This is a genomic window from Lachnoclostridium phocaeense, from assembly GCF_959599685.1.
In the GTDB taxonomy this organism is placed as follows: domain Bacteria; phylum Bacillota; class Clostridia; order Lachnospirales; family Lachnospiraceae; genus Claveliimonas; species Claveliimonas monacensis.
Genome location: NZ_CAUGIN010000009.1, coordinates 1 through 57,671 on the forward strand (window position 1 = coordinate 1; position 57,671 = coordinate 57,671).

The 57,671-nt window shown below is 50.0% G+C and carries 55 protein-coding genes and 1 pseudogene (1 of these 56 running past the window's edge); 53 read left to right on the forward strand and 3 right to left on the reverse strand.

All coding sequences use genetic code 11. From position 1 onward, the window contains the following. From Q5911_RS05655 to rfbC, 12 genes and pseudogenes are all read left to right on the forward strand, one after another. Positions 1-262: pseudogene (locus Q5911_RS05655) on the forward strand (phospho-sugar mutase); the annotation flags it as partial. A 121-nt stretch (positions 263-383) separates the two neighbouring features. Then, the gene (locus Q5911_RS05660) at positions 384-2,720 is read left to right on the forward strand and encodes a type I phosphomannose isomerase catalytic subunit (RefSeq protein ID WP_303181593.1); all 2,337 of its coding nucleotides are present in this window, start codon (positions 384-386) and stop codon (positions 2,718-2,720) included. A gap of 36 nt (positions 2,721-2,756) precedes the next feature. Beyond that, positions 2,757-3,533 (forward strand): ABC transporter permease, encoded by a 777-nt coding sequence (locus tag Q5911_RS05665; RefSeq protein WP_303181594.1) that lies wholly within the window; start codon positions 2,757-2,759, stop codon positions 3,531-3,533. A 9-nt stretch (positions 3,534-3,542) separates the two neighbouring features. Next, entirely contained in the window at positions 3,543-4,277 is a 735-nt protein-coding gene (locus Q5911_RS05670; RefSeq protein ID WP_303181596.1) for an ABC transporter ATP-binding protein, read from the forward strand. Positions 4,278-4,289: 12 nt separating this feature from the next. Continuing rightward, the gene (locus Q5911_RS05675; RefSeq protein WP_303181598.1) at positions 4,290-4,886 is read left to right on the forward strand and encodes a hypothetical protein; all 597 of its coding nucleotides are present in this window, start codon (positions 4,290-4,292) and stop codon (positions 4,884-4,886) included. A 21-nt stretch (positions 4,887-4,907) separates the two neighbouring features. Further along, positions 4,908-6,224, forward strand: a complete 1,317-nt coding sequence (locus Q5911_RS05680) for an O-antigen polymerase (RefSeq protein ID WP_303181600.1) — start codon at positions 4,908-4,910, stop codon at positions 6,222-6,224. Between the two features lie 54 nt (positions 6,225-6,278). After that, a complete protein-coding gene (locus Q5911_RS05685) occupies positions 6,279-6,824 on the forward strand; it encodes a GerMN domain-containing protein (protein WP_303181602.1) in 546 nt (181 codons plus the stop codon). A gap of 18 nt (positions 6,825-6,842) precedes the next feature. Beyond that, positions 6,843-8,024, forward strand: coding sequence for a MerR family transcriptional regulator (locus tag Q5911_RS05690; protein WP_303181604.1), 1,182 nt, complete (start codon positions 6,843-6,845; stop codon positions 8,022-8,024). Between the two features lie 141 nt (positions 8,025-8,165). Then, positions 8,166-9,062: a glucose-1-phosphate thymidylyltransferase RfbA gene (gene rfbA / locus Q5911_RS05695; RefSeq protein WP_076776986.1), complete on the forward strand. Its 897-nt coding sequence runs from the start codon at positions 8,166-8,168 to the stop codon at positions 9,060-9,062. 42 nt (positions 9,063-9,104) lie between these two features. Continuing rightward, positions 9,105-10,136 carry a dTDP-glucose 4,6-dehydratase gene (gene rfbB / locus Q5911_RS05700; RefSeq protein WP_191384170.1) on the forward strand — a complete coding sequence of 344 codons (1,032 nt, stop codon included), beginning with the start codon at positions 9,105-9,107 and terminating at the stop codon, positions 10,134-10,136. Further along, the gene (rfbD, locus tag Q5911_RS05705; RefSeq protein WP_303181606.1) at positions 10,136-11,077 is read left to right on the forward strand and encodes a dTDP-4-dehydrorhamnose reductase; all 942 of its coding nucleotides are present in this window, start codon (positions 10,136-10,138) and stop codon (positions 11,075-11,077) included. The genes rfbB and rfbD overlap by 1 nt, the downstream gene beginning before the upstream one ends. Positions 11,078-11,092: 15 nt before the next feature. Then, the gene (rfbC, locus tag Q5911_RS05710; RefSeq protein WP_303181607.1) at positions 11,093-11,701 is read left to right on the forward strand and encodes a dTDP-4-dehydrorhamnose 3,5-epimerase; all 609 of its coding nucleotides are present in this window, start codon (positions 11,093-11,095) and stop codon (positions 11,699-11,701) included. Positions 11,702-11,822: 121 nt separating this feature from the next. Here the strand turns inward: rfbC and Q5911_RS05715 are convergent, their stop codons facing one another. Next, positions 11,823-12,803 (reverse strand): glycosyltransferase family 2 protein, encoded by a 981-nt coding sequence (locus Q5911_RS05715; RefSeq protein WP_303181609.1) that lies wholly within the window; start codon positions 12,801-12,803, stop codon positions 11,823-11,825. A 250-nt stretch (positions 12,804-13,053) separates the two neighbouring features. Here Q5911_RS05715 and Q5911_RS05720 point away from each other — a divergent pair, with 250 nt between their 5' ends. From Q5911_RS05720 to Q5911_RS05875, 32 genes are all read left to right on the forward strand, one after another. Then, positions 13,054-14,457 carry an undecaprenyl-phosphate glucose phosphotransferase gene (locus Q5911_RS05720; RefSeq protein WP_076776996.1) on the forward strand — a complete coding sequence of 468 codons (1,404 nt, stop codon included), beginning with the start codon at positions 13,054-13,056 and terminating at the stop codon, positions 14,455-14,457. A gap of 25 nt (positions 14,458-14,482) precedes the next feature. Further along, positions 14,483-15,580 (forward strand): LCP family protein, encoded by a 1,098-nt coding sequence (locus Q5911_RS05725; protein ID WP_303181611.1) that lies wholly within the window; start codon positions 14,483-14,485, stop codon positions 15,578-15,580. A 50-nt stretch (positions 15,581-15,630) separates the two neighbouring features. Next, complete coding sequence (locus Q5911_RS05730) at positions 15,631-16,542, forward strand: glycosyltransferase (RefSeq protein WP_303181612.1); 912 nt, start codon at positions 15,631-15,633, stop codon at positions 16,540-16,542. Positions 16,543-16,624: 82 nt separating this feature from the next. After that, on the forward strand, positions 16,625-18,073 hold the full coding sequence (locus tag Q5911_RS05735; protein WP_303181614.1) for an LCP family protein: 1,449 nt from the start codon (positions 16,625-16,627) through the stop codon (positions 18,071-18,073). A 59-nt stretch (positions 18,074-18,132) separates the two neighbouring features. Then, complete coding sequence (locus tag Q5911_RS05740) at positions 18,133-19,722, forward strand: cohesin domain-containing protein (RefSeq protein WP_303181616.1); 1,590 nt, start codon at positions 18,133-18,135, stop codon at positions 19,720-19,722. Between the two features lie 128 nt (positions 19,723-19,850). Then, a complete protein-coding gene (gene glmS, locus Q5911_RS05745; protein ID WP_226394662.1) occupies positions 19,851-21,677 on the forward strand; it encodes a glutamine--fructose-6-phosphate transaminase (isomerizing) in 1,827 nt (608 codons plus the stop codon). Between the two features lie 41 nt (positions 21,678-21,718). Continuing rightward, a complete protein-coding gene (gene glf, locus Q5911_RS05750) occupies positions 21,719-22,828 on the forward strand; it encodes a UDP-galactopyranose mutase (RefSeq protein WP_303181619.1) in 1,110 nt (369 codons plus the stop codon). 89 nt (positions 22,829-22,917) lie between these two features. Then, positions 22,918-24,180, forward strand: a complete 1,263-nt coding sequence (locus Q5911_RS05755; protein WP_303181621.1) for a S1C family serine protease — start codon at positions 22,918-22,920, stop codon at positions 24,178-24,180. A gap of 152 nt (positions 24,181-24,332) precedes the next feature. Further along, the gene (gene glyA, locus Q5911_RS05760; RefSeq protein ID WP_303181623.1) at positions 24,333-25,568 is read left to right on the forward strand and encodes a serine hydroxymethyltransferase; all 1,236 of its coding nucleotides are present in this window, start codon (positions 24,333-24,335) and stop codon (positions 25,566-25,568) included. A gap of 72 nt (positions 25,569-25,640) precedes the next feature. Further along, positions 25,641-25,919: a metal-sensing transcriptional repressor gene (locus Q5911_RS05765; protein WP_076777016.1), complete on the forward strand. Its 279-nt coding sequence runs from the start codon at positions 25,641-25,643 to the stop codon at positions 25,917-25,919. Between the two features lie 141 nt (positions 25,920-26,060). Beyond that, entirely contained in the window at positions 26,061-26,375 is a 315-nt protein-coding gene (locus tag Q5911_RS05770) for a spore coat associated protein CotJA (RefSeq protein WP_330391047.1), read from the forward strand. Next, positions 26,375-26,647: a spore coat protein CotJB gene (locus Q5911_RS05775; RefSeq protein WP_076777018.1), complete on the forward strand. Its 273-nt coding sequence runs from the start codon at positions 26,375-26,377 to the stop codon at positions 26,645-26,647. The genes Q5911_RS05770 and Q5911_RS05775 overlap by 1 nt, the downstream gene beginning before the upstream one ends. Before the next feature lie 3 nt (positions 26,648-26,650). Next, complete coding sequence (locus tag Q5911_RS05780; RefSeq protein ID WP_076777020.1) at positions 26,651-27,253, forward strand: manganese catalase family protein; 603 nt, start codon at positions 26,651-26,653, stop codon at positions 27,251-27,253. A 138-nt stretch (positions 27,254-27,391) separates the two neighbouring features. Further along, on the forward strand, positions 27,392-28,627 hold the full coding sequence (locus Q5911_RS05785; RefSeq protein WP_303181627.1) for an FtsW/RodA/SpoVE family cell cycle protein: 1,236 nt from the start codon (positions 27,392-27,394) through the stop codon (positions 28,625-28,627). Between the two features lie 103 nt (positions 28,628-28,730). Continuing rightward, positions 28,731-29,570 carry a DegV family protein gene (locus Q5911_RS05790; RefSeq protein ID WP_076777023.1) on the forward strand — a complete coding sequence of 280 codons (840 nt, stop codon included), beginning with the start codon at positions 28,731-28,733 and terminating at the stop codon, positions 29,568-29,570. A 59-nt stretch (positions 29,571-29,629) separates the two neighbouring features. Further along, complete coding sequence (locus tag Q5911_RS05795; protein ID WP_076777025.1) at positions 29,630-29,872, forward strand: hypothetical protein; 243 nt, start codon at positions 29,630-29,632, stop codon at positions 29,870-29,872. Positions 29,873-30,091: 219 nt separating this feature from the next. Continuing rightward, positions 30,092-30,532, forward strand: a complete 441-nt coding sequence (mraZ, locus tag Q5911_RS05800; RefSeq protein WP_076777027.1) for a division/cell wall cluster transcriptional repressor MraZ — start codon at positions 30,092-30,094, stop codon at positions 30,530-30,532. Positions 30,533-30,543: 11 nt separating this feature from the next. Then, entirely contained in the window at positions 30,544-31,479 is a 936-nt protein-coding gene (rsmH, locus tag Q5911_RS05805) for a 16S rRNA (cytosine(1402)-N(4))-methyltransferase RsmH (protein WP_076777029.1), read from the forward strand. A 38-nt stretch (positions 31,480-31,517) separates the two neighbouring features. Beyond that, positions 31,518-32,075, forward strand: coding sequence for a hypothetical protein (locus tag Q5911_RS05810; RefSeq protein WP_226394668.1), 558 nt, complete (start codon positions 31,518-31,520; stop codon positions 32,073-32,075). 9 nt (positions 32,076-32,084) lie between these two features. Then, a complete protein-coding gene (locus Q5911_RS05815; RefSeq protein WP_303181633.1) occupies positions 32,085-33,944 on the forward strand; it encodes a peptidoglycan D,D-transpeptidase FtsI family protein in 1,860 nt (619 codons plus the stop codon). A gap of 74 nt (positions 33,945-34,018) precedes the next feature. Further along, complete coding sequence (locus Q5911_RS05820) at positions 34,019-35,743, forward strand: peptidoglycan D,D-transpeptidase FtsI family protein (RefSeq protein ID WP_226394670.1); 1,725 nt, start codon at positions 34,019-34,021, stop codon at positions 35,741-35,743. Between the two features lie 84 nt (positions 35,744-35,827). Then, positions 35,828-36,784, forward strand: a complete 957-nt coding sequence (mraY, locus tag Q5911_RS05825; protein WP_076777034.1) for a phospho-N-acetylmuramoyl-pentapeptide-transferase — start codon at positions 35,828-35,830, stop codon at positions 36,782-36,784. 24 nt (positions 36,785-36,808) lie between these two features. Continuing rightward, positions 36,809-38,167 (forward strand): UDP-N-acetylmuramoyl-L-alanine--D-glutamate ligase, encoded by a 1,359-nt coding sequence (gene murD / locus Q5911_RS05830; RefSeq protein ID WP_303181635.1) that lies wholly within the window; start codon positions 36,809-36,811, stop codon positions 38,165-38,167. A 14-nt stretch (positions 38,168-38,181) separates the two neighbouring features. Beyond that, positions 38,182-39,267, forward strand: a complete 1,086-nt coding sequence (locus Q5911_RS05835) for an FtsW/RodA/SpoVE family cell cycle protein (protein ID WP_076777038.1) — start codon at positions 38,182-38,184, stop codon at positions 39,265-39,267. Between the two features lie 53 nt (positions 39,268-39,320). Further along, positions 39,321-40,121, forward strand: coding sequence for a cell division protein FtsQ/DivIB (locus tag Q5911_RS05840; protein ID WP_303181638.1), 801 nt, complete (start codon positions 39,321-39,323; stop codon positions 40,119-40,121). 200 nt (positions 40,122-40,321) lie between these two features. Continuing rightward, entirely contained in the window at positions 40,322-41,551 is a 1,230-nt protein-coding gene (gene ftsZ, locus Q5911_RS05845; RefSeq protein ID WP_076777043.1) for a cell division protein FtsZ, read from the forward strand. A 229-nt stretch (positions 41,552-41,780) separates the two neighbouring features. Further along, positions 41,781-42,569: a sigma-E processing peptidase SpoIIGA gene (locus Q5911_RS05850; protein WP_226394674.1), complete on the forward strand. Its 789-nt coding sequence runs from the start codon at positions 41,781-41,783 to the stop codon at positions 42,567-42,569. Positions 42,570-42,592: 23 nt separating this feature from the next. Continuing rightward, positions 42,593-43,333, forward strand: a complete 741-nt coding sequence (sigE, locus tag Q5911_RS05855; protein WP_076777047.1) for an RNA polymerase sporulation sigma factor SigE — start codon at positions 42,593-42,595, stop codon at positions 43,331-43,333. A 50-nt stretch (positions 43,334-43,383) separates the two neighbouring features. Beyond that, positions 43,384-44,991: an MBL fold metallo-hydrolase RNA specificity domain-containing protein gene (locus tag Q5911_RS05860; RefSeq protein ID WP_076777049.1), complete on the forward strand. Its 1,608-nt coding sequence runs from the start codon at positions 43,384-43,386 to the stop codon at positions 44,989-44,991. Positions 44,992-45,167: 176 nt separating this feature from the next. Next, complete coding sequence (gene sigG / locus Q5911_RS05865) at positions 45,168-45,947, forward strand: RNA polymerase sporulation sigma factor SigG (protein WP_303181712.1); 780 nt, start codon at positions 45,168-45,170, stop codon at positions 45,945-45,947. A 111-nt stretch (positions 45,948-46,058) separates the two neighbouring features. Further along, positions 46,059-46,718 (forward strand): HAD family hydrolase, encoded by a 660-nt coding sequence (locus Q5911_RS05870; protein ID WP_303181645.1) that lies wholly within the window; start codon positions 46,059-46,061, stop codon positions 46,716-46,718. 27 nt (positions 46,719-46,745) lie between these two features. After that, positions 46,746-47,009, forward strand: a complete 264-nt coding sequence (locus tag Q5911_RS05875) for a glyoxalase (protein WP_076777053.1) — start codon at positions 46,746-46,748, stop codon at positions 47,007-47,009. Between the two features lie 45 nt (positions 47,010-47,054). Here the strand turns inward: Q5911_RS05875 and Q5911_RS05880 are convergent, their stop codons facing one another. Continuing rightward, on the reverse strand, positions 47,055-47,483 hold the full coding sequence (locus Q5911_RS05880; protein ID WP_076777056.1) for an FMN-binding protein: 429 nt from the start codon (positions 47,481-47,483) through the stop codon (positions 47,055-47,057). A gap of 143 nt (positions 47,484-47,626) precedes the next feature. Here Q5911_RS05880 and pth point away from each other — a divergent pair, with 143 nt between their 5' ends. The 4 genes from pth (at position 47,627) to Q5911_RS05900 (ending at position 54,050) form a co-directional block, all read left to right on the forward strand. Beyond that, entirely contained in the window at positions 47,627-48,211 is a 585-nt protein-coding gene (gene pth, locus Q5911_RS05885) for an aminoacyl-tRNA hydrolase (protein ID WP_226394679.1), read from the forward strand. Positions 48,212-48,215: 4 nt separating this feature from the next. Next, entirely contained in the window at positions 48,216-51,554 is a 3,339-nt protein-coding gene (gene mfd / locus Q5911_RS05890) for a transcription-repair coupling factor (protein ID WP_303181650.1), read from the forward strand. 53 nt (positions 51,555-51,607) lie between these two features. Beyond that, positions 51,608-52,669, forward strand: a complete 1,062-nt coding sequence (locus tag Q5911_RS05895; RefSeq protein ID WP_303181653.1) for a peptidyl-prolyl cis-trans isomerase — start codon at positions 51,608-51,610, stop codon at positions 52,667-52,669. Between the two features lie 151 nt (positions 52,670-52,820). Next, the gene (locus Q5911_RS05900; RefSeq protein WP_303181657.1) at positions 52,821-54,050 is read left to right on the forward strand and encodes an aspartate aminotransferase family protein; all 1,230 of its coding nucleotides are present in this window, start codon (positions 52,821-52,823) and stop codon (positions 54,048-54,050) included. An 84-nt stretch (positions 54,051-54,134) separates the two neighbouring features. Here the strand turns inward: Q5911_RS05900 and Q5911_RS05905 are convergent, their stop codons facing one another. After that, on the reverse strand, positions 54,135-54,578 hold the full coding sequence (locus Q5911_RS05905) for a GatB/YqeY domain-containing protein (protein WP_076777067.1): 444 nt from the start codon (positions 54,576-54,578) through the stop codon (positions 54,135-54,137). A 174-nt stretch (positions 54,579-54,752) separates the two neighbouring features. On the opposite strand from Q5911_RS05905, the gene Q5911_RS05910 reads away from it, so the two are divergent. The 5 genes from Q5911_RS05910 to Q5911_RS05930 form a co-directional block, all read left to right on the forward strand. Next, positions 54,753-55,595: a DUF5685 family protein gene (locus Q5911_RS05910; protein ID WP_303181662.1), complete on the forward strand. Its 843-nt coding sequence runs from the start codon at positions 54,753-54,755 to the stop codon at positions 55,593-55,595. Then, complete coding sequence (locus Q5911_RS05915) at positions 55,588-56,283, forward strand: DnaJ domain-containing protein (RefSeq protein ID WP_076777071.1); 696 nt, start codon at positions 55,588-55,590, stop codon at positions 56,281-56,283. Before Q5911_RS05910 ends, Q5911_RS05915 begins: the two co-directional genes overlap by 8 nt. Then, positions 56,274-56,819: a hypothetical protein gene (locus tag Q5911_RS05920; protein ID WP_303181666.1), complete on the forward strand. Its 546-nt coding sequence runs from the start codon at positions 56,274-56,276 to the stop codon at positions 56,817-56,819. Before Q5911_RS05915 ends, Q5911_RS05920 begins: the two co-directional genes overlap by 10 nt. Before the next feature lie 90 nt (positions 56,820-56,909). Continuing rightward, the gene (gene spoVT, locus Q5911_RS05925) at positions 56,910-57,458 is read left to right on the forward strand and encodes a stage V sporulation protein T (RefSeq protein WP_303181669.1); all 549 of its coding nucleotides are present in this window, start codon (positions 56,910-56,912) and stop codon (positions 57,456-57,458) included. 82 nt (positions 57,459-57,540) lie between these two features. Then, a protein-coding gene (locus tag Q5911_RS05930; protein ID WP_303181672.1) for a TIGR04086 family membrane protein crosses the window boundary here: on the forward strand, positions 57,541-57,671 show its 5' end (the start). The gene runs 244 nt beyond the window's last position; only the first 131 of its 375 coding nucleotides appear in the window; the start codon lies at positions 57,541-57,543; its stop codon lies off the right edge, out of view.

Below are 57,671 nucleotides of genomic sequence, written 5' to 3' on the forward strand. Positions count from 1 at the left end.
TCCTAAGAAAATTGGAAGTTATTCTGTAATAAAGACCCGGGACTATAAAGAAGGGAAAAAATATGATTTAGTGACTGGGGAAAAGTCAGATCTATTTCTTCCAATTTCAAATGTTTTATATTTTGAATTGTCTAATGGAGCTTGGTGCTGTGCAAGACCATCAGGAACAGAGCCTAAAATTAAATATTATATAGGAGTTGTGGAAAGCAGCAGCGAGGAAGCAGATGATAAAATCAAAGAAATTCAAGATGCGTTGCTATAGAATGAAAAGCAGTGGGGCGGTGTCAACCGCCCTTTTTGTTTGGGGTATAAGTTATTGATGACTTGATTTTTAGTGTTAGCTTGCGTATAATGGTACTGTTTAAAGATTGGAGTATTTAGATATGAAATGTATCATTTTAGCCGGAGGAAGCGGCAATAGATTATGGCCGTTATCGAGAAATAATTATCCTAAACAATTTATTAATATAAAGAATAACCATTCTCTTCTTCAGGAAACCGTAGTGCGAAATATGCCTTTTTGTGATGAATTTTTGATTGTCACCAATAAGAAGTATAATTTTATTGTTGAAAATCAAATGAGAGTCTTTCAAGGTTTAAAATATCGTTGTATTTATGAAGAAGAAGCACGAAAAACAGCCCCGGCTATTATATGTGCAGCAATGCTTTGCAATCCTTCAGAAATTCTTTTGGTAGTTACAGCGGATCATCTGATCTGGGGAGAGAAATATCGAGAAAGTTTGGTGAAAGCAAAGTCGTTGATAAAAAGCGGAGCTCTTGTGCTTTTTGGAATAAAAGCGCAGTCGGCACATACTGGCTATGGATATATAGGATATGATAGCGATAGCGTTACCGAATTTCATGAAAAGCCGGATGTTGAAGACGCTGAAAGGTATGCGAAGTCGGAGAGATATCTTTGGAATAGTGGGATTTATATGTTTTATGCCGGAGATTTTCTTAATGAGATAAGGAAATATGCTCCGAAGATGTATGATGCCTGCATGGATGTTATGCGCAGAGTTGTCAGGCGAGGACATGAAATTACTCTCCCACAGGAATGGATGAAAGAAATTCCTGCGGGAAATCTGGAACCCGTTCTGGTGGAAAAAAGTCAAAATTTTAAAGTTGTAAAGTCTGAGTTTGGCTGGGTGGATGTCAGTGAATTGGAGTCATTGGATGATTATGCGGCAGTAGAGGATCATGAAAATGTAATTAGAAATAATAGTAGCAATACTATGGTAATTAATCGCAGTGATGATAAACTTGTTGTCGTAAATGATCTGAATGATGCAGTTGTCGTGAACACGGAGGATGCTGTATATATTTCACATAAAGGTTCTGCATTCCAGATTAAGGGAATTGTAAAAGAGAATTATGAAAAATATGAGAAGTTCTTCGAGGATAATGTACTTAGATATAGGGCCTGGGGGACGTACGAAATCCTAAAGGATACGCCTCATTATAGAGTGAAAAAGGTAACGGTATATCCAGGAAAGGCATTATCGCTTCACAAACATTGCCATAGAAGTGAACACTGGTCTATTGTATCGGGGACTGCTACAATTGTGCTGGAAAATGAAGCAAATCAATACATGCGGGGGACAAGTGTGGATGTACCTGTTGGCACTTTGCACCAGGTTTTTAATGATGGAGAAGAACCATTAGTTATTATTGAGGTGGCTATTGGAGAAAAAGTAGAAGAAACAGACATGATTAGTTATCCGTCTTCAAATGGGGCAAGGCGAAAAGATGAAGAGATAGTGAAATTGTTCCCTGCATTTAAAGACTATTTATGGGGAGGAACGAAATTAAGAGATCAGTTTAAGAAAGACTGTGACTATGACATTATTGCAGAAAGCTGGGAATTATCAGCTCATCCGGATGGTGAGAGCGTGATCGTAAATGGTAATTTCAAGGGCCGTCTTTTCTCGGACTATCTGCGGTCAATAAGTGCAGATGCATTGGGATGGAAATGTAAATCTTTTGATGCGTTTCCAATATTAATAAAATTTATAGATGCAAAACAAAGATTATCTGTCCAGGTCCATCCAGATGATGATTATGCGATGACTCATGAACATGAGTATGGAAAAAATGAAATGTGGTATATAATGGACTGTGACGAAGGGGCTACTATTTTTTATGGTTTTAAAAGAGCTGTCACTCCGACTGAAGTCAGAATGCACATCAATAATAATACCTTGACAGAGTTGCTAAATGAAGTGCCTGTTCATAAAGGCGATGTCTTTTTTGTTGAAGCTGGGACGGTCCATGCAATTGGTGCTGGAGTAATGGTTTGTGAGATACAGCAAAGCTCTAATTCGACATATCGATTATATGACTATGGCAGAGTTGATAAATATGGCAACTTAAGGGAACTGCATATTGAAAAGGCACTGGATGTTCTGGATTTCAGTGAAATGGAGAATATGGAGGGGACATCCTCTCAGACAGAAATACACAATGGTTATTCGGTGCAGCTGCTTGGTAAATGTAAATATTTTGAATGTATAAAGTACGATGTCAATGATAGTGCAGAAATTCTTGTTGATGAGTCTTCGTTTGTCGCTATAACTGTTTTAGAGGGAATGGGGACTATTATAGGGAATACCCGAAAAGGTTGCATTACTTATCAAAAAGGAGATACCTTCTTTATACCAGCAGGAAGCGGAAAAGTGAAAGTTGATGGTCAATCGGTTTTTATTTTGACGCATGTGTAATCGGAAAAGCAATATATGATTTTTGGAGGAAAGAGTGTGTCAAAATATATACAAAATTTTAAAAAGTTTCAGCCATTGCTAGAAGAACTGGTAGCAAGAGATATAAAAATTAAATACAGGAAGTCTGTTTTAGGTGTGTTATGGACATTGTTAAATCCGCTGTTAATGATGATTGTATTAACAATAGTCTTTTCCAATCTTTTTAGGTTTGATATTGAGTACTATCCTATATATCTGTTGAGCGGCCAGCTGGTATTTAACTTTTATAATGAGTCTACGTCAAATGCTATGTCTGCAATATTGGGAAATGCTTCACTCATAAAAAAGATTTATGTACCGAAATATTTGTTTGTTTTGTCCAGAATATTGTCCAGTGTGGTTAATTTATCAGCATCATTCCTGGCACTTATTCTTTTGATGCTGGTTATGCGGATCCCGCTCTACTGGACTGTGGTATTATTTATATTCCCGCTGTTGCTGTTAATTGTATTTTGCCTCGGAGTAAGCCTTTTGCTGGCTGCACTGGTAGTAAAATTCAGGGATATTATGCATTTGTATTCCGTTTTTACAACTGCGTTGTTATATCTTACACCGGTGATTTACACAATAACATTTTTGCCGGAAAAAGTTAGAATGCTTGTTATGCTTAATCCTATTACAAATTATGTGATTATGTTTCGGGAAGTAATGATGTATGGTAATATCCCGGATATAGGATCGTTGATTTTGGGAATTGCAGAAGCGTTTGTTATGTTGGCGATAGGATTAAGGGTGTTCTATAAAATGCAGGATGAGTTTATATTGAATATTTAGGAGAAATATATGGGACAGGATACAATTATTAAAGTAGATCATGTATATATGAAATTTAATCTTGCATCTGAAAGAGTTGACAATTTTAAGGAATATGTAATTAAAACTTTAAAAAAGCAGATTTCTTATGATGAATTCTGGGCGCTGAAGGATGTATCTTTTGAGGTTAAAAAGGGAGAGTCTCTTGGCCTGATCGGATTAAACGGAAGCGGAAAAAGTACTATGCTGAAAACGATAGCGGGAGTTTTGAAACCGACCAAGGGAAGTGTGGCTATTAATGGAAACATAGCCCCTTTGATTGAGTTGGGGGCCGGATTTGATATGGATCTGACAGCGCGGGAAAATGTTTTCCTAAATGGAGCGTTGCTCGGATACTCACGCAGAGAGATGCAGGAGTATTATGATGATATAGTCTCTTTCTCGGAATTGCATGACTTTATGAATGTGCCAGTGAAAAATTTTTCGTCAGGAATGGTATCACGTTTGGCTTTCGCAATTGCTACTATAGGAGTTCCAGATATTCTTATTGTGGATGAAGTACTTTCAGTTGGTGACTTTCGTTTTCAAGAAAAATGTGAGAGGCGTATTAAGGCAATGTTGAATCAAGGCACTACGCTGCTCTTTGTGTCGCATTCTATTGAACAGGTCATGATGCTTTGCAACAAAGTAGTCTGGTTGGATCACGGTGTTGTGAAAAGATTTGGCGATGCAAAGGAAATTGGAGAGGAATACAGCAGGTCATAAAAGGAGAAAAGAATGAAAAGAGCTTTTAAATATGCAGTACTAGTTATAATATTTGTAGGATTTGCTTTTTTGTATTCCCATATTAACAAACTGCATGCGGTGTATAATGAAGATGTTGATAATAGTGCATATCTTAATACAGGTATATTAGTCGACAACAATGTTAGTCAGAAATTTGTTGTAAGTGAAAATCGCCTGGATGGTTTGCGTATTAAATGTGTTACAATAGGTGAGACAAATGAGAGTATGATTGAATATGCAATTACGGATGTTGAGACCGGAGAACTGCTTCGTGAGGGGACTGTGGACGGGGCTCTTGCAGAAAATAACAAATTTTTAAATCTTTCATTTGATACTATTGAAGGGTGTAAAGGCAGAGAGTACGAAGTGACATTACATGTTACAGGCAGAGAAGACGCTGGGCTTGGCTTTTATCTGGAAAACAGTGAGGAAGATGTAGCTTATACTGTAGATGGAGAAAGCAGAGATGGTACAGTGATTATTAGAACTGTAACTTGGAAATTCGACTTGGAAACTTTTTTTGTGGTAATTCTATTTGAGATATATTTTGTTCTTTTTATCAAGGTCATGTATAAGTTGTTTAAATAGTATGGGACGGTTGCTTGAATTATGAATTTAAAACAAGAAGTCACGGTTTGGAGTATTATATATATACTTTCGATCATACTTTATTATACTGTCACACCTTATATTTCGGGCATTATTTTAATTTCTCTTGCTGTTACAATCTATGTTTATAGATATAAATGTACTTTGAATTTTGTGGACATGCAGGGGATTTTTGGATTGGCCTGGATTGGAGGACAAGGGCTGGCATGCTTTCAATTGAGTAGATTACAACAGCAATGGTCTGTTATCACATGGCTGAGCTTTGGAATCGCATATGTGGGTTTTGTGCTGGCATTTAGAGTAAAAAATAGTCTTGGAAGAGAGAAAATACAAGTTTGCTGCAGACGCGGATATGAGCAATATAGTACTCCGTTACTGCATTGTATTTTTGCAGTAGTTGCTCTTTCTCTAATGGCGTTCTTTTTAGAGGCTTACATTGTTGGATATATCCCAATTTTCGTTGATTTTGCTCATGCCTACTCTTATTTTCACGTATCCGGCGTTCATTACTTTACGGTGAGTTGTGTGTTTATCCCGGTGCTCTCTGTATTGTACTGGTTTTCGGGAGTGAAAAAAAAGAAAGTTGTTTGTTTGGTCCTGGCAAATATTATTGCTGTCGGTATTCCGGTGTTGTGTGTTTCGCGATTTCAGCTTATTTTTGAAGTAGGGTTTGCTGTTATTGCATATTTTACATTATCTTCAAAGATAAAGTGGAGGACGGTAATAGGATTGGGGATATGCCTTGTTATTGGCTATGGGGTACTTTCTGTATTTAGAAATCACGATGCATCATATTTAAATGATATATTTGAAATGAAAAATAGTGAATTGCCAGTTGCTTTTAGCCAGCCATATATATATATTGTAAATAATTATGAGAATTATAACTGTTTAGTTGAAAATTTGTCAGGTCATACATGGGGGCTGAAAATGCTTTTTCCATTATTTGGATTGACAGGATTGAAATTTGTATTTCCAGAATTAGTTACTTTTCCAATATATATTACTAAGGACGAATTAAATACTTATACTATGTTTTACGATGCATATTACGATTTTGGAGTGGTAGGCGTTTTTGCCCTGGCAGTACTTATTGGATTTGCCTGTAGAAAAATATATTATAAAATATACGGGAGTGAGAATCCGATATGGTTACTCATCGGTGGACAACTGATTTTCTATCTGGGATTATCTTTTTTTACCACTTGGTTTAGTCTTACAACCACCTGGTTTTGGATTATCCTAACTATACTGATGTATCTTTATATGAGGTTTTATACTGATGGGTATTCTGTGCGTGGGATGCTAAAACATTAGAAATAATATTCTCTGGCTAGGGAAAATGAAAAATACTTTGACGGAGGAAGTCAGATGAAAAAAAAGAAGTTCTTGTTTACAATTCTGATTTTTGCGATGGGATGTGCTTTATATGGCTGTAGTGGCGGTACGGATAAGGAAGAGAATGAATCGCAAACGGAAGTGCAAACGCAGTCACAGAATGAGAGTGGAAATCAAGATGAGCAAATAGAGGAAAATGCAAAAAATCAAGTCAGTGTCTATTTTGGAAATGCAGATGCCACAGCGTTTGAAACGAAAGACATAGAAATAGAGTCTCTGGCTCCGCAAAGTGTCTTAGGAGCTCTTGTGTCACAGGGAACTTTGACGGCAGATGTAGATATGCTTTCGTTTTCAATTAAAACTGTAGATAATAAAGATAGTATAGAACTGAATTTGAATAAAGCTTTTGCTACGTATTTATCTAATATGGACACCTCGGCAGAGTATTATGCGGTTGGAGCAGTGTGTAATACATTTCTTGAAGCATATGATTGCGATCAAATAAAAATAACAGTTGAAGGCGATGATCTCTCGACGACCCATGCCGAGTATCCGGGCTATCTGGCCAGATTTGAGTAAGGCTTGGGGGAGCAGGACATGAAGAAACCAGGCTACTATTCATCCGGCGAGTTCGCTCGCATGGCCCAGGTGACCCTGCGGACGATCCGCTACTATGATAAGCAGAATATTTTAAAGCCCTCGTATGTGACGGATGCGGGGGCACGTTTTTATACAGATGAGGATTTTGCAAGGCTGCAGCAGATCCTCCTTTTGAAGTATCTGGGGTTCTCCCTGGATGATATCCGGGAGATGACCATTGCGGATACGGATTATCATTTTATGCTGAATTCTCTGGACATTCAGAAGAAACTGATACAGGACCGGATCGAGCAGATGCAGCTGGTGGAACAGGCCATTGAGGACACGACCACGGCTATCCGGGAGGAGCATGCTGTGGACTGGAGCAGGATGCTGGATCTGATCCATCTTACCGGGATGGAGAAGAGCTTTAAGAACCAGTATAAAAGCGCCACAAATATTGCTGCCAGGATCAATCTTCACAGTCTCTATGCACAGAACAGGCAGGGGTGGTTCCCCTGGATCTATGAAAACTTGTGTATGGAGGATGGGATGAAGATCCTGGAGCTGGGATGCGGGGATGGGACTCTCTGGACGGAAAATAAGGAGAAACTTCCGGATCATGTGGCGGTGACCCTCTCGGATATCTCGGAGGGGATGCTGCGGGATGCTAGGCGTGCCATCGGGACGGAAGATGGAAGATTTTCTTTCCGGAGTTTTGACTGTCATCGTATACCGTATGGGGAGGAGCAGTTTGACCTTGTGATCGCCAATCACGTGCTTTTCTACTGCCAGGATGTGCAGGCTGTGTGCCGGGAAGTAAAACGAGTGCTGAAACCTGGCGGGAGGTTTGTCTGCAGTACCTATGGGCGGGAACATATGAAGGAAGTCAGCCAGCTTGTGCAGGAGTTTGATGAGAAGATCGTTCTGTCTGCGGACAAACTGTATGAGAAATTCGGAAAAGAAAATGGGGAAGAACTGCTGGAGAAGAGTTTCGCCAAAGTGGAGTGGCAGCAGTACCAGGACTGTCTTGTTGTCACGGAACCGGAGCCTCTTATCTCTTATGTGCTTTCCTGTCACGGGAACCAGGGCCAGTATATAGGTGAAAAGTATAATGACTTCCGGGCATTTGTGAAGAAGAAGACTGCGGAAGGATTCCGGATCACGAAGGATGCAGGAGTTTTTATTTGTGCAAAATGACTAAAATATTACAAAATGTTAAAAACACTTGAAGGTGACCTAAGGTCACCTTTTATAATGCAATTAAACTAATAAGATACGGCTTATCAGAAATACTATTTACCAGGAATACCAGATACAGGGTACCAAGGAGGTTTTGAAATGAAAGGTATTATTTTAGCAGGAGGATCCGGCACACGCCTCTATCCTCTCACCATGGTTACATCCAAGCAGCTTCTGCCTATCTATGACAAGCCGATGATCTACTATCCCATGTCTGTTCTTATGAATGCGGGTATCCGGGATATTCTGATCATCTCCACACCCCAGGATACACCCAGATTTAAAGAGCTGCTGGGGGACGGGCACCAGTTTGGCGTGCAGCTTTCCTATGCGGTGCAGCCAAGTCCGGACGGACTGGCCCAGGCGTTTATCATCGGCGAGGAGTTCATCGGCGATGATACAGTAGCTATGGTGCTGGGAGACAATATTTTTGCGGGACACGGACTGAACAAGAGACTTCGGGCTGCCGTAAAAAATGCAGAGGAAGGCAAGGGAGCCACAGTGTTCGGCTACTATGTAGATGATCCGGAGCGTTTCGGTATCGTGGAGTTCAACAAGGAAGGGAAAGCGATCTCCATCGAGGAGAAGCCGGAGCATCCGAAGAGCAATTACTGTGTCACCGGATTATACTTCTATGACAATAAAGTGGTAGAGTACGCCAAGGGCTTAAAACCCGGCAAGCGGGGAGAGCTGGAGATCACAGATCTGAACCGCATTTATCTGGAGGACGGACAGCTCAACGTGGAGCTTCTGGGACAGGGCTTCACCTGGCTGGACACAGGAACCCATGAGAGCCTGGTGGATGCCACCAACTTTGTCAAGACCATGGAGACCCACCAGCACAGAAAGATTGCCTGCCTGGAGGAGATCGCCTACTTAAATGGCTGGATTTCCAGGGAGGACGTGATGGAAGTGTACGAAGTCCTGAAGAAGAACCAGTACGGCCAGTATCTGAAGGATGTCCTGGATGGCAAGTATCAGGAGAACCTGTACTAATTTAGAATAAAAAAGTAAGCAACATAAAGGAGAAAAAACACTATGAATATTATTGTAACCGGCGGAGCCGGATTTATCGGGAGCAATTTTGTATTTCACATGTTAAATAAGTATCCGGACTACCGGATCATCTGTCTGGACTGTCTGACATACGCAGGAAATCTGTCCACACTGGCGCCTGTCATGGACAACCCGAATTTCCGTTTTGTAAAGGCCAGCATCACAGATCGTGAGGCTGTGTACAAGCTGTTTGAGGAGGAGCACCCGGATATGGTGGTGAACTTTGCCGCTGAGAGCCATGTAGACCGTTCCATCGAGAACCCGGAAGTGTTCCTTGATACAAACATTAAAGGAACTGCAGTGCTTATGGATGCTTGCCGCAAATACGGTATCCAGAGATACCACCAGGTGTCTACAGACGAGGTGTACGGCGATCTGCCGCTGGACCGCCCGGATCTGTTCTTTACAGAGGAGACACCGATCCACACAAGCAGCCCCTACAGTTCTTCCAAGGCGGCAGCAGACCTTCTGGTGCTGGCTTATCACAGAACATACGGCCTGCCTGTGACTATCAGCCGCTGCTCCAACAACTATGGTCCTTATCATTTCCCGGAGAAGCTGATCCCGCTGATGATCGCCAACGCGCTGAACGACAAGCCTCTGCCGGTATACGGAAAAGGCGAGAATGTCCGGGACTGGCTCTACGTGGAAGACCACTGCAAGGCCATTGACCTTATCATCCACAAGGGACGTGTGGGCGAGGTTTACAATATCGGCGGCCACAACGAGATGAAGAATATTGATATCGTAAAGATCATCTGCAAGGAGCTTGGAAAGCCGGAGAGCCTTATCACCTACGTGGAGGACAGAAAAGGACATGACATGCGCTACGCCATCGATCCTACAAAGATCCACAATGAGCTTGGCTGGCTGCCGGAGACAAAATTTGCAGACGGCATCAAGAAAACCATCCAGTGGTATCTGGACAACAAGGAGTGGTGGGAGACCATCATTTCCGGAGAGTATCAGAACTATTATGAGAAAATGTACGGAAACCGGGAGGAGATCAAATAATGAAAATATTTGTGACTGGCGTGGCAGGACAGCTTGGGCATGATGTGATGAATGAGCTGGCTGGCCGCGGCTATGAAGGAGTTGGCTCTGACATTAAGGAAGAGTACAGCGGCATCAAGGACGGCACTCCGGTGGAGTCTATGCCTTATGTGCCCATGGATATCACAGACCAGGCGTCTGTGGAGAAGGTCCTCACGGAAGTGAAGCCGGATGTAGTCGTGCACTGTGCAGCCTGGACAGCGGTGGATCTGGCCGAGGATGAAGATAAAAAAGAAAAAGTGCACGCCATCAATGTGGACGGTACAAAATATATTGCACAGGTATGTAAAAAGCTGGACTGCAAGATGATCTACTTAAGTACGGACTATGTGTTTGACGGTCAGGGTGAGACTCCCTGGGATCCGGACTGCAAGGACTACAAACCGCTGAACGTGTACGGAGAGACAAAGCTGGCAGGAGAGCTGGCTGTGTCTGAGACACTGGAGAAGTACTTCATTGTCCGCATTGCCTGGGTGTTCGGTAAGAACGGAAAGAATTTCATCAAGACTATGCTGAACGTGGGTAAGACCCACGACACACTGACTGTGGTGGATGACCAGATCGGCACACCTACGTATACATTTGATCTGGCAAGACTTCTGGTGGACATGCTGGAGACAGAGAAATACGGTTACTATCACGCCACCAACGAGGGCGGCTACATCAGCTGGTACGATTTTACAAAAGAGATTTTCCGCCAGGCAGTGGAGATGGGACATACAGAGTACAGTGAGGACCGTCTGACCGTGAAGCCGGTGACCACGGCAGAGTACGGTGTGTCCAAGGCGGCAAGGCCTTTCAACAGCAGGCTGGATAAAAGCAAGCTTGCGGCCAATGGCTTTACACCCCTTCCCACATGGCAGGACGCGCTGGCAAGATATCTGAAAGAGATTGAATTCTAAGGAGGCTTTTGGAAAATGGGACAGATCAAAGTAGAGAAAAATGCAGGCGGCATTGAGGGACTCTGTGTCATCGAACCGGCTGTACACGGGGATGCCAGAGGATACTTCATGGAGACATATAGCCAGAGAGACATGGAGGAGAACGGCCTGGACATGGTATTTGTACAGGACAACCAGTCCTGCTCCACAAAGGGCGTTCTCAGGGGACTTCACTTCCAGAAAGAATTTCCCCAGGGCAAGCTGGTGAGAGTCATCAAAGGTTCTGTTTTTGATGTGGCAGTGGATCTTAGAAGCGGCAGCGAGACATATGGCAAATGGTTCGGCATCGAGCTGACAGAGGACAACAAGAAACAGTTCTACATTCCGGAAGGATTTGCCCACGGATTCCTGGTGCTCAGCGATATTGCCGAGTTCTGTTACAAATGTACAGACTTTTATCATCCGGGAGACGAGGGCGGACTTGCCTGGAACGATCCGGAAATCGGCATTACCTGGCCTCAGCTTGAAGGAGAATATAAGGGAAGCGCTTCTGCGGAAGGTTATCATCTGGCAGATGGAACAGCGCTGAACTTAAGTGAGAAAGACCAGAAGTGGGCCGTGCTGAAGGATACATTTCACTTCTAATTAGCCATAATGTGTGAAAAATTAAAGAAATGACAGAGCGATGTACACAATTGTACACCAGTAAAATGCATTGGGGACGTAATACTTTTTAAAAGGATTACGTCCCCATTTCAAAATTGTTTTATTTGTGTCCCAGTTTTCTGCTGAACCAGTCCTTTGCGTAGGCGAAGGTGTGGGCGATCAGCTCCAGCTCGATCTTAATGTAGTTTCCCAGATGGCGGAGCCGGAAGGGAACTTTTTTCTGTTTGGAGAGGGTCTGAAATCCTTCTTTCAGCCCTTCCCGGTAGTCTTTGCCAAATCCGATTTTCATAAAGAAGATAGATTTGACCAGCCAGCCCAGGGCCAGGGGGATGAAGTTGAGGATCAGCTGTGCCAGGGGCATGTTCTTGTAGTTCAGATACACGCTGTTCCTTGCGGATAATTTTACCTTGAAGGAGTTGTACTTGGAGCCGCTTGTGCCGCTGCCTACATGATAGACAAGGGCAGTAGGACAGTACATATTTTTGTATCCATAGATCTTTGCCCGGTATCCCACATCGATGTCCTCCAGGTAGGCGAAGTGGGACTCGTCAAAGTATCCGATCTTCTCGAAGGCGGAGCGGCGGTAGATGGCGGCTCCGGCGCAGGCTGTGAAGATCTCATCCGGCTGGGTGTAGTTGGACACGGGTCTTCCGGTGCCGCGGCAGACGCCCCAGCCCATGAGGGTGTAGAGGTCTCCGGCGCTGTCTATGAGTTCCGGGTGATACATCTGGATCATTTTGCTGCTGACGGAGAAGATCCGTTTTGATTTTCGGATGGCTTTCAACATCTCTTCCACATAGTGGGGATCCACAGTGGTATCGTTGTTCAGGAGGATGACGTAGGGAGTGCGGGAGGCCCGGATCCCTTCATTTACCGCCCGGCTGAAGCCATAATTCTTATCCAGCCCAATACAGTGGATATCCGGATAAGTTTCTTTCATATATTCTATACTCCCGTCGGAGGAGGCGTTGTCCACCACAATGATCTCAAAATCTTTGCAGGTCTGCCTGTCCAATGATTCCAGACAGGGCTTCATGAAATGTTTCCCATTATAATTCGGAATAACGATGGTAACTTGCATGATTTGTTTCCTCTGTTCTTTGTCTCTGATTTTTCAGATGATTCATGTTAAATACTTATTGATTATACCAGAGACGGCGCTGAATTGCCATATGATCTTCATGAATATTTCAAAAGTGTTAAATAAATGTTAAGAAAAAATGTGTGGGGAAGTCTTGTTCATTCACTATATTTAGTGTATGATAGAACAGGATTTGATAGCAGTATGTCAAATAATGATAATGTTTATATAAAATTGAGGAAATTATAAAATGATAAAAGACAACCAAAGGTTCTGGAATGGACTGCACGTAGTCCTGGATGCATGTGTCATCGGTATATCTTATGTGCTTGCCTGGTATATCCGGTTTAAGTTTGGCGTGTTCCCGCCTTCGCCGTGGTATTTGTCGCTGCAGGAATATACACGGGTTCTCATCTTTGTGATCCCGGGATATCTGATCCTGTACTATATTTTCCAGCTCTATACCCCTAAGAGAGTGCAGGGGCGCAGGCTGGAGATATGGCACATCACGCAGGCCAACGCTATTGGCCTTATGGGGCTGATCCTTGTCCTCTATCTTGTAAAAGAGCAGAATTTCTCCCGAAGCATGCTCTTTGTATTTTTCTGTGTCAATGTCTTTGCAGAGGCGCTTATGCGCAATCTGATCCGAATTCTGCTGCGCAGTATCCGCAAAAAAGGGCTGAATCAGAAACAGATCCTTCTGATCGGTTACAGCCAGGCTGCGGAGGCGTACATTGACAGGGTGGTGGCGAACCCTTCCTGGGGGTACACGGTGCGGGGCATTCTTGCGGACAATGTGCCAAGGGGAACAGAGTACAAGGGGATCAAGGTGCTGGGACGGATCGACAATCTGTCCATCATTCTGCCAGAGAACCGGCTGGATGAGATCGCCATCACACTGGGCCTTGCAGAATACCATAAGCTGGCAAAGATCGTCAGCATGTGCGAAAAATCAGGCGTCCATACCAAATTCATTCCGGATTACAACAATATCATCCCTACCAAGCCATATACGGAAGATCTACTGGGACTTCCTGTGATCAATATACGCCATGTGCCCCTGAATAACCGGCTGAACGCCTTTATGAAGAGGTGTGTGGATCTTTTTGGCGCAGTGGTGGCGCTGATCCTGTTTTCACCGGTCATGGCTGTGGTGGCTGTGATCATCAAAGTTACGTCTCCCGGACCTCTGATCTTCAAGCAGGAGCGGATCGGCATGCGGAACAAGCCTTTCTATATGTATAAGTTCCGTTCTATGGTGGTGCAGGACGCATCTGCTGAGAAGAAGGCCTGGACGACCCAGAACGATCCCAGAGTGACGCCCATTGGAAAGTTTATAAGAAAGACCAGCATCGATGAGCTGCCTCAGCTTGTCAATGTGCTGAAGGGAGATATGAGCCTGGTGGGACCGCGCCCTGAACGCCCGCAGTTTGTTGAGCAGTTTAAGGAGGAAATCCCCAGATACATGGTGAAGCACCAGGTGCGCCCGGGGCTGACCGGCTGGGCACAGGTGAATGGATACAGGGGAGACACCTCGATCCGGAAGCGGATCGAGCATGATCTGTACTATATTGAGAACTGGACTCTTGGTTTTGACTTCAAGATCATTATCATGACGTTCTTTAAGGGATTTGTGAATAAGAACGCTTACTAGTTAACGGAAGATGACAGGAGATAGAATGAGCAAGAAGAAGAGATTGCAGAAAAAGCTGACCCGCGAGGAGCGGCGCCAGCTTCGTAAGAAAAAGAGAAGAAAACGGATTATCGTGCTTGTGATCGAGCTGATCATCCTGGCAGTTCTGGGAGTTGTGGCCTACGGCGTATTCAAGCTGGACAAACTGGATTTCAATATTCTGGACCAGAACAAGCTGGATGTTTATAAAGATACAGGGCCGTACACGAACATTGCCCTGTTTGGGCTTGACTCCAGGGAGGGAGAGCTGGAGGGCGGCGTCCAGAGTGATACCATTATGATCGCCAGCATCAACAACGAGACCAGCGATGTGAAACTCGTGTCCGTTTACCGGGATACGCTGCTTCAGCAGGCGGACGGTACATACGAGAAGGCGAATTCTGCCTATGCAAAAGGAGGACCGGAGGAGGCTATTAGCCTTTTGAATCGTAACTTTGACTTGGACATTCAAAATTACGCAAGTGTGAATTTTAACGCGCTAATTGACGTGATTGATGCGCTTGGAGGAATAGAAATTGATATTCAGGAGGAAGAATTAGAGTATATCAATGGCTACATAACTGAAATAGTAAACGTAACAGGTAAGGAGTCTCTTGGGGTATATGAGGCAGGGACACAGACTTTAAATGGCGTGCAGGCCACAGCGTATGCAAGAATAAGATATACGGCGGGAAATGATTTTAAACGTACAGAGCGACAGAGAACAGTGTTGTTAAAGGTGATAGAAAAGGCGAAACAAGCGAGTTTTTCGACATTGAATAAGATTGTTGATGATGTTTTTCCGCAGGTTTCTACAAGTTTTTCTTCAATCGAACTGTTGGGTTTTGCATCGAACGCTATGAATTATAATATAGTAGACACATCAGGTTTTCCGTTTGAAGTTACTACTTCCGAAAATGTGCAAAATCATAGTGGATCATATGTTGTACCTATTGACTTCTCGGAAAATGTTGTACAATTGCACGCGTACCTTTTTGGAGAGGAAGAGTATATAACATCGGATACGGTACAAAAAATAGATGATGATATTGTATATTTAACAGGAATAGATAGTGGAACTGAGGCTATACAATCAGACTATTAGTTGCCGAAAGAAGTAATTATAGCCCAGAAAGGGAAGGATAAAGGTAAATTTTGAAAAAGATAGAAGTTATTATACCTGTATATAAACCAGGAGAACAGTTCGAAAAATTAATCCTTCGGCTGAAAAAGCAGAGCTACCTTCCGGACAGGATCCATGTGATCAATACTGTGTCTGATCGTTTTCCGGCAAAGTTCTGTGAAGAGCAGGGGATCCATGTGACCCACATTGAGAAAGCAGATTTTGATCACGGAGGCACAAGAGATATGGGGATGCGCCAGTCAGATGCGGACATTGTTGTCTTTATGACCCAGGATGCAGTCCCGGCTGATCCCTTCCTCATAGAGCATTTGACGGCCCCTTTTGAGAGAGAAGATGTGGGGGCGGCATATGCCCGCCAGCTTCCAAGGAAGGACTGCCATATCATTGAGCGGTATACCAGGTCTTTTAATTACCCGGAAAAGTCAAGGCTGAAGGGAAAAGCGGATATACCGGTCCTTGGGATCAAGACATTCTTCTGCTCGGATGTGTGCGCGGCCTACAGCAAAAAGGCTTACGAGGAAACTGGAGGTTTTGAGAAGAAGACGATCTTTAATGAGGATATGATCCTGGCAGGACACATGGTTGAAAAAGGATACATGATCGCTTATGCGGCTGATGCCCAGGTGATCCATTCCCACAATTATACAGGGCTCCAGCAGTTCCATCGGAATTTTGATCTGGCTGTCTCCCAGGCGGAGCACCCGGAAGTGTTTGCGGGGATTGCATCGGAGAGTGAAGGGATACGCCTTGTGAAAAATACGGCCAGATATCTGCTGAGAGAAAAGAAAGGGTGGCTGATCCCCAAATTGGTATGGCACAGCGGGTGTAAATATTTGGGATACCGTCTTGGACGCAGTTACCGGAAATTGCCTCTTTGGCTTGTGAGAAAATGTACGATGAGCCAGAGTTATTGGGAAAAATAATTGCAGTTTTGGGAAAAATCATGTATAGTATAGAATGATATGTTCGGAAATCATGTAGTTTTTTAGCGAAAGGATTTTAGTAATGGCGAAAGAAAGAAAGCATTACCGGCGTGGACGCAGAAAGAAAAACCGGGGGTTTGCCTCTTGGTCTCTCGGAAAAAAGATTGCTTCTATTGTCGGAGGGACTTTTCTGGTTGTGGCAGCTGCCGGTGCAGTGCTGCTGGCCAGCAAGCTGGCAAAGATTGACACGGTGGAACTTGACGCAGACAAGCTGAATATTTCTGAGGAGGCCAGACAGAGGGGGACGGGATATCTCAACGTTGCCCTTTTTGGTGTAGATTCCAGGGAAGGTGAACTGGAGAAAGATACAAGAAGTGACACCATCATGATTGCCAGCCTCAACCGGGAGACATTGGAAGTAAAGATCTCTTCTGTATATAGGGACACACTTCTGCAGCAGACAGACGGGACACTGAACAAGGCCAATTCGGCCTACGCGTTTGGAGGCCCTGAAGCAGCGGTGGCGATGCTGAATGAAAACCTGGATATGGACATAGAACACTATGTGACTGTAAATTTTAATGCACTGATTGATGTGATTGATGCTGTCGGTGGTATAGAAATTGATGTACAGAATGAAGAAATCCAGTATATTAATGGATATGCTACAGAGATTATCAAGGTGACAGGGAAAGATTCTGCAGGGGTAAGCCAAGCGGGATTGCAAACTTTAAATGGAGTCCAAGCAACTGCTTATGCTAGAATTCGTTATACTACGGGCGATGACTTTAAGCGTGCGGAGCGACAGAGGGATGTGCTCGCAAAAGTGATCGAGAAGCTTCAGGGGGCAAGTCTTTCACAGATCAATAAGATCATCGATAAAGTGTTCCCGGAAGTGTCCACCAACTTTACCCTCACAGAGATCATGGAATATGCTCTGGATGCATTTGATTATAAACTTGGTGAGACAACAGGATTTCCTTTCGACAAGTCTACAGATACATTAAATAATATAGGAAGTGTGGTTATCCCGGTTACGCTGGAGAGCAACGTGCAGCAGCTCCACGAGTTCTTCTTTGGAACAGAAGATGGATATACACCTTCTTCTGCTGTGTCCACGATCAGTGGAAACATAGTGGCCAAGGCCGGGGATCGTGTGGCTGATACAGATGAGGACAGCCAGGCGATTATGGTGCAGCCCGAAGATGACTCCTCCTACGATTACAGCGGCGGTTATGATGACGGCTACAGTGACGATTCAGGATGGACCGGCGGCAGCGGAACCGGAGGCTCGGGTACCGGCGGCAGTGGAGGCGCCGGCGGCGGTGGAACCGGAGATGGAAGTGGAACCGGCGGCAGCGGCGGAAGCGGAGATGGAAGCGGTACCGGCGGCAGCGGCGGAACCGGAGACAGTGGAAGCGGCAGTGACAGCGGCAGCGGCGGAACCGGAGATGGCGGAAGCGGCAGTGACGGCGGCAGCGGCGGAACCGGAGACGGAAGCGGCTCTGGCGGCGGAGATGTGGCATCCTGATACGAAGGAAAGAGCGCTGACAGAGATTGAAATATTACGAATAAAGAGGAAAATGAACAATGAAAAAATTGAGAAAAGCATTAATGGCATTGATGGCAGTATGCATACTGGTTTCAGGGTTTTCCTTTTCCGCATATGCATCTTCGGGACAGCTTCGCTTTTCAGACCCCTCCACAACGGTAGGGGCTGAGGTGGAAGTGACAGCCACGTTTACGGGAACTGTGGCAGTGCAGTCGGCGGAGGCGACCCTCACATACGATACATCCATGCTGCGTTTTGTGGAAGGCGGCCAGGTTACGGACAATAATGGCACGCTGACTCTGAGCGGTGCGGGAGACGGCACTTCCACACAGCTGAACTTTACGATGACATTCCAGGCCCTCCAGGAAGGGACGACAGTGATCGAGATCTCTTCCGCATCCGGCACAGATGTGGACGGAGATTCCATCGACGTGACAAGAGGGCAGTCTACAATCACCATCGGCCCCGGGGATCCGTCTCTTATTCAGAACACTTCAGCAGCCTCCGGCCCGTCGGTGGAGGTGAACGGTACATCCTACGTGATCTCCGGTGATTTCTCTGACGCGATCATCCCGGGAGGTTTTGAGCGGTCAGAGATGCAGTTCGAGGGACAGACATGCACGGTAGTTACCCAGGCTTCCAGCGGTGCGACAGCCATGTACCTTGTCCCGGCGGCAGGAGGAGAAGGGGACTTTTTCCTGTACAATACAGATGATGGAAGCTTCTCTCCTTTTGAGGAGGTAGAACTCTCTACAGACCGCTATCTGATCCTTCTTCAGAATGATGGGACAGTGAATATTCCCGGCGGTTACCAGGAGACAACTCTTACGCTGAACGGCAAAGAGTTCCCTGCCTGGCAGAATACGAACAATACAGAGTACTACCTGGTGTACGGCCTGAACAGCGATGGCAACAAAGTGCTCTATCAATACGATACAACAGACGGTACCTACCAGAGATATCTGCGCCCACTGTCTATCTCCACAGATGAGTCCGGCGAAGCGGACGGTATACTGGGAACGATCCTTCAGTTTATACAGGACAACCTCCGCTGGGTGCTGGTTGCTGCCTGTGTGCTCTTTGTGCTGGTAGTGATCATTCTGATCGTGGCTCTTGTGAAGCTGCATCACCGCAATCTGGAGCTGGATGATCTCTATGATGAGTACGGCATTGATCTGGACGAGGAACAGGAAAAAGCGGCAAACAAGAAAGACAAGAAGGCAGACAAAAAGTCCAGGAAGAAAGACAAGCTGCAGCCTCAGGCTGAGGAGACTGATTTTGATGAAGGTTTTGAGGACTACGAGGACGATGACTTTGAGGATGGCATTGACTACGAGGACGATGATGAGTACGATCTGGACGGCGACGAGTACGACAGCTATGATGAAGAGGACTACGATGAGGATTACGAGGAAGACTACGATTCCTTCGTAAGAGGGGGAAAGAGATCTTATGGAGATGTGTCCCGACGCAGCCGCGTGGACGATGAGGAAGATATTGAGGATCTTGACGCTCTGCTGAATGCGCGGGTGAGAGAGCCGGCAAAGAGGCCGAAGAAAGCGCCTGAGAGACGCAGCCATGCGGAAGAAGACGACACCTTTAAGATGGACATCATTGATCTGGATTAACAGTTTAAGGAGAATGTGGGAAACTGCATTCTCCTTTTTCTTTACAGGAGACCGTATTTTTGATACAATACAGCTTGATAGTGCAAAAAAAATGGATATATGTACAAATATAATAAGGAGAAGTGGTTATGTGTGGAATCGTAGGATATATCGGAGACCAACAGGCAGCGCCTATTTTGCTGGATGGACTGGAGAAACTGGAGTACAGAGGATATGACTCCGCCGGCATTGCCGTCTATGACGGGGAGGAGATCCATGTGATGAAGGCACAGGGAAGGCTGAAAGTGTTGAATGAGCTGAGTCACGGCGGAGAGATGCTGCCGGGTACACTGGGGATTGGTCATACAAGGTGGGCCACCCACGGGGCGCCGTCAGACACCAACGCACACCCCCATTTTAATCAGGACAGGACCATTGCGGTCGTGCATAACGGCATCATCGAGAATTATCTGAAACTGAAGAAAAAGCTGGAGAAGAAAGGCTATACCTTTGTGTCAGAGACAGACACAGAGATCATCGCCCAGCTGCTGGATTATTACTACGATGGGAACCCGCTGCGGGCCATCACAAAGGTAATGCACCGCATGGAGGGATCTTATGCGCTGGGTATCATTTTCAGTGATCATCCGGATGAACTCTATGCGGTCCGCAAGGACAGTCCGCTGATCGTGGGGCACACAAAAGGAGGGAGCATCATTGCCTCTGACGTGCCGGCTGTGCTGAAGTACACAAGAGATGTGGTCTTTATAGAAAATGAAGAGATCGTGCGCATGACGGCAGAGCAGATGGAGTTCTTTAATGTGGATGAGGAGCCCATCGACAAGGAGACCGTCCACATTGACTGGGATGTCAATGCGGCAGAAAAGGGCGGATATGAGCACTTCATGCTGAAGGAGATGTATGAGCAGCCCAAGGCCATCACCGATACGTTTTCTCCCAGGTTGAAAGACGGGAAGATCGTGATCGAGGAGCTGGGCATGAGCGATGAGGATATCAAGGCCGTAAGGAAGATCATGATCGTTGCCTGCGGTTCAGCCTACCACACAGGCATGACAAGTAAGTATGTGTTTGAGGGCCTGGCCAGGATCCCGGTGGAGGTGGATCTGGCTTCTGAGTTCCGCTACAGGGATCCTATCCTTGAGGAGGGCACGCTCCTCATCGTGGTGAGCCAGTCCGGAGAGACGGCAGATACGCTGGCGGCTCTGCGGGAGGCTAAGTCCAAGGGCGTGAGAGTGCTTGGTATCGTAAACGTAGTGGGAAGCTCCATTGCCAGGGAGGCGGACAATGTCATGTACACGTGGGCTGGACCGGAGATCGCCGTGGCCACCACAAAGGCCTACTCCGCCCAGCTGATCGCTCTTTATCTCCTGGCTATGAAATTTGCCCATGTCAGGGGAGAGCTGTCCGATGAGGGCCTTGCAGAGATGATCGAGGAGCTGAAGGAACTGCCGGCCCAGGTGGAAATGATGCTGAACAATCAGAACAAGATACAGAAATTCGCCAACCGCTATCTGGCGGCCCGCAGTATCTTCTTTATCGGAAGGGGCATTGATTACGCTATTTCCCTAGAAGGGTCCCTGAAGCTCAAGGAGGTCTCCTACATCCACTCTGAGGCCTACGCGGCCGGGGAGTTAAAGCACGGAACCATCTCGCTGATTGAGGAGGGAACTTTGGTGTGCTCTGTTCTGACCCAGGAGGAACTCTATAAAAAGACCATCAGCAATATGGTGGAGGTCAGGACAAGGGGAGCCTTTGTCATGGCTGTGACCAATGTGGACAATACAGAGGTGGAGAAGGCGGCGGACTACGTTGTCTATATTCCCAAGACCAACAAATACTTCACCAACTCCCTTGCCATTATCCCTCTGCAGCTCTTTGGCTACTACGTGGCTGTGGGCAGAGGCTGCGATGTGGATAAGCCGAGAAACCTTGCCAAATCTGTCACAGTAGAGTAAGATATCAGCAGTACGAAAGAAAGTAAAAGAGGAGTTTGCTGATGAAATACGATTACCTTATAGTTGGCGCAGGCCTTTTCGGCGCAGTGTTTGCCCGGGAGGCCATGAACAGAGGAAAGACCTGCCTTGTGCTGGACAGGAGAGACCACATTGGCGGGAATATTTATACCGAGAAAGTGGAGGATATCCAGGTGCACCGCTATGGGGCGCATATTTTCCACACGTCGGACAAAAAGGTGTGGGACTATATCAACCAGTACGCGGAGTTTAATAACTATATCAATTCACCGGTGGCTGTGTACAAAAATGAGCTTTACAACCTGCCTTTTAACATGAATACCTTCAGCAGGATGTGGAATATCCGGACCCCCAAAGAGGCCAGAGAGATCATAGAGGGGCAGATTGCGGATCTTCATATTGAGGAGCCGAGGAACCTGGAAGAACAGGCTCTCTCCCTGGTGGGGCGGGACGTGTATGAGAAGCTGGTGAAAGGCTATACGGAGAAGCAGTGGGGAAGAGACTGCAAAGATCTGCCCGCCTTTATTATCCGCAGGCTGCCGCTTCGCTTCACCTATGACAACAATTATTTTAATGACAGGTATCAGGGCATACCGATGGGAGGATATACACGCATTATAGAGAAGCTCCTTGAGGGGGCAGAAGTCAGGACCGGTGTGGACTATCTGAAAGAGCGGGAGACCTACGAGTGTGCCGCCGGGAAGATCGTTTTTACGGGTATGATCGACGAGTACTACGGCTACAGGCTGGGGGCTCTGGAATACAGGAGCGTCCGCTTTGAGACGGAAGTGCTGGACTGTGACAACTACCAGGGAAATGCAGTGGTCAACTATACAGACAGAGAAGTGCCCTACACCAGGGTCATTGAGCACAAACATTTTGAATTCGGTACCCAGAAAAAGACTGTGATCTCCAGAGAGTATTCCTCGGAGTGGAAGGTGGGGGATGAGCCCTACTATCCGGTAAATGATGAAAAGAATTCCGTCCTCTATGAGAAATATGCCAGCCTGGCAGCTGGAGAGGACAATGTTATATTTGGCGGAAGGCTGGGAGCCTACCGGTATTATGACATGGATAAGGTGATCGCCAGTGCGCTGGAACTTGCGGACAGGGAGTTCGCCGGGGAGATTTAACATTATTTAATCAATTCATCACAGTTTAAACACAATTATGAGCTAGACTACTGTCATAGAAAGCAAAAGATATGAAAGGAGTCTGTACTATGGATAATCAGTATAATTACTACAATCCGGGACCGGATGATCAGAATATATGGAGTGAACAGCCGACAGAGGAGCCGCCGAAGAAGAAAAAGGGCGGAAATTCAAAGAAGTGGCTGTCTATTGTCAGCGGAGGCCTGGTGTTCGGCATTGTGGCCTGCGCGGCGTTTCAGGCGGGAAACATCATTGTGGACCGTGTTACCGGGGGTGAGACCAAAGAGGTGCGCCAGACATCCACAACCACCCAGCTGAATCAGACGTCCAGCACAGTGACCTCCGATGTGTCCGGCATCGTGGAGCAGGCTATGCCGTCCATTGTATCCATCACAAATATGAGTATCCAGGAGGTCCAGAACTTTTTCGGGCAGACCCAGGAGCAGGAGAGCGAGAGCCTTGGCTCAGGGATCATTATCCAGCAGTCTGATACAGAGCTTCTGATCGCCACCAACAACCACGTGGTGGAAGGGGCAGATACGCTGACCGTTACATTTGTAGATGAAGAGAACGTGGAGGCCAATATCAAGGGGACGGATCCCTCCAAGGATCTGGCTATTGTGGCGGTTCCCCTGGAATCGATAAAGGATTCCACGATGGAGACCATTGCCATTGCCACACTGGGAGATTCCAATGAGGTGCAGGTGGGTGAGCCTGCCATTGCCATTGGAAATGCCCTCGGGTATGGGCAGTCTGTGACGACAGGTATCATCTCTGCCACAAATCGTCAGATCGATATGGATGGGTTTGACAGTGAGCTGATTCAGACAGATGCGGCCATTAATCCGGGCAACAGCGGCGGGGCCCTCCTCAATGCCAACGGTGCTGTCATAGGCATCAACACGGCCAAGATCAACTCCAGTGTGGCAGAGGGCATGGGCTATGCCATCCCCATCTCAGATGCCAGTGAAGTCCTGACCAACCTGATGAACAGGGAGACGAGGGAGAGGGTTTCCGACGAGGCCAGAGGATATCTGGGCATTACGGGCCAGGATGTCTCTTCTGATATCGGTGAGGCCTACAACATGCCCACAGGCGTCTACATTTCCGAAGTGACAAAAGGAAGCGGTGCCGAGCAGGCAGGGCTCTCAAGAGGCAGCATCATCACGGGAATGGAAGGAGTTACAATAGACAGCATGGAGACGCTGCAGGATCAGCTTTCCTACTATGCAGTGGGAGAGACAGTGGAACTGACTGTCCAGGTTCCTGCAAGCGGCGGCGAGTATGAGGAGCAGACAGTATCTGTGACTCTGGGGGCAAATCCTAATTAGAAAACAGATTTCCTGCTGAAAGGCAGAGGACAGGAGTGCGGCAAAAATTCGTGCCGTACTCCTTTTTTCACCAGATGATGTGTGATATAATATATGAATACTTGGCGAAAGATCCAGGGACAGCGGTAAGATGAGTATAAGGAGGAGACGAAATGTACAGTTTTGAGGAAATCCAAAAGACAGACAGCGAAGTGGCAGAGGCTATCCTGCATGAGATGGAGAGACAGAACTCCCATATTGAGCTGATCGCTTCTGAGAACTGGGTGAGCAAGGCAGTCATGGCTGCCATGGGAAGCCCTCTGACAAACAAATACGCGGAAGGATATCCGGGCAGACGGTACTACGGCGGCTGCGACTATGTGGACGTGGTGGAGAATCTGGCTCGGGACAGGGCAAAAGAACTGTTTGGCTGTGAGTATGCCAACGTGCAGCCCCATTCCGGCGCTCAGGCCAATATGGCGGTATTCTTCGCAATGCTGAAGCCTGGCGACAAGATCCTGGGCATGAATCTGGATCACGGCGGACATCTGACCCACGGCTCACCTGTGAATTTTTCCGGGAACTATTTCGTGACATCTTTTTACGGAGTGAATGATGACGGGGTTATCGACTATGATGAGGTGCGCCGGATCGCCCTGGAAGAAAAGCCGAAGATGATCATTGCGGGAGCCAGCGCCTATGCCAGAAAGATCGATTTCAAAAGATTCCGCCAGATCGCAGATGAAGTGGGCGCTTACCTTATGGTGGACATGGCTCACATTGCGGGCCTTGTGGCAGCGGGACTCCATGAAAGCCCGATTTTCTACGCGGATGTGGTGACAACGACTACACACAAGACACTGCGGGGACCCAGAGGCGGTATGATCCTCTCCAGCCAGGAGGCGGCAGAGAAATTTAAATTTAACAAAGCGGTGTTCCCGGGTATCCAGGGCGGTCCTCTGGAGCATGTGATCGCCGGAAAGGCCGTGTGCTTCAAGGAGGCGCTGCAGCCGGAGTTCAAGGAGTACCAGAAGCAGATCGTAAAGAATGCCAAAGCTCTGTCAGAGGCGCTGATGGCTAAGGGGATCAAGCTGGTGTCCGGCGGTACGGACAACCATCTGATGCTCATGGACCTGAGCGAAGAGGATGTGACTGGAAAAGAGCTGGAGAAGCGTCTTGACCAGGCAAATATCACATGCAACAAGAATACGATCCCCAATGATCCCCGGTCACCCATGGTTACAAGCGGTATCCGTCTCGGGACACCGGCTGTCACAACCCGGGGAATGAAGGAAGATGATATGGAGCAGATCGCAGAGGCGATCAGGCTGGTACTGACGGGTGAGGAGAATATTGGCAAGGCCAGAGAGATCGTGGCAGGTCTTACGAAAAAGTATCCTCTGATCTGACCCGGTCCGGACGTCTGGATTCTGAAGATACCGGAAGATGGCCGGGCAGCAGCAACGAAAGGAAAGACATACATGAAGAAAAAACACAGAGATGAAGAGGAACTCAGGAAACTGATGAACCGGCTGAACAGGATAGAGGGACAGGTGCGGGGCGTCAAGAAGATGCTGGAAGAAGAACAGTACTGCGTGGATATACTGACCCAGGTTTCGGCTATCCAGGCGGCGCTGAACGCATTTAACAAAGAGCTTTTGTCCAGCCATATCCACTCGTGTGTGGTGGAGGAGATCCAGAAAGGGAACACAGATGTGGTGGACGAGCTCTGCGAGTCCATCAAAAAGCTGATGAAATAATTTTCAAAGAGAATATGTTCAAAAAGAAGAAGGGGAGCCCTGACGGACAGACGAGATGTCCGGCAGGGTTCCCCTTCTGTCACCTTTTCCTGGTCCTTCCATAAAATAATAGTGCAGATTGAAATGGAAGGAGTAATTTACATGCCGAATTACCGTTATCAGGCACAGGACTGCCAGAGGCGGCAGGGCCGGGGCTATCCGAATCAGGGGATGCAGCAGCGTGGAACCATGCAGCAGACGGCCATGCACCAGGCAAATATGCGGCATAGGGCTGCAGACCAGGCAGCAGGCCGCTGCCTGCCGGACTCACGGACGCTCTCTGACCTGCCCATTGCCATGGCCTATGTGCCGTGGCAGGAGTGGTGTGGAATATTGGAACTGGAAAAAGGATTTTGCTGCGGGACTATCTTTGAGGAGCTGAACAAACCATTTACAGGAGCAGGAGGGAGACGCTGATGGCAGAAAACAGACCATGCAGGAAGGACCTGCTTCACTGGATCAATGTGATCAGTTTTGCGATGAATGACACAACGCTTTTTCTTGATACACATCCGCACAACAGGGAGGCGTTGGAATTTTTTGAGGAGTGCCAGTCCAAGAGGAACCGCGCTTTGAAAGAATACGCCAAATACTACGGGCCTCTCACCATTGATACGGCGGACGTCTCCGAGACAGACAGGTGGAACTGGATCAATGAACCGTGGCCGTGGCAGGAAGGGGGATGCTGATTTATGTGGAATTATGAGAAGAGACTGCAGTACCCGGTGAAGATCACCCAGACCAACCCGAGACTGGCCCAGGTGATCATAAGCCAGTTCGGAGGCCCTGACGGTGAATTGGGGGCTTCCATGCGCTACCTCTCCCAGAGGTACACCATGCCCTACAAGGAAGTGACAGGTACACTGACAGATGTCGGAACAGAAGAGCTGGCTCACCTTGAAATCGTGTGCGCCATTGTCTACCAGCTCACGAAGAACCTGACGCCGGAGGAGATCGAGCGATCCGGCTTTGACAAATACTATGTGGATCACACGCTGGCTCTGTGGCCTCAGTCTGCCGGCGGCGTGCCCTGGAGCTCCACCACATTCCAGTCCAAGGGGGATCCCATCACGGACTTGCATGAAGATATGGCGGCAGAGCAGAAAGCCAGGACCACCTACGACAACATCCTGCGGCTTGTGAAAGATCCGGAGGTGGCAGACCCCATCCGGTTCCTGCGGGCCAGGGAGATCGTCCATTACCAGAGATTCGGCGAGAGCCTGCGCATTGTACAGGATCATCTGGACAGCCGCAACTTCTATGCATTCAACCCGGCATTTGATCTGGGAAAATAAAATGAGCACCAAGCCAGGCCCGGTCCGGCGGGAGGCGCATCTCCACGGCGCGCCCGCTCCGGGCTTGTTTTTATCTCCGGTTGCCGTTATAATATATGCGTCGATGTAGACTGACGCAATGATTGGAGTGTAAATAGAATGGACAACAGAAACAGCAAAGTCAGGCAGATGCCTGACCGCAGCAGGGGGAACGGAAGTCCGCGGGGAACCTATACGAGATCGGAGAAGGTGCGGGCGAGAGTGAAAAACAGTATACGGTACTTTGACTACAGTCTGGTGGCCTCCATGGTCTTCCTGATCTGCTTTGGCCTGGTCATGCTCTACAGCGCCAGCGCCTATGCGGCCCAGGTGGACTATAACGACAGTATGTACTATTTTAAGAGACAGATCTTTTTCTGCCTGGCGGGCGCGGCGGGAGCTTACATAGTCTCGCTGATCGACTACCATATCTGGGCAAAGCTGGCGAAGCGGATCTTTTTCTTTTCTCTGATCCTGATGGCGCTGGTGCAGACTCCTCTGGGAAAAGAAGTGAACGGCGCCAGGCGCTGGATCCGGCTTCCTTTTAATCAGCAGCTGCAGCCCTCCGAGCTTGCGAAGATCGCAGTCATCCTTTTCATCCCGGTGGTGATCTGCCAGGTTGGAAAACAGATCAATACCCTGGCAGGGGTTGTGCGGGTTCTCTGCTGGGGAGCGCTCTCGGCGGCCTGCGTCTTTTTCCTGACGGAAAATCTGAGCACCGCTATTATCGTGTTCGGCATTTCTTTTTTGATGGTCTTTATCGTCCACCCCAAGAAGGCTGTATTTATAGTGCCTGTGGTGGTGGGAGTTCTGGCGGTGCTCCTCATACCGATGATCCTGGGGCCCCTTGTGCAGGCGGGGGACTTTGAGGGAAATTTCCGTCTGGGAAGGCTTCTTGTGTGGCTGGATCCGGAGCGGTACTCCTCCGGCCTTGGCTATCAGGTGGTGCAGGGTCTCTACGCAGTGGGATCCGGTGGCTTTTTTGGAAAAGGGCTTGGAAACAGTGCCCAGAAGCAGTTCATCCCGGAGGTGCAGAACGACATGATCCTGTCCGTCATCTGTGAGGAGCTGGGCGTGTTCGGCGCCATTATGGTACTGCTTTTGTTCGGGCTTTTGCTGTACAGGCTCATGGTGATCGCACAGAATGCGCCGGATATGTATGGCGCTCTTGTGGCCAGCGGCATTTTCTCCCATATCGCTCTTCAGGTCATATTGAACGTAGCTGTGGTGATCAATCTGATCCCCAACACAGGAATCACACTTCCTTTTATCAGCTACGGAGGCACGTCGATCCTCTTTCTGATGGCGGAAATGGGACTTGCTCTGGGAATTTCCAGAAAGATTAAGATGGGATGATCGGATTTCCCCTTTTCAACTGCAGGTTATTGTGCTATGATATATAAAGTGGTTTTTGATACTACGTATAATAGCAACGGATAACGCGGAGGATTGATCGGAAATGAGTTATAAGATTATTGTGGACAGCTGCGGGGAACTTACAGAGGATATGAAGCGCTCTGGACATTTTGAGACAGCTTCACTGAGTATTGATATTGATGAGCATCACATTGTGGATGATGAGACATTTGATCAGAAGAGGTTTCTGGCACTGATCGCCCAGAGTCCCCATTCACCAAAGTCCTCCTGCCCCTCGCCTGAGGCGTACATGGAAGGGTATCACTGTGAGGCCAAGAGAGTCTATGCCGTGACTCTGTCTGCTGAGCTCAGTGGTTCCTACAACAGCGCCGTGCTGGGGAAAAACCTGTACCACGAAGAGTACGGAGACAAAGAGATCTATGTCTTTAATTCCCGCTCTGCATCCGTCGGTGAGACGCTGATCGCCCTGAAGATCGCGGAGTGCGAGGAGGCGGGCATGGACTTCGAGGAGGTAGTGCGCACAGTGGAGGGCTACATTGAGAGCCAGCATACCTACTTTGTCCTGGAGACCCTGGAGACCCTCCGCAAGAACGGGCGGCTGAAGGGAATTAAGTCTCTGATGGCCTCCGCTTTAAATATCAAGCCTGTCATGGGCTCCACGCCTCAGGGCACGATCTGCCAGTTAGGGCAGGCCAGAGGGATCAAGAAGGCTCTGGCAAAAATGATCGATGAGGTTGTGCAGGGCGTGAAGAAACCGGAGGAAAAGATACTGGCTATCAGCCACTGCAACTGTCCCGAGCGGGCGCAGAAAGTGAAGGAGATGCTCCTTGAGAGGATAAGCCCCAAGGATGTGATCCTGCTGGATACGGCGGGGATCAGCAGCATGTATGCCGCTGACGGGGGCATAATCGTGGTTGTATAATCCTCCTTTTTGTGATAGAATAGGCACTAGCTGATGATTGATAGAAGGAGTGCACACAGATGAGCCAGGAAAAAGTGGACAGATATAAAAAAGAAAAAGCGAACCGCAAGAAGACCATGAAAAAGGAGAAGATCCAGTATTACATCCGCCGTTGTGTTGTGGCCGTGCTGGCTGTGGCGCTGGTGGGATGGATCGGATATTCAGCCTTCAGGGTGTACGAGGACAGCAGGCCTGTGGAGACTGCTGAGGTGAATTACAACGCCATTACAGATTATGAGACCAGCCTGAACACGGGGGAATGATCCGGAGCGGATGAGCGTATATATATCATAGTGGAAGATAAGAGAAGACGGGAAAGTCCCGCCTTCTTTTTTTGTGCCCTTTATTTTGGATTTTTACGAAAAAAGGGGTTGAAATCACCTGTGAAGTGGTTTACAATGGTTTCAAGTGGTAGAAAGTGGTGAAAAGTGGTACAAAGTGGAGCAAAAGTGGCAGACCACTTTGAAAGAGGGTGAGTTCTGATGTTGAAAGGAGAGTACAGTCATAATATCGACCCGAAGGGGAGGGTGATCATTCCAGCCAAGTTTCGTGACGATCTGGGGGAGCATTTCGTCATAACAAAAGGCATGGAGAACTGCCTGTACGTGTATCCGGAAAACGAATGGACCGCTTTCGAAGAGAAACTTAACGCCTTACCAACGACCACAGACAAAAAAGCCCGTGCTTTTGCACATTTCTTTCAGGGAAGTGCGAATGACGGCGACCTTGACAAGCAAGGTAGAACACTGATCCCACCAGCCCTGCGCAGCTATGCAAAACTCGAGAAAGAGGTTGTGTTTATCGGTATGGGGAAGCGTGCCGAGATCTGGGACAAGGCCAGATGGGATGAAAAGAATGCTGAACTGGAACTCACGATTGAGGATATCGCATCTGATATGGAGGAGAGTGGATTCAGTATCTAGAGGGAGAAGATATGGAATTTAAACACAGGTCAGTATTGCTTGAAGAAACTGTCAATGGATTAAACATCAAGCCGGACGGCATTTACGTAGACGGAACGCTTGGTGGAGGCGGACATGCATACGAGATATGCAGACGCCTTGGCAACAAGGGGAGTATTGTAGGAATAGACCAGGATGAAGCGGCCATAGAGGCAGCAGGCATCCGCTTAAAGGACTTCGGGGAGAAAGTCACAATAGTCCGGAGCAACTATTGTGAAATGAAGTCCGTGCTCCAAGGATTAGGCATTGACAAAGTCGATGGGATCGTGCTCGATCTGGGCGTATCATCTTATCAGTTAGATACGGCAGAGCGGGGATTCTCCTATCGCGAAGATGCACCCCTGGATATGAGGATGGACAGGCGTCAGACGATGACGGCCAGGGACATTGTCAATGACTACAGTGAGAAGGACCTCTATCGCGTTATAAGAGATTACGGGGAGGATAAGTTTGCCAAGAATATTGCCAAACATATCGTGATCGAACGCGAAAAGAGGTCCATTGAAACTACCGGACAGCTGACGGAGATCATCAGGGGAGCCATCCCTATGAAATTCCAGAAAAAGTCCGGGCATCCGGCAAAGAGGACATTTCAGGCTATCCGGATCGAGCTGAACAGAGAGCTGGATGTGCTGAAAAATTCTCTGGATGAGATGATCGATCTGCTGAATCCGGGCGGAAGGCTGTGTATCATCACCTTCCATTCCCTGGAAGACCGGATCGTAAAGAGTGCATTTAAGAAAAATGAAGACCCCTGCACATGCCCGAAGGATTTTCCGGTGTGCGTGTGCGGAAAGGTGTCAAAAGGGAGTATTTTAACTAGAAAACCAATTCTGCCAAGCGAGGAGGAACTGGAGGAAAACAGCCGTTCCAAGAGCGCGAAACTTCGGATTTTCGAGAGAAAATAGGAGGGCAGACGGGGAGTATATAGAAAGGGGAAGATCAGATGGCGGCAAGAAGAGCATCATCGGGGAGAATAAATACATATAGAAGAAGCGGCGCTGACACCCGTTCTATGTACGTGTATGGAAATACAGTGACAAAGCCGGATTACGAGCCGCAGCGGCGCGGGGAGCCTCAGAGGGAGGAGCGCCGCAGGAAGAACAGCCGTCAGAGCCGGCAGGTCCGCCAGAACCAGAGAAGAGAGCTGCGGGTGGGAAAAAGATATGTGATCTTTCTCTCAGTTGCCGCAGTGATGGCTCTTTTTATCTGTGTGAACTATGTGCGTCTCCAGTCGGAGATCAGCAGCCGCTCCAGCAATATCACCGCTTTGCAGGAAGAGCTGGCTGACATGCGGGAAGAGAACACCACAAAATACAACTCCATTATCGACTCTGTTAATCTGGATCAGATCAAGCAGAAGGCGGAGACCGAGATGGGTATGGTGCCTGCACAGAGCAGCCAGATCGTGGAGTATGAAAACCCGGATGAAGGCTATGTAAAACAGTATGAGCAGATACCGGAGAGCGGCATCATCGCAAGCGCGGACAATGTACAGGACTAAGGTGTGAAGATGACCAAAAAAGTAAAAAAATTATTGCGGAAAAAATTTCCCAAATTTATGCAGAAAAAGCTAGTTATCCTCTATGTGGGGATCATACTAGCTTTTGCTGGTCTTGTGGTGAGGATCACTTACATCAATGCGGCCAGCGGAGAAGAATACACGAAGATCGTACTGGACCAGCAGCAGTACGACAGCAGAACGATCCCCTACAAGAGGGGAGATATTGTGGACCGGAACGGCACCAAGCTGGCAACCAGCGAGCGGGTGTACAATGTGGTGCTGGATGTGAAGGCCATGCTGGACGATGAGGACTATGTGGAGCCCACCAAGCAGGTGCTGAAAGACTGTTTTGGCATCGAGGAGGAGACGGTGGACAGCCTGATCGAGAACAATCCGGACAGCAGGTACAGTGTCCTGTTGAAGGGGATTGACTATGAGACTGCCCAAAAGTTCAATGCCATAGACGAGGATGATGAGAACTATCCCAATGTGCGGGGGATCTGGCTGGAAGACGATTACCAAAGAACCTACCCCTACAGTACACTGGCATCGGATGTGATCGGATTTACTGTGGATGGAAATGTGGGAAACGGTGGTATAGAAGGATACTACAATTCCACCCTCAACGGCACAGACGGCCGGGAGTACGGCTATCTGGACAGCGGTTCATCTGTGGAGCGGACCGTGAAAGAGCCGGTAAACGGAAAGACCGTGGTGTCCACCATAGATCTGCAGGTGCAGAGCGTGGTGGAAAAATACATCCAGCAGTTCAATGATGAGAGAAAAAACAATGCGACTCCGGGAGAGGGTAGTAAAAATACGGCTGTCATGGTCATGAATCCCCAGAATGGGGAGATCCTGGCAGAGGCCAGCTATCCAAACTACGACCTGAACAATCCCAGAGATCTGACAAAATACTACACCCAGGAACAGCTGGACGCCATGAGCGACCAGGAGAAGCTGGATGCGCTCAACACCCTTTGGAAAAATTTTTGTGTCACAGACACATACGAGCCAGGTTCGACCATCAAGCCCTTCACGGTAGCGGCGGCCCTGGAGACGGGGGCGCTCACAGGGGAAGAGACCTTTTACTGCGGCGGTTCCCTCCATATAGGCGACTATGACATCCACTGTATCAACCGGGATGGCCACGGTACCCTGACGGTAAAGGGAGCCATAGAAAACTCCTGCAACGTGGCGCTGATGCAGATCGGCGAGATGATCGGTGCGGTGGATTTTACGAAATATCAGCATATATTTGGATTCGGTGAGATGACAGGCATCGATCTCCCGGGAGAGGCGGAGACATCCGGCCTTCTCTACACGGCAGACAATATGGATGAGACCAGCCTTGCCACCAACGCCTTCGGACAGAACTTTAACGTGACGATGACCCAGATGATGGCGGGCTTCTGCTCCCTCATCAACGGCGGATACTATTATGAGCCCCACATTGTCAAGCAGATCCAGGATGAAAATGGAAATGTCATTGAGAATGTGGAACCTGTCCTTGTGAAGCGGACCGTCTCTGAGGAGACAAGCACGCTGGTGAAGGACTACATGAGAGGTGTGGTACTGGAGGGCAGCGGACAGCCTGCGGACATCGCAGGGTACGAAGTGGGAGGAAAGACCGGAACAGCGGAGAAACTTCCCAGAAGCGAGGGCAAGAACCTTGTGTCCTTTATCGCCTACGCACCGCAGGAGAATCCGGAGATCGCTGTGTACGTTGTCATCGATGAGCCCAACGAATATGATCAGGCGCAGAGCTCCCTGGCTGTCCAGATGGCCAGCGACATTATGAAGGAGATCTTCCCCTATCTGGGCATCACTCAGACAGCAGTGGATCAGACTGCAGCGGAAGCGCAGTAAAAACAGAATAAAGGCTTATGTATAACCTCACAAAAGCGTTCATAAATTGTAGAAAGGCTTTTGTGAGGTTTTTTGTGCGCAACCGGACATATAATAAGAAGAAACTCCTGATCGTTTTTCTGTGCGCTGTGTGCATTGTGATCGTTCTGGCCGGGCGCCTTGTCTGGCTGATGATCTTTGAGGCGGATTATTACCAGGAGAAGGCGCAGGCCCTGCACGAGCGGGAGCGATCCATCAAGGCGGCCAGAGGACGGATACTGGATGCCTCAGGCACAGTGCTGGCGGACAACCGCACAGTCTGCACCATCTCTGTCATACACAGCCAGATCACAGATCCGGAGGAGGTGATCCGGGCGCTCTCCCAGACATTGGAGATGGAGGAGAGCGAGGTGCGGGAGAAAGTAGAGAAAGTGTCCTCCATGGAGCGGATCAGGACCAATGTAGAGAAAGAGACCGGGGATATCATCCGGAAGATGGATCTGGATGGAGTGAAGGTAGATGAGGATTTCAAGAGAAACTATCCCTATGACGAGCTGGCCTCCACGGTCCTTGGCTTTACCGGGGCAGATAACCAGGGGATCATAGGGCTGGAGGTCAAATATGAGGAGTATCTGAAAGGGCAGGACGGCACCATACTGACCACCACCGACGCCCGGGGGATCGAGCTTCCCGGGGAGGCAGAGGATCGGATCGAGCCTGTGCCCGGCAATGATCTGCAGACGAGTCTTGACTATAACCTGCAGATGTACGCGCAGCAGATGGCGGAGAAGGTGATGGAGGAGAAGCAGGCTGACGGTGTGTCGATCCTGCTCATGAATCCGCAGAACGGGGAGATCATGGCTATGGTGAATGTGCCGGAGTTTGATCTGAACGATCCTTTTACATTAAATACAGGGGTGGATGCCTCGATTCTCTCGGATGAGGAAAAACAGGATGCGTTGAATCAGATGTGGAGAAACCGGTGCATCAACGACACCTATGAACCCGGTTCCACCTTTAAGATCATCACTGCCTCCGCCGCTCTGGAGGAGGGTGTGGTGGAGCTGGACGACACATTCAGCTGCCCGGGATACCGGGTGGTAGAGGACAGGAAGATCCGCTGCCACAAAGTGGGCGGCCACGGACAGGAGACTTTTGTGGAGGGGGTCATGAACTCCTGCAACCCGGTGTTCATCGATGTGGGACTGCGCCTGGGAGCGGACACCTTCTGTGATTACTATGAGCAGTTCGGGCTGATGGATCTGACAGGCGTGGACCTGCCCGGGGAGGCGGGGACGATCATGCACAAGAGGGAAAATATAGGGACCGTGGAGCTGGCCACCATGTCATTTGGCCAGTCCTTCCAGGTGACGCCCATCCAGATGGCGGCCACAGTCAGCTCCATTGTCAACGGGGGCTTCCGCGTGACGCCCCATGTGGGAGTGCGGGTGCTGAACGAGGACGGCAGTCAGAAGCTTGTGCTGGAACACGGGAAAAAGGACCGGATCGTCTCTGAGGAAACTTCCCTTACCATGCGCGCGATCCTGGAGAAGGTTGTCTCGGAAGGATCAGGGAAAAACGCGGCTATCGAGGGCTACCAGATCGGGGGAAAGACAGCCACCTCCCAGACGCTCCCCAGGAGTGCCAACAAATATATCTCTTCTTTTATCGGCTTTGCCCCGGCAGATGACCCGCAGGTGCTGGGCATGTGTATCATCTACAATCCCCAGGGAGTGTACTATGGGGGAACCATAGCGGCGCCGGTGATACGGGACATTTTTGAAAATATCCTCCCCTATCTTGGCGTTGAAAAAGAGTGAGAAATGAAGTATACTGAATGAAGCCATGGACTGCTGCGGCAGTCCTGGGACAGGAAAATAACGAAAGAGACGAGAGGTGTATCTATGGACTATACAATTTTTGTGCCAGTGCTGATTTCCTTTGCGCTGAGTGTGATCATGGGACCGGTTGTGATCCCGGTGCTCCGCAGACTGAAAATGGACCAGACAGAGAGGGAGGAGGGTGTGAAATCCCATCTGAAGAAAGCGGGAACTCCCACCATGGGAGGCGTCATCATCCTGACTGCCGTGGTGATCACATCGGTCATCTATATCGGAAGGTATCCCAACATCATCCCTATCCTGTTTGTGACTTTAGGCTTTGGGCTGATCGGATTTCTGGATGACTATCTGAAGGTGGTGCTGAAAAGGTCTGACGGGCTTTTCCCCAAGCAGAAGATGGCGCTTCAGATCCTGGTGACAGCGGTCTTTGCTTTTTACCTTGTACAGTTTACGGACGTTCCTCTGACCATGCTCATCCCATTCTCCGGGGGCAGTTATCTGGATATCGGATGGCTTGCCATCCCGCTGCTCTTTGTGGCTGTGATCGGCACGGTCAACGGTGTGAACTTTACGGACGGACTGGACGGCCTGGCCTCCAGCGTGACGGTGCTTGTGGCTACCTTCTTTACTGTTGTGGCAGTGGGGACAAAGAGCGGCATTGAGCCGATCACCTGTGCGGTGGTGGGAGCCCTGCTGGGATTTCTGTTGTTCAATGTGTATCCGGCCAGCGTGTTTATGGGGGACACAGGCTCTCTGGCGCTGGGCGGTTTCGTGGCTTCCACAGCCTATATGCTGCAGATGCCCATCTTCATTATTATCGTAGGTCTGGTCTACGTGGTGGAGGTGCTCTCCGTCATGATCCAGGTTACATACTTCAAGAAGACAGGCGGAAAGCGGTTCTTCAAGATGGCCCCCATCCATCATCACTTTGAACTCTGCGGGTGGTCAGAGACAAAGGTTGTGGCGGTTTTCTCCGTCATCACAGCCATTCTCTGCCTGATCGCCCTCATGGCCATGTAGTACAGGAAGGAGAGAAGCTCTGCTATGGAAGTAAAAGGAAAAGAAGTGCTTGTGTTCGGACTTGGGATCAGCGGCATCGGCGCCGGATCCCTGCTGGAAAAAAGAGGAGCACAGGTGGTGCTCTATGACGGCAATGTGAATCTGGACAAGGAGGAGATCAAAAAGAAGCTGGGCGCAGAGAGCAGCGCCAGAATCATCGCCGGCCCCTTCCCGGAGGAGCTCCTGGGGGAACTGGACCTTGTTGTGTTGAGCCCCGGCGTGCCCACTGATCTTCCTGTCATTGAGAAGATGAGAGAGGCGGGCATAGAGATCATCGGGGAGATCGAGCTGGCTTATCTCTTCAGCAAGGGAGAGATCCTGGCCATCACAGGTACAAACGGGAAGACCACCACTACCTCCCTTCTGGGTGAGATCGCAAAGAACGCTTTTGACAGCGTTTTTGTAGTGGGAAATATTGGCAATCCCTACACCACGGTGGTGGATGAGACAAGGCCGGATTCCGTGATTGTGGCGGAGATGAGCAGCTTCCAGCTGGAGAGTATTGTCACCTTCCGGCCCAGGGTGTCTGCCATCCTCAATCTGACGCCGGATCACCTGAACAGGCACCACACCATGGAAGCCTACATCCAGGCAAAGGAGAATATCACAAAGAACCAGACAGAGGAAGATTTCTGTATCCTGAATTATGAAGATGAGGTACTCCGCACGTTCGCAGAGACCCTGCGGGCCCAGGTCATCTATTTCTCCAGTGCCAGAAAGCTGGATACAGGCATTTATCTGGAAGACGGTCATATAATATACAGGGGGACAGACGGAACGGAGGAGATGCTGTGTGATGTGGAGGAGCTTCAGCTTCTTGGCACCCACAATTATGAGAATGTGATGGCGGCCTCCGCCATGGCCATCGCCTACGGCGTCCCCATGGACGTGATACGTGATACGGTGAAGGCATTTAAGGGCGTGGCTCACCGGATCGAGTTCGTGGCGGAAAAGGAGGGCGTGGCTTACTACAACGACTCCAAGGGCACCAATCCGGACGCTGCCATCAAGGCAGTCCAGGCCATGAAGCGGCCCACTGTGCTGATCGGGGGAGGCTACGACAAGCAGTCCGACTTCAGCGAGTGGATCCAAAGCTTTGACGGCAAAGTGAAGCGTCTCGTACTTTTGGGCGCCACAAAGGAGAAGATCGCCGCCCAGGCAGAGGCCTGCGGATTTACGGACTATGTGTTCGCAGACTCCTTTGACGAGGCGGTCAAAAAAGCGGCGTCAGCTGCCGCGCCCGGGGATGCGGTTCTCCTCTCCCCCGCCTGCGCCAGCTGGGATATGTTTAAAAGTTATGAAGAACGGGGCGATAAATTCAAAGAGATCGTAAATTCCTTGTAAGGGGAGAGCGAAGATTGCCGGGTTCATCCAGAAAGAAAAAATATGACTACACGCTGCTTGCAGCTTTGGCGCTTCTCCTTCTGGCCGGGCTTGTGATCCTGCAGAGCACCAGTGCCTGGAACGGAGAAGTGAAATTCAATGATCCTTATTATTATCTGAAAAAACAGGTTTTTGCCACAACTATTGGGATAGCGGCCATGTTTGTGACGGCCAGCATGGATTACCATGTCCTGCGCCGTTTTGCACTGCCGGCCTATCTGGCGGCGGTGCTTTTGTCCGTCGCTGTCCTTCTTGTGGGAGATGAGTACAACGGGTCCAGAAGATGGCTTTCTTTGGGCCCTTTTTCTTTTCAGCCCTCAGAGTTTGCCAAGGTGGCGGTGATCCTCTTCCTGGCGGACAGGGTGACGAAGTATGCGGACAAAATAAAGAAAATGCGGGTCATGGCAGGCATTATGATCCTGATCCTGCCGGTGGCCGGCCTTGTGGGTGCCAGCAATCTGAGCACAGCCATCATTATCCTGGGGATCGGAGTGATCCTTGTGTTTATCGCAAGCCCCAGGTACGGCCAGTTTATCTGGATGGGAGTTGTCGGATGCGGGTTTATGGCTGTCTTCCTGGCTATGGAGAGCTACCGCCTGGAGCGGCTTGCCATCTGGAGGAATCCGGAAGCCTACGAGAAGGGGTATCAGACTCTGCAGGGGCTCTATGCCATCGGCTCGGGCGGCCTGTTCGGGCGGGGGCTTGGGAACAGTGTGCAGAAGCTGGGATTTGTCCCGGAGGCGCAGAATGATATGATCTTCTCCATCATCTGCGAGGAGCTGGGACTTTTTGGCGCAGGCTTTATCCTGCTGCTCTTTCTCATCCTGATCTGGCGGTTCTACGTCATTGCCAGCAGGGCGCCGGATCTTTTCGGGGCGCTCATTGCCGCGGGGGCCATGGGACATATGCTGATCCAGGTGATCCTGAATATTGCGGTGGTGACCAACACCATCCCCAACACCGGGATCACCCTGCCTTTTGTCAGCTACGGGGGAACGTCTGTGGTTTTTCTGCTCCTGGAAATGGGGCTTGTGCTCAGCGTGTCATCTCTGGTAAAATAACAGGAAAGCGCCGGACGCATCGGCGGCCGGCACAGGTATACAGGAGGCTTTACATGAGACAAAAGAAAAATAAGGGCTATAAAAAGTCCCATAAAATATATGCGCTGACAGTGATCGTCTTAGGGCTTGCCATTATTCTGATGGCTCTGTTCCTGCTCTTCTATGTGCAGAAGATCGAAGTGAAGGGCAATGAGTACACGGACAGCCAGGAGATCGTAGATCTTGTGGAGGAGGACCCGCTCGCCATAAATTCTCTGTATCTGCTGTACAAATACCGTTTCACCGACTACGATATGCCGGGCAGCCTCAACTCCATAAGCGTATCCCTGCGTGCTCCCTGGTCCGTGCAGGTGACTGTGGACGAAAAAAGCATTCTGGGCTATGTGACAAGCGGAGAGCAGAACGTGTATTTTGACAAAGAGGGGACCGTGGTAAAGGAGAGCAGCGAGGTCCTGGAAGGTGTGCCCTGTATCGAGGGACTTGACGTGTCCGGGGCAGAACTGTACCAATCCCTTGAAAACGGAGATGAGGCCGTGTTCCAGTCCATTCTGGAGGTGACACAGCAGGTCAGGGAGTTTGAACTTTCCCCGGATCGGATCGTGTGCAGCAACGGGGACATCCAGCTTTGGTTCGGTGAGATCTGTGTGCTTCTGGGCGATAATATTACTTCTGACAAAATGGCCCAGATTTCCCCCATCCTGGCCAATCTGGAGGGGCGTAAAGGCACGCTTCACCTGGAACATTTTTCGGAGGAAGGGAACGCTGTCACTTTTGATATCGATGAGCTGCCAGCGGCAGAGGCGACCCAGGAGACACCGGAAGCGGAGCAGCCTGAGGTGGCATCCGGGGAATAGAATGCCGGAGCCGACGGATACAGCGGATAAAATGCCCTGTTTCTCACGTAAAAATGAGCGGAAATCCATAAAAATAGAGAAAATTCTATTGATATTTTGCACAAAAGCCTATATTATATAGTATATATGGCGGGCTGGCAGTCCGCCGTTATGGGATGTATAATTATATAATAAGGATAGAAACAAAGGAGGAGAAACCCTTGCTAGAGATTAAAACAAACGAGTCAGAAGCGGCGGCAAAAATTATTGTTGTTGGAGTAGGAGGCGGCGGAAACAATGCTGTCAACCGAATGATCGACGAACAGATCGCCGGCGTTGAATTTATCGCTATTAATACAGACAAGCAGGCCCTTCAGTTATGTAAGGCGCCTACACTGATGCAGATTGGAGACAAGATCACCAAGGGACTGGGCGCAGGCGCCCGGCCGGAGATCGGAGAGAAGGCGGCCGAGGAGAGTGCAGAGGAGATCTCAGCAGCTCTGAAGGGCGCGGACATGGTATTCGTCACCTGCGGTATGGGAGGCGGAACCGGAACCGGCGCAACACCTGTAGTTGCCCGCATTGCAAAAGAGCAGGGGGCTCTGACTGTAGGCGTTGTCACAAAGCCTTTCCGTTTTGAGTCCAAGACACGCATGAACAATGCGCTGGCTGGAATTGACAAGTTAAAAGAGAATGTAGATACACTGATCGTCATCCCCAATGACAAGCTTCTGGAAGTGGTAGACAGACGCACCACCATGCCGGAGGCGCTGAAGAAGGCGGATGAAGTGCTGCAGCAGGGTATCCAGGGAATCACGGACCTGATCAATGTTCCGTCCCTTATCAACCTGGATTTTGCGGACGTGCAGACAGTTATGACGGACAAGGGTATCGCTCATATCGGTATCGGACAGGGCCGCGGCGACGACAAGGCGCTGGAGGCTGTGAAGCAGGCTGTTGCCAGCCCGCTGCTTGAGACTACTATTGCAGGGGCTTCCCATGTTATCATCAATATTTCCGGTGATATCACCCTTATGGATGCGTCCGATGCAGCTGAGTTTGTACAGGATCTGGCAGGGGAGGATGCAAATATCATCTTCGGTGCTATGTACGATGACTCCAGAGCAGATGAAGCGACCATCACTGTGATTGCGACGGGATTACATAACGTGGGTGGAACGTCCTCAAAACTGAAATCCAGACTGGAGGGAAGATCTGGGATGGTTCCGCCGGCCAGCAGCTATGACAGACAGCTGAATTCTACCCATGCATCACATACATCCCACACAACTCATGCTCCGAGATCGGAGGCAGGAGCTGTGCCGACTAACAGCGGAAGCGGACTGAAGCGTCCGATGGGAGGCACGACGCCTTCACTGGACACACCGAGAACACCTACCAGCAAGGTGAAGGAGCAGTCCATCAAGATTCCGGATTTCTTTAAAAAATAAAATATAAGAATCGTTTCAGAAGACTGTGCATTGTGCACAGTCTTCTTTTTTCTGTCTTTTTCGAAATCTTTTGTATTTCTGCGGAAACGATGTTTTTCTGTCGAGAAAATCTGCCGGGTCCCCGGCACCATCTGACAAATTTTGAAGCCCTCTTCTCCTTATAATAAATCCTGCCCGGGTACAGTAAAGCAGTACGCGATGTCTGCACAAAAGAGAAAGAAGGTGTAATGTGGAGTATGAACTGTATATAGATGTGTTTTTTCTGGAAAATTTTATGATGGATCACATACTGCTCCTTCTTGTCAGGCGGATATTGAAAAGCCCTGCCACGCTTGGAAATATTGCCCTGGGAGCACTGGCGGGATCTGTGCTCATGTGCGTGGTGACCGTTTTACCGCTTCCCTGTCCGATCATAAAATTTTTTCTGTTCCACGGCGTGGTCAGCGTGATCATGCTGCGGGCGGGGCTTCGGATCCCATGGGGGAGGAAGATGGTGTACGCCCTCTGCCTTCTTTATGCGGCGGGGTTTCTCGCGGGCGGCATCATGGGATATCTGTCTCAGTATGGAGACTGGATGGAAGTGGGAAGCCTCTTCTTTGCTCTGGCAGCGGGAAGCTACTATCTGGCTTCAGGCGTGCTCTGGCTGCTATCGGCGGCTCTTGGGCATGGCAAGTACAGATGCCGGGCGGAGATTTTCTGGAAGGAGAGAAAGGTGGCTTTGACCGCTCTCATAGACACCGGAAATTCCCTGACGGACCCGTTTACCGGAGAACCGGTCAGCATCCTGGAGAGGACGGCGGCTGATGAGCTGTTCTGTGGACAGATGCCGGAACAGATGCGGTACATCCCATACCGTTCCGTGGGAAGGAAAGAGGGAGTTCTCCCGGCTGTGAGGCTGGAAAAGCTCTGCATATATGAGAGGGGGCCCAGATGGATCGAGGCGCCCCTGGTGGGGATCAGCGAGGACGCAGTATCTTCAGATGGAACGTACCGGATGCTCATCCATCCGGATCTGTAGTATAGATTGGAGGAGAAAAAGACATGATGATAAAAGTTGCAGTGCCAAATCAGTTTAAACTGAAGGTGATACCGAATTTTCGGACCTTTTTGTTTCCGGAGAAAGGAGACGTGCACTATATAGGCGGGTCGGATATCCTTCCGGCGCCCCTTGAGGCCCGGGAGGAGGCATCGGCCATCGGAAAGCTGGGGACGGAGGAGGACAAAGCTGCCAGGAAGCTGCTCATCGAGCACAACCTTCGGCTGGTGGTGTACATAGCAAAAAAGTTTGACAACACAGGGGTGGGGGTGGAGGACCTTATCTCCATCGGGACCATCGGGCTCATCAAAGCCATCAACACCTATGATCCGAAGAAGAACATCAAGCTGGCGACTTACGCCTCCCGGTGCATCGAAAATGAGATCCTCATGTACTTGCGGAGAAATAACAAGACAAGGATGGAGGTGTCCATAGACGAACCCCTCAACGTGGACTGGGATGGAAATGAGCTGCTCCTTTCAGACATCCTGGGCACAGAGGAGGACACTATCTACCGGGATCTGGAACAGGAGGCGGAGAGGAAAGTGCTGGGAAAGGCGCTGGAGAGACTTACGAGCAGGGAGCAGACCATCGTGCGCCTCAGGTTCGGCCTGGGTGTGCCCGGCGGGGAGGAGAAGACCCAGAAAGAGGTGGCGGACGTGCTGGGCATTTCCCAGTCCTATATATCACGGCTGGAGAAGAAGATCATGCAGAGACTGAAGAGGGAAATGGTAAAATATTCATAGCCACAGCCTGAGTAAAATGATACAATAAAAAGAAAAAGGGGTTGAGGTATATGAAACTTACTTTTATCGGCGCGGCCCACGAGGTGACAGGCAGCTGCCACCTTCTGGAAGCCTGCGGGAAACGGGTTCTCATTGACTGCGGCATGGAGCAGGGACCGGATCTGTATGAGAATCAGAAACTCCCGGTGACGGCGGCGGAGATCGACTATGTGCTTCTGACCCATGCCCACATCGACCACTCGGGCAATATCCCTCTTCTGTGCAAGCAGGGATTTACAGGCGAGGTGGTCACCACCTTTGCCACCTCGGATCTGTGCAGCATCATGCTCCGTGACAGCGCCCACATCCAGGAGTTTGAGGCTCAGTGGAGGAACCGGAAGGCCCGCCGCAGCGGCGGAGAGCTCTACGAGCCGGTGTACACCATGGCGGACGCGGACGCGGCCATCCAGCGCTTTGCCCCCTGTGATTATGAGCAGACCATTGACCTGTGCCAGGGGATCAAAGTTCGTTTCAACGATATGGGACATCTTCTTGGATCCGCCAGCATTGAAGTGTGGGTGACAGAGGAGGATGTGACAAAGAAGATCGTGTTCTCGGGGGACGTGGGGAACACCAACCAGCCCATCATTCGCGATCCCCAGCCTGTGAAGGAGGCGGACTATGTGGTCATTGAGTCCACCTACGGCGACAGGCTCCACGGGGATGAGATTCCGGACTACGTGGGAGAATTTACCCGGATCCTGCGGGAGACCTTTGACCGAGGAGGCAATGTAGTCATTCCCTCCTTTGCTGTGGGCAGGACCCAGGAACTTCTCTACTTTATCAGGGAGATCAAGGAAAAAAATCTTCTGCCCGAATACCCCGCTTTTGAGGTGTATGTGGACAGCCCGCTGGCCATAGAGGCCACCACAATCTTCAATAAAAATGTCAGATCCTGTTTTGACGAGGAGGCGCTGGCGCTTGTGGAACAGGGGATCAACCCGCTGCTTTTCCCGGGACTGAAGACAAGTATCACCACGGAGGAGTCCAAGCAGATCAACCTGGACGACCGCCCCAAGGTCATCATCTCGGCCTCGGGCATGTGCGAGGCTGGAAGGATCCGCCACCATCTCAAGCACAATCTGTGGCGCAGCGAGTGCACCATCTGTTTCGTGGGATACCAGGCGGTGGGGACGCTGGGCAGAAAACTTCTGGAAGGTGCCCAGGTGGTCAAGCTCTTTGGAGAGACGATCTCGGTCAATGCCAGGATCGAGTCCATCAAGGGGATCAGCGGCCATGCGGATATGAACGGTCTTCTGGCGTGGCTGGAGGGCTTTGAGAGGAAGCCGGACCAGGTTATCGTAGTACACGGGGAGGACACGGTGACAGAGAGTTTTGCGCAGACTGTGGAGGAGAGGATCCATTGTCCCGCCTTTGCACCCTTCTCCGGAGGCTGCATAGACCTTGCTACGGGAGAGATCCTGTCAGAAGGCCTGCGCATTCCCAAGAAAGCGTCTGAGAAACCTGCCAGGGCGAAAGCCAGGGCTGCCTTTGAGCGAGTGGTGGCAGCAGCCCGGCGCCTGATGGAGGTAGTCATGAAAAATGAAGGGCTCTCCAACAGAGACCTTGCCAAATTTGAGAGCCAGATCCAGAATCTGGCAGACAAGTGGGACAGGTAAGCTGCCGGATGGAGACGAAATAAAAACAGGAAAATGCAACAGAAAGTTTTAGCTCTTTGTCAAGGGCTAAAACTTTTTTTATTTTCCCATGTGCCAGTATAAGCCCGGGCCGGATTGAGAAAAATCAATACTGTACGAGATCAGATGACGACGGAAAACAAGGAGGTTTGAAGATGATGGCACAGGGGAAGGTTGAGATCTGCGGAGTGAATACGTCAAAGCTCCCGCTCCTTACAGAAGAGGAAAAGGAAGAGCTGCTGGACCGCATAAAAGAGGGGGATGAGGAGGCAAAAGACAGGTACATCAAGGGGAACCTTCGGCTGGTGCTCAGTGTCATAAAGCGCTTTTCGGCCAGCAATGAAAATCCGGATGATCTTTTTCAGATCGGCTGTATCGGTCTGATCAAGGCAGTGAACAATTTTAATACGGAACTGAATGTAAAGTTTTCCACCTACGCGGTTCCCATGATCATCGGGGAGATCCGGCGCTATATGAGAGACAACAATTCCATCCGGGTGAGCCGCTCCCTGCGGGACACAGCGTACAAGGCCATCTACGCCAGGGAGAGCTACATGAAGCAGCACCTGAAGGAGCCCACTGTCCAGGAGATCGCGGAGGAGATCGGTATCGCCAAAGAGGACATTGTCTTTGCCCTGGACGCCATACAGGCCCCGGTCAGCCTGCAGGAACCGGTATACAGCGACGGCGGGGATGCCCTCTATGTGATGGATCAGATCAGCGATAAGAAGAACCGGGAGGACAAGTGGATCGAAGATCTGTCCCTGGAGGCGGCCATGGAGCATCTGAGCGGAAGAGAACAGTACATTATCAGGCTGCGTTTCTTTGAGGGGAAGACACAGATGGAGGTGGCGGAGGAGATACAGATCTCCCAGGCCCAGGTCAGCCGGCTGGAAAAGCATGCCCTGAAGATCATGAGACAGTATCTTGGCAGCTGACGCAAAAAGAAGCGGCGAAAAAACAGCAGGATATGCAAATGCCCGTTGAAATTTCAGCCGCTTCATACTATGATAGGGGGGAAAGAAAAAGGAAAAGGAGTGCCGTGTATTATGAGAGGCTGCATATTTGACCTGGACGGAACATTGACGAATACATTGGAGTCACTGACCTATTCTGTAAATCTTACGCTGAAGGAGATGGACCTTCCTCCCATCACCATGGACCAGTGCCGAAGTTTCGTGGGCGACGGGGCGAGAAAGCTCATAGAGCGGACCCTGGAGGCCTGCGGAGACGCGCATCTGAGCCGCCTGGAAGAGGGGATGGAAATCTACGGGAGAATATTCCATGACAATTGTACATATCATGTAACACCCTACGACGGCATCAGAGAGATGCTGAAAGATCTGAAAGAGATGGGCATCCGGCTGGCAGTGCTGTCAAACAAACCGCACGGGCAGACTGTGGATGTGGTGAGACAGATCTTCGGGGAAGGGATCTTCGACTTCGTGCAGGGGCAGAGCGGGGAGCTGCCAAGAAAGCCGGACCCTGCCGGCGTCCTGTACCTGCTGGATAAAATGGGGGTTGGCAAGGACGATTGCGTCTATGTGGGAGACTCGGAGGTGGACGTTGCAACTGCCAGAGCAGCCGGTGTGACCGGTGTGGCCGTCACATGGGGATTCCGCAGCAGACGGATCCTTGAGGAAGCGGGGGCCAGGCGTCTGATCAGCCATCCGGGTGAGCTGACAGAGTTTCTGAAGGAAAACAGATAGAGAAAGGGAAGAAGGGAGGAAAGAAAAATGTATGAGTATGATGAAGAATGTCTGCAGGTGTTCCTTGACAGACAGGGACAGCTGTTTGACGAGCCTGTGGCCGAGACCTTAGAGGAGGCGGAGGCATTTCTTGAGGACTGTATGGCCGTTGTGGTGGACAGTATCCAGGAAGTGGCAAACTATTTCCTTGAGGAGGGCGTGGACGTGGAAGGCATGTCTCTTGAGGAACTGGAAGAGGCCTCAGAGGTTTTTGCCCTGCCAAGCGGCAAGTATCTGATCGTAGAAAGCTAGGAAGGACTTTGCAGGAAAAGGAGCCGCCCGGTGTGGGCGGCTCTGTTATTTCTCTGCCTTTGCCAGCGCGTCTTTGATGGCGTCCACGATGACCTGGGAGGTGTAGGCGGAGTCGGATGAGAAGGAGAGATTGTCAAGGGACTGGGTCTCGCAGATCTGGGCTGCGATGTCCTCCATAGCCGGCTGGGCCAAAGGAAGCATGGCGGCTGCCGTCTCATCCATGTTGGTAAAGCGGATGGAGCTGATCCCTGCGTCATCCACCGAGACTTCTACTTCCAGGTCTGTATTGTTCAAGGTAAGGGAGGAGGTGTAGACGCCGGCTTTGTACTGGGCTGCCGGGCTGTTTCCCTCTTTGTCATTGGGAAAGAACATGAAGACCAGCAGCAGGATCAGAAGGATTGCCAGTATGGCAAAAATGACGGTGTAGATGATCTCTTTCATGTGGAGCACGACGATTTTTGTTCTGGAACTCATAAAAAGCCCTCCTGTACCATTATGGCAGTATTTTATTCTCTATAATGTATGCCGGGAAGCGGGAAAATATTCCCGGCTTTTGCGTGACAAACCGCCTCTCTTCCTGTAGAATGGAGAGAGCGTGAAAGGAAAGGTGGAAGACAATGTATATTATAGCAGGACTTGGTAACCCGGGACTTCCCTATGAGGGGACAAGACATAACGCCGGGTTTGATGTCATAGATGTGCTGGCCCGGGAATATAATATCTCCGTAGATTACCGGAAAAACAGGGCCCTGATCGGGAAGGGGGCCATAGAGGGCCGGAAGGTGCTTTTGGTCAAGCCTCAGACCTACATGAATCTGAGCGGGGAGAGTATCCGCGGGCTTGCAGATTACTATAAGATCGATGAAGAGTCGGAGCTCATCGTCATTTATGACGATGTAAGTCTTGATCCGGGACAGATCCGGATCCGCAAGAAGGGGAGCGCCGGCGGACATAATGGGATAAAGAGCATCATCTCCCATCTGGGTACGGATGTGTTCCTCCGCGTCAAGGTGGGCGTGGGCCAGAAGCCAAAACAGTATGATCTGGCAGACTACGTCCTGGGACATTTTTCGGCAGAAGAGAAAAAAGAGATGGAGGAAGGATACCGCCATGCCGCAGAGGCGGTGAAGTACATGGTGACAGATCGTGTGGATGAGGCCATGAACGAGTTTAACCGCAAGGTGAGACCAAAGGAGCTGTAGAGACATGAGAGCACTGACAATGCCGCTTGAGGAGCTTGCGGAATTTGAAGAGATAAAAAAAGAACAGAAAAAAGGGAAGGGCCTTCTGCAGGTGTCGGGCTGTGTGCGTTCCCAGAAGACCCATCTTGTCTACGCCCTGTCCGGCGGATCAAAAAGGCGCGTTATCGTCTGCGCCAGCGAGTCAAAGGCAAAGCAGGTGTACGAGGAATACCGGTTTCTCGGCAGTGACGTCTGGTTCTATCCGGCAAAGGACTTTCTCTTTTACCAGGCAGATATCCGCAGCAAGGAGTTGATGAGTCAGAGAATGTCTGTCATCCAGGCTGTGCTGGAGCAGGAACAGATCACAGTGGTGCTGGGATTCGACGCCTTTATGGACGCTCTGCCCGCTCCGGAGGCAGTGCGCAGCCAGGCCATATCCATAGAAAATGGGGCATTTATCGACTTCCAGCAGGTACAGCGCCGTCTGGCCCAGGCTGGATATGACAGGGAGTCCCAGGTGGAAGGCCCGGGACAGTTTGCAGTGCGCGGAGGCATTCTGGACATCTTCCCCATCACAGAGGAGCTGCCTGTGCGGATCGAGCTGTGGGGGGACGAGGTGGATTCTGTGCGCACCTTTGACGTGGAGAGCCAGCGGTCTGTGGAGAACCTGGATCGGGTCCTTGTGTATCCCTGCGAAGATGCGCAGAAAGAAGGGGCAGGGGTCTCCTTCCTGGACTATTTTTCCGCGGAGGACACGATCCTTTATCTGGACGAGCCGGTGCGCCTTCTGGAAAAAGGGGAGGCCGTGGAGAGTGAGTTTGTGGAGGCACAGGCCAAGCGGATGGAGAGCGGATACCAGGTCAGCGACGAAGAGATGGTCCTGTACCATACGCCGGATATTGCGAAAAAAATGAACCGTTATTCCTGCGTGGGGCTGTGCGCGCTTGAGACAAGGTGTCCGGAGTTTAAGATCCGGGGGAAATACAGCCTGGAGACAAAGAGCGTCAGCCCCTACAACAACAGTTTTGAGATGCTCACCAGAGACCTGAAGCGGCTCAAGAGAGAAGGGTACAGGGTCGTCCTCCTGTCCGGATCAAGGACGAGGGCAAAGCGTCTGGCGGAGGATCTGCGGGACTACAATCTGAGCAGTTTTTACAGTGATGAGATGGACCGGGAAGTGGAGCCTGGGCAGATCATGACCGCCTACGGACATGTGGGGGAGGGCTATGAGTATCCCCTGCTGAAATTCGAGGTCATCTCAGAGACAGATATCTTCGGAAAAGTAAAAAAGAAAAAGAAGCGCCGCACCTACGAGGGAAGAAAGATCCAGAGCTTTTCCGAGCTGAAGGTGGGGGACTATGTGGTCCATGAAAATCACGGCATCGGCATCTACCAGGGCATCGAGAAGATCGAGGTGGATAAGGTGGCCAAGGATTACATGAAGATCTCCTACGCCCAGGGAGGGAACCTCTATATTCCGGCCACCCAGCTGGACCTGATCCAGAAGTATGCAAATGCAGACGCAAAGAAGCCGAAGCTGAACCGTCTGGGTACCCAGGAGTGGCACAGGACAAGGACAAAGGTGCGGGGAGCGGTCCGGGAGATCGCCAAAGATCTGGTGGCGCTCTACGCGGCCAGGCAGGAGCAGGACGGTTTCGTGTATGGGCCGGACACAGTCTGGCAGAAGGAATTTGAGGAGATGTTCCCCTTTGAGGAGACGGAGGATCAGCTCACGGCCATCGAGGCTGTGAAGCAGGACATGGAGAGCCATAAGATCATGGACCGCCTCATCTGCGGAGATGTGGGATATGGAAAGACGGAGATTGCTATCCGGGCGGCCTTCAAGGCTGTCCAGGAGAACAAGCAGGTGGTCTATCTTGTCCCCACCACCATTCTGGCTCAGCAGCATTACAATACCTTTGTCCAGCGGATGAAGGAGTTTCCGGTGCGGGTGGATCTGATGTGCCGGTTCCGCACACCGGCTCAGCAGAAGAAGACCATCGAGGACACAAAGAGGGGGCTTGTGGACATTATCATCGGTACCCACCGGGTTCTCAGCGACGACCTGAAGTACAAGGATCTGGGGCTTCTGATCATTGACGAGGAGCAGCGTTTCGGCGTGCAGCACAAGGAGAAGATCAAGAAGCTGAAGGAAAATGTGGATGTGCTGACCCTGACGGCCACCCCTATCCCCAGAACCCTCCATATGAGTCTCATCGGCATCCGGGACATGAGTGTCCTGGAGGAGGCGCCGGAGGAGAGGATGCCCATCCAGACCTATGTCATGGAGTACAATGATGAGATGGTGCGGGAGGCTATTGAGAGAGAGTGCGCCCGCCAGGGGCAGGTGTACTATGTCTATAACCGGGTGGAGGACATTGCCGAGCTGACAGCCAGGATCCAGAGACTGGTGCCGGATGTGACGGTGGCATTTGCACACGGGCAGATGCGGGAGCATGAGCTGGAGAAGATCATGTATGCCTTTATCAACCGGGAGATCGACGTGCTTGTCTCCACCACCATCATTGAGACGGGGCTGGACATCTCCAACGCCAACACCATGATCATCCATGACGCGGACAGGCTGGGTCTCTCCCAGCTCTACCAGCTCAGGGGCCGGGTGGGGCGGTCCAACCGCATGGCCTACGCCTTCCTTCTCTACCGGAAGGATAAGCTGCTCAAAGAAGTGGCGGAGAAGCGTCTGGCCGCCATCCGGGAGTTTACAGACCTTGGCTCCGGCTTCCGGATCGCCATGCGTGATCTGGAGATCCGCGGAGCCGGCAATCTGCTGGGGGCAGAACAGCACGGCCACATGGAGGCAGTGGGATACGATCTTTACTGTAAGATGCTGAATGAGGCGGTGAAGCACCTTAAAGGAGAGACAGAGGAGGAAGAGACCTTTGCCACGACCATCGACCTGAACGTAGATGCCTTCATCCCGGACACTTACATTCCCAATGAATACCAGAAGCTGGATGTGTACAAGCGGATCGCGGCCATTGAGAATGAGGAGGAGATGGAGGACATGCTGGAGGAGCTCATCGACCGGTTCGGCGATATCCCCCGCAAGGTCCAGCAGCTGCTGCAGATCGCCGGGCTGAAGGCCAGGGCCCACAGGGCTTATGTGACTGCGGTGGAGCAAAAGGACGCCCAGTATATATTTACCATGTACGAACGGGCCAAAGTGGATCCTTTGAAGATTCCGGATATGCTTGCCGCCTACAGGGGAGACCTGACTTTCAAGGCAGAGGAAACGCCCTGCTTTGTGTATGAGAAAAAGGGCGGCAGCCGGAAGGTCAAGGAGGAAAATGCTCTGGAAGTGGTGAAAAAAGTGTTAATTTCCCTGGAGGGATTGCTTGAATAGACAAAAAAAGTTATAATGTGGACTAGGCATTTTAAAGGAGGATAAAAGTTATCATGAAGAAGAGAGCAGTTATTTTGCTGCTGGCCGGCGTTCTGGCGGCTGGATCACTGACCGGATGCGGCGGTCTGGAGGACAGTGATGTAGTGGCAACTGTGAATGATACAGATATCACAGCGGATGTGGCAAATTTCCTTGCCAGATATACACAGGCCCAGTACGAGACATACTATGCGGGGTACATGGGAGATGACATGTGGTCCGGTGAGAGTGAGGAGGGAAAGACCTACGAGGATACGGTCAAGGATTCTATCCTCGAGTCCCTGGAGAACATGTATTTGATGGAAGAGCACATGGACGAGTATGATATCTCTCTGTCTGACGAGGAGAAGAATTCGATCAAAGAGGCGGCCAGCCAGTTTGATTCGGAAAACGGACTGGCAGAGAAAGAGAAAGTCTCTGGAAATACAGATACAGTGGAGCGTGTCCTTGAGCTTCTGACAATTCAGAAGAAGGTGCAGGACGCTGTGGAAGCAGGAGCTGACACGGAGGTCTCTGACGAGGAGGCGGCTCAGAAGAGCATGCAGTATGTGACCTTTTCTTTCACGACGACAGATGAAGAAGGCAATTCTGTGGATCTGACTGATGAGGAGAAAGAAGAACTGAAGGCAACAGCGGAAAGTTTTGCGGCCGGCGCTGCGGGAGCAGCCGATTTTGCGGCTTATGCTACCGAGCAGGGACAGACATCTCAGGATGCCACCTTTGACGCGGAGAGTGCCACCTTGCCGACCCAGCTTGTGGAGGCGGCAGATGCCCTGGGCGAGGGGGAGACCACAGGAGTCGTGGAAGGAGACAACGGCTACTATGTGGCCAGAGTGACCAGCCTTTTAGACCGGGAGGCAACAGACACCAAGAAGCAGGAGATTGTGTCTGAGAGGCAGCAGGAGCTGATGGACGAGACCATCGCCGGGTGGCGCGAGGATGCAGATATAGAGGTACACGAGAGGGTGTGGGACAAGATTGAGTTTACCACCCTCACAGTCACCATGAAGCAGGAGGAGGCCGATCCTTACACGGATGAGGTTCAGACAGACGATCAGGTTGAGGATACAGAATAGTATAGATTGTATCGGAAAAAATACAGAGGGAACACTTGACAGGAAAGCGGGACATATTTATACTTGGTAAGTGTTAAGGCAAAGGTGTCACACATGAAAATGTGTGGCACCTTTTTTGTATATCTGCATTATAGAAAGGAAGGCGCTTCGTATGAAACTGAAAGATACCGGAATGACAGCAAAAGAGCTGAAAGCAATGGTGAGAAAGTATATGGTGGAGACCTATCCCAGATTTGATTTTGTGGCTGAGAGGGCAGAGGGAATGTACCTGTATGACGAGAAGGGGGAGGCCTATCTGGATTTCTATGGAGGGGTGGCGGTCAACAGCCCCGGCAACAGAAATGAGAAGGTGGTGGCAGCCATCAAGGAGCAGGCGGACGACATTATCCACACATTTAACTATCCTTATACGATCCCCCAGGCGCTCCTTGCAAAGAAGATCTGTGATACCATCGGTATGGATAAGATCTTTTACCAGAATTCCGGCACAGAGGCAAACGAGTGCATGATCAAGATGGCCAGAAAGTATGGAACCGACCATTATGGCCCAAAGAAGTATCAGATCATCACAGCGGAACATGGATTCCACGGAAGGACATTTGGCTCCATGGCTGCCACAGGCCAGCCGGAGACAGCCATCCAGGAAGGATTCGGGTCCATGGTTCCCGGATTTGTCTATGCCAGGTTCAACGATCTGGAAGATTTTGCCTCCAAGATCACAGAAAATACCATCGCCATTATGATAGAGCCTGTGCAGGGTGAGGGAGGCGTGCACCCGGCCACCCAGGAATTCATGGAAGGACTGCGGAAACTCTGCGATGACCATCATCTGCTCCTTCTCCTGGACGAAGTCCAGACAGGATGGGGAAGGACAGGAGCCCCCATGGCCTACATGGGATACGGCGTGAAGCCGGACGCGGTCTCCATGGCAAAGGCCATGGGCGGGGGAATGCCCATCGGAGCATGTTGTGCCAGAAAAGAAGTGGCTGAGGCCCTGGGAAGCGGAACCCACGGCTCCACCTACGGCGGCAGCCCTATCGCCTGTGCCTCCGCCCTTGCCTCCATCTCGGAGATCCTGGACCGTCACCTCTCTGAGAATGCAGAGGAGGTGGGCGCCTATCTGATGGAACAGCTTCGGACGCTGCCCCATGTAAAAGAGGTGAGAGGACGGGGCCTGCTGGTGGGCGTTGAGTACGACATCCCCATCGCCATGGAAGTGAAATGGGGTACCTTCAAAAGACATGCGCTGATCACAGCCATCGGCGACAGCATCAACCGTATGATCCCGCCCCTGATCGCCACAAAGAAGGATGTGGACCTGCTTGTGGAGAGGATGCGGGGCGCTGCCTTGGAGGCGGCAACTGCGGTGCAGGCAGCCTAGAGCGGCAGACAAAAAAGAGCTCTCGGAGTCATCTCCGGAGCTCTTCTTTTGTCTTGCAGGTCTGAAAGGATCATGCAATGATCTTTAAAATAATTTCCCCACCAGGTCGCTGACCAGCTTTCCGTCCGCTTTGCCTTTTACTTTGGGCATCAGAGTCTTCATAATGCGGCCCTTGTCCTTGGCTGTGGGGGCGTCGATGCCCAGCTCGGCCAGAGTGGCCTGGATGACTTCCTGGATCTGAGCCTCGTCCATCATCTGGGGTGCATACTGGTTCAAAACAGCCAGCCGGTGGTTGCACTCTTCAATGATCTCTGTGCGGTCCGGAGGTGTCATTTCCAGTGTCTCCTTTGTCTGCTTGATCTCCTTTAAGACAACCTGTGTCTCCTCCTCCTCAGTGAGGTCGGCTCTTTTGTCTATGGCTTTGTTTTTCAGCGCTGACAGAAGCATGGATAAGGTCTCTTTTGTCTCTTTGTCTCCCGCCTTCATGGCCTGGACCATGGCGCTTCTTACTTCATCAATTTTGCTCATTTGACTGTCCCTCCTATTGATATCTCCCTATATTATAGCGGAGCGAAGGAGAAATGAAAAGGATGATATAAACTTTTTGTGAAATCTCAGGATAAAATAATGCAGGATACGGACAAATCTGGTAAAATAACGTTCAGATGTGTGCGTCAGGCACACGTGTCAGCGGAGAGGAACATGTTCGGATATATTACCATTTGCAAACCGGAATTGAAGATAAAAGATTTTGAAAGGTATAAGGCTTTTTACTGCGGACTGTGCCAGGAGCTGAAGGAAAAGTACGGCATGGGAGGGCAGATGACCCTCACCTACGATATGACCTTTCTCGTCGTGCTCCTGTCTTCCCTCTATGAGTTCCAGACAGAAGAGGAGAGCCACAGGTGCAGGGTCCACCCGGCAAAGAAACAGAGGATGCTGCGGAATTCCGCGACTTCCTACGCGGCGGATATGAATCTTCTTCTTGCCTGGTATCATCTGAAAGATGACTGGGAGGATGAGAAGAAGGTATCCAGCCTGGCAGCAGGGAAACTGCTGAAGAGAAAGGCCGGCAGGATCGAGGAAACCTACAGGCGCCAGTCCCGTGTGTTTGAGGCTGCGCTTGGAGAACTGTCCCGGCTCGAGAAGGAGAAGAGCACAGATATCGACCAGACAGCCGGGTGCTTCGGGCGTCTCATGGAGGAACTGTTTGTATACAGAAAAGATATGTGGGAGCCCACCCTCCGCAGGATCGGCTTTTTTATGGGGAAATTTATCTATATAATGGATGCCTACGAGGATCTGGAGGAGGATCTGGAGAAGGGCCGCTATAATCCGCTGAGAGAGCTTCGCAAGAAGGAAGACTATGAACAGAGAGTGGGGGATATCCTCTGCATGATGATGGGAGAGTGCAGCGCAGAGTTTGAAAAACTGCCCTGCCTGACAGATATAGACATTTTGAGAAATATTCTGTATGATGGAGTGTGGAACCGATACCGGCTCATACAGAAGAAAAAACAGGAGGAGAAAAAGGGAAATGAGTAAAAATCCTTATGACGTGCTGGGGATTTCCCAGAACGCGTCGGATGATGAAGTGAAAAAGGCATACAGGGAGCTGAGTCGGAAATATCATCCGGATGCCAATGTGGACAATCCGCTGGCAGATCTGGCGGAAGAAAAATTCAAGGAAGTCCAGGAGGCATATGACGAGATCATGCGCCAGCGCTCCCAGGGAGGCAGCTCCAGCGGCGGTTTTGGCGGCGGAAGCAGGAGCTCTGCAGGCGGCGGATACAGGAATTATGGCTACCAGGGATACGGACAGCAGCAGTCCGCGGGCAGTGCCGGGGACAGCCAGCAGGATGTGGAGATGCAGGCGGCTATCAATTTTATCAACAGCAGGCGCTATCAGGACGCGCTGAATGTGCTGAACCGTATGCAGAACCGCACATCCATGTGGTACTATGCCAGCGCCTTTGCCAATGCAGGGCTGGGCAACAATGTGCTGGCAAGAGACCAGGCGGCCACGGCAGTCAACATGGAGCCAAACAATGTACAGTACCGGCAGCTGCTGAACCAGATTGAATTTAACAGCCGCAGGTATCAGAACAATCCATATGGGGGAGGCTATTACGGCTCGGGCAGCAGCTGTGGTACAGGAAATATGTGCTGTGACCTGTGTATTGCAGACCAGCTCTGTGAATGTATGGGAGGCGATCTTTGTACATGCATGTAAAGTCAAAAATGATGGCATTTGGCGGGCTTTCTCTCGCCCTGTGCATCCTTTTTATGGCGCTTGGAAGCGTTTTTGAGACGGGAACCCTGTTTTTCCTGGCCGCGTCCTCATTTTTCGTGGGGATCATGATCCGGGAAATGGGGATGAAGATGGGGCTGGCCTTTTATCTGGCGGCGGTCCTTCTCGGCTTTATCATTGCACCAAATAAATTTTATGTTGTGACCTTCGGGGCCATGGGGCTGTATATCCTGGTGATCGAGGGGGCGTGGCGGCTGCTTGCCAGAAACCCCGGCCGATTTCAGAAAAGAGGTCTGTTCTGGGGGATCAAATACCTGGTGTTCAATGTCATGTACATTCCGGCAGTTTTGTTTTTCCAGGAACTGCTGTTTTCCAGGGCGCTTACGCCGGTGATCCTTGCTGGTGTCCTTCTGGCAGGTCAGGTGGGACTGTGGATCTACGACAATGCTTATGAATATACCCAGGCTCACATCTGGAGCAGGATGCGGGGCAGGCTGCTCCGTCAGGGAGAGTCATAGATGTATAATTTCCTCTGTCTTTACAGATACTACCATTATCTACAGCAAGAAAGATAAATGGATAGAATGTAAGATGGAGGAAATTTTTATATGAAGGCAACCGGGATTGTAAGAAGGATCGATGACCTTGGGCGAGTGGTGATCCCCAAGGAGATACGAAGGACCCTCCGGATACGGGAGGGAGACCCGCTGGAGATATTCACGGACCGGGAGGGGGAGATCATCCTGAAGAAATATTCTCCCATTGGGGAACTGTCCGCCTTTGCCAGACAGTATGCGGACAGCCTGGCTCAGACAGCGGGCTGCCTTGTGTGCATCTGTGATATGGATCAGATCGTGGCCGCGGCGGGAAGCGGGAAGAAGGATTTTCAGGAGAAATATATTGCCAGGCCGCTGGAAAAGATGCTGGAAGAGAGGAAGGATATCCTTGCTGCAGAGGGGGAGAAGAAATTTGTCCGGGTCACCGGCGAGGAGGATGACGGGTGCACACAGCAGGTCATCTGCCCCATCCTCTGCGAGGGGGATGTGATCGGCGGCGTCATGATCCTGGGAAGAGACGAGAAGAGTAAGCTGGGGGAGACAGAACTCAAACTGGCCTCCTGTGCGGCAGGATTTCTGGGAAGACAGATGGAACAGTAGAAAAAATTATATGGCACTCATAATCCGTCTGGGCGTTTCATATCCATTAGATAGGAAATAACTGGACAAGGAGAAAGAGAATATGGATAAAAAAGCCGGAAAAGAAACAAAGATACTGTGGGTCCTCAAAGCCCTGCTGCTTTCCTACGTGGTGACAGGAGCCCTTCTCCTTCTGCTGGCCCTTTTGCTGTACAGGCTGCAGCTGGATGAGCA

Excerpts from the sequence above, each read along its gene's own strand:
- Q5911_RS05660 (WP_303181593.1), top strand. The coding sequence starts at position 384 with ATGAAATGTATCATTTTAGCCGGAGGAAGCGGCAATAGATTATGGCCG.
- Q5911_RS05670 (WP_303181596.1), top strand. The coding sequence starts at position 3,543 with ATGGGACAGGATACAATTATTAAAGTAGATCATGTATATATGAAATTT.
- Q5911_RS05675 (WP_303181598.1), top strand. The coding sequence starts at position 4,290 with ATGAAAAGAGCTTTTAAATATGCAGTACTAGTTATAATATTTGTAGGA.
- Q5911_RS05680 (WP_303181600.1), top strand. The coding sequence starts at position 4,908 with ATGAATTTAAAACAAGAAGTCACGGTTTGGAGTATTATATATATACTT.
- Q5911_RS05685 (WP_303181602.1), top strand. The coding sequence starts at position 6,279 with ATGAAAAAAAAGAAGTTCTTGTTTACAATTCTGATTTTTGCGATGGGA.
- Q5911_RS05690 (WP_303181604.1), top strand. The coding sequence starts at position 6,843 with ATGAAGAAACCAGGCTACTATTCATCCGGCGAGTTCGCTCGCATGGCC.
- rfbA (WP_076776986.1), top strand. The coding sequence starts at position 8,166 with ATGAAAGGTATTATTTTAGCAGGAGGATCCGGCACACGCCTCTATCCT.
- rfbB (WP_191384170.1), top strand. The coding sequence starts at position 9,105 with ATGAATATTATTGTAACCGGCGGAGCCGGATTTATCGGGAGCAATTTT.
- rfbD (WP_303181606.1), top strand. The coding sequence starts at position 10,136 with ATGAAAATATTTGTGACTGGCGTGGCAGGACAGCTTGGGCATGATGTG.
- rfbC (WP_303181607.1), top strand. The coding sequence starts at position 11,093 with ATGGGACAGATCAAAGTAGAGAAAAATGCAGGCGGCATTGAGGGACTC.
- Q5911_RS05715 (WP_303181609.1), bottom strand. The coding sequence starts at position 12,803 with ATGCAAGTTACCATCGTTATTCCGAATTATAATGGGAAACATTTCATG.
- Q5911_RS05720 (WP_076776996.1), top strand. The coding sequence starts at position 13,054 with ATGATAAAAGACAACCAAAGGTTCTGGAATGGACTGCACGTAGTCCTG.
- Q5911_RS05725 (WP_303181611.1), top strand. The coding sequence starts at position 14,483 with ATGAGCAAGAAGAAGAGATTGCAGAAAAAGCTGACCCGCGAGGAGCGG.
- Q5911_RS05735 (WP_303181614.1), top strand. The coding sequence starts at position 16,625 with ATGGCGAAAGAAAGAAAGCATTACCGGCGTGGACGCAGAAAGAAAAAC.
- Q5911_RS05740 (WP_303181616.1), top strand. The coding sequence starts at position 18,133 with ATGAAAAAATTGAGAAAAGCATTAATGGCATTGATGGCAGTATGCATA.
- glmS (WP_226394662.1), top strand. The coding sequence starts at position 19,851 with ATGTGTGGAATCGTAGGATATATCGGAGACCAACAGGCAGCGCCTATT.
- glf (WP_303181619.1), top strand. The coding sequence starts at position 21,719 with ATGAAATACGATTACCTTATAGTTGGCGCAGGCCTTTTCGGCGCAGTG.
- Q5911_RS05755 (WP_303181621.1), top strand. The coding sequence starts at position 22,918 with ATGGATAATCAGTATAATTACTACAATCCGGGACCGGATGATCAGAAT.
- glyA (WP_303181623.1), top strand. The coding sequence starts at position 24,333 with ATGTACAGTTTTGAGGAAATCCAAAAGACAGACAGCGAAGTGGCAGAG.
- Q5911_RS05765 (WP_076777016.1), top strand. The coding sequence starts at position 25,641 with ATGAAGAAAAAACACAGAGATGAAGAGGAACTCAGGAAACTGATGAAC.
- Q5911_RS05770 (WP_330391047.1), top strand. The coding sequence starts at position 26,061 with ATGCCGAATTACCGTTATCAGGCACAGGACTGCCAGAGGCGGCAGGGC.
- Q5911_RS05775 (WP_076777018.1), top strand. The coding sequence starts at position 26,375 with ATGGCAGAAAACAGACCATGCAGGAAGGACCTGCTTCACTGGATCAAT.
- Q5911_RS05780 (WP_076777020.1), top strand. The coding sequence starts at position 26,651 with ATGTGGAATTATGAGAAGAGACTGCAGTACCCGGTGAAGATCACCCAG.
- Q5911_RS05785 (WP_303181627.1), top strand. The coding sequence starts at position 27,392 with ATGGACAACAGAAACAGCAAAGTCAGGCAGATGCCTGACCGCAGCAGG.
- Q5911_RS05790 (WP_076777023.1), top strand. The coding sequence starts at position 28,731 with ATGAGTTATAAGATTATTGTGGACAGCTGCGGGGAACTTACAGAGGAT.
- Q5911_RS05795 (WP_076777025.1), top strand. The coding sequence starts at position 29,630 with ATGAGCCAGGAAAAAGTGGACAGATATAAAAAAGAAAAAGCGAACCGC.
- mraZ (WP_076777027.1), top strand. The coding sequence starts at position 30,092 with ATGTTGAAAGGAGAGTACAGTCATAATATCGACCCGAAGGGGAGGGTG.
- rsmH (WP_076777029.1), top strand. The coding sequence starts at position 30,544 with ATGGAATTTAAACACAGGTCAGTATTGCTTGAAGAAACTGTCAATGGA.
- Q5911_RS05810 (WP_226394668.1), top strand. The coding sequence starts at position 31,518 with ATGGCGGCAAGAAGAGCATCATCGGGGAGAATAAATACATATAGAAGA.
- Q5911_RS05815 (WP_303181633.1), top strand. The coding sequence starts at position 32,085 with ATGACCAAAAAAGTAAAAAAATTATTGCGGAAAAAATTTCCCAAATTT.
- mraY (WP_076777034.1), top strand. The coding sequence starts at position 35,828 with ATGGACTATACAATTTTTGTGCCAGTGCTGATTTCCTTTGCGCTGAGT.
- murD (WP_303181635.1), top strand. The coding sequence starts at position 36,809 with ATGGAAGTAAAAGGAAAAGAAGTGCTTGTGTTCGGACTTGGGATCAGC.
- Q5911_RS05840 (WP_303181638.1), top strand. The coding sequence starts at position 39,321 with ATGAGACAAAAGAAAAATAAGGGCTATAAAAAGTCCCATAAAATATAT.
- sigE (WP_076777047.1), top strand. The coding sequence starts at position 42,593 with ATGATGATAAAAGTTGCAGTGCCAAATCAGTTTAAACTGAAGGTGATA.
- Q5911_RS05860 (WP_076777049.1), top strand. The coding sequence starts at position 43,384 with ATGAAACTTACTTTTATCGGCGCGGCCCACGAGGTGACAGGCAGCTGC.
- sigG (WP_303181712.1), top strand. The coding sequence starts at position 45,168 with ATGGCACAGGGGAAGGTTGAGATCTGCGGAGTGAATACGTCAAAGCTC.
- Q5911_RS05870 (WP_303181645.1), top strand. The coding sequence starts at position 46,059 with ATGAGAGGCTGCATATTTGACCTGGACGGAACATTGACGAATACATTG.
- Q5911_RS05875 (WP_076777053.1), top strand. The coding sequence starts at position 46,746 with ATGTATGAGTATGATGAAGAATGTCTGCAGGTGTTCCTTGACAGACAG.
- Q5911_RS05880 (WP_076777056.1), bottom strand. The coding sequence starts at position 47,483 with ATGAGTTCCAGAACAAAAATCGTCGTGCTCCACATGAAAGAGATCATC.
- pth (WP_226394679.1), top strand. The coding sequence starts at position 47,627 with ATGTATATTATAGCAGGACTTGGTAACCCGGGACTTCCCTATGAGGGG.
- mfd (WP_303181650.1), top strand. The coding sequence starts at position 48,216 with ATGAGAGCACTGACAATGCCGCTTGAGGAGCTTGCGGAATTTGAAGAG.
- Q5911_RS05895 (WP_303181653.1), top strand. The coding sequence starts at position 51,608 with ATGAAGAAGAGAGCAGTTATTTTGCTGCTGGCCGGCGTTCTGGCGGCT.
- Q5911_RS05900 (WP_303181657.1), top strand. The coding sequence starts at position 52,821 with ATGAAACTGAAAGATACCGGAATGACAGCAAAAGAGCTGAAAGCAATG.
- Q5911_RS05905 (WP_076777067.1), bottom strand. The coding sequence starts at position 54,578 with ATGAGCAAAATTGATGAAGTAAGAAGCGCCATGGTCCAGGCCATGAAG.
- Q5911_RS05910 (WP_303181662.1), top strand. The coding sequence starts at position 54,753 with ATGTTCGGATATATTACCATTTGCAAACCGGAATTGAAGATAAAAGAT.
- Q5911_RS05915 (WP_076777071.1), top strand. The coding sequence starts at position 55,588 with ATGAGTAAAAATCCTTATGACGTGCTGGGGATTTCCCAGAACGCGTCG.
- Q5911_RS05920 (WP_303181666.1), top strand. The coding sequence starts at position 56,274 with ATGCATGTAAAGTCAAAAATGATGGCATTTGGCGGGCTTTCTCTCGCC.
- spoVT (WP_303181669.1), top strand. The coding sequence starts at position 56,910 with ATGAAGGCAACCGGGATTGTAAGAAGGATCGATGACCTTGGGCGAGTG.